Raw genomic sequence first — 57,671 nt, 5'->3', positions numbered from 1 at the left:
TCCGAGATAGCCGAACTCGTTGCCGCGCACGCGAATGCCGCACGCTTGGCCGAACAGTCCGGATTCGACGCGGTGGAGATCCACTTCGGCCATAACTATCTGGTCAGCTCGTTCCTGAGCCCACTGCTGAACCGGCGCAAGGACGGCTACGGCGGAATCTTGCGTAACCGGGCTCGACTGGCGCGTGAAATCGCTTGTGCGGTAAAAGATGTCGTGGGCGATCGGCTTGCGATCATCGCCAAGCTCAATATGGAGGACGGTAGGCGCGGTGGCCTCACCGTTCCGGAATCACTCCAGGTGGCAGCCTGGCTCGAGGCCGACGGCGCACTCGACGCCCTCGAATTGACCGCCGGCAGTTCACTGCTCAACCCTATGCTGCTGTTCCACGGCGCCGCGCCGCGCCGCGCCTTCGCGAAAGTCTTGCCCGGCCCAGCCCGGCTTGGCTTCCGGCTGGTCGGGCGTGCCTTTCTCAAGGAGTACCCCTACCAGGAGGCGTACCTGCTGGAACGGGCCCGCCAGTTCCGTCGCGAACTCTCCATGCCGCTGATCCTGCTAGGCGGCATCACCAATCTCGACACCATGCGGCTCGCCAGAACCGAGGGCTTCGAATTCGTCGCCATGGCCCGGGCATTGTTGCGCGAACCGAATCTGCTGCACCGCATCCAGGCCGATGACTCCACGCGATCGGCGTGCGTGCACTGCAACGAGTGCATGCCCACCATCTACACGGGCACGCACTGCGTGTATCGCCCCAACCTTTCGCATGAGCCGATCCAGCTGACGCTCGGCTGAACACCCGACGGAGAACACGCGTCATGAGTGAACAGCTGCCGCGAGCCCGCCATCTCGAGCCCACTATGCAGCGGATAACCGGGAGATCGTGCATACAGATCGAGGGAAGAGTCTTCGTCGTCACCGGAGCCGGAAACGGCATCGGACGATGCGTCGCATTGGAGCTGATCGCCCGCGGAGCGGTCGTGGTCGGCGCTGATCGTGATGAGCGGGCACTCGCCGCCACCGCCGCACTGGTCACGGACCGTGAGCGCTTCACCGCCCACCCGATCGATATCTGCGACCGAGTCGCCGTGGCCGCGTTCCCCGGCAGCGTGATCGCCTCTCACGGACAAGTCGACGGTTTGTTCAACATCGCGGGAATCGCTCAGGAACTCCGAGCCGTCGCAGACCTCAGCGACGCTCGGATCGAGACGCTGATGCGGGTGAACTTCTTCGGCGCGGTGTGGATGTCGCGGGCTTTCCTCCCGCACCTGCTGCAACGCCCCCGAGGCATCATCATGAACACCTCGAGTCTGTCGGCGATCGTTCCGGTGCCCGGTTCAGCGGTGTACGGCGCGTCCAAGGCCGCGCTCGCCCTGTTCAGCTACGGCCTGGCACAGGATCTGCGCGGCCGCTCGAATGTCACGGTGACCACGGTGCTTCCAGGTTCGGTCTGGACCGACCTGGTGCGCAAGGTCGCCCAGCAAATGGGTGCGCCCGAGAAGCTCGCCAGGGGATTCTCGGCCGAGCCCGAGCAGGTGGCCCGCCGCATAGTCGATGCGACCGCGAAGGGTAGGGGGCGTGTCGTGATCGGCAAGGACGCCCACGTCTACGACACCGTCCGACGGGTCAGCACCCGACTGGCCGATCGGCTGTCCTACATACAGGTCGGTCACGGTGTCTACCCCAAGGGCACCCGCCCCCGGTAAGAAGCTGTTTGCGAACCTCGGCCCGGCGCGAATCGGGGGTCTGCTCGTTCGCCGTGTCGATCACTGGCTGCGCCGGTGAATCCTGATGCCTCCAGTCACACACGGACTATGGCGTCGCGCGGTGAGCCCGAGATCTGTTGATATCAGCTCGAGAACTCCACCGATGATCTCGGGTCCCACCGATGATTTTTCGTGCCGGGCGGTGTCTGTATCTCTGGGAGGTATGACATGACCGGAATATTGGATGCGGCCGAACTGCGGCAGGTCTGCCTGGACGCCGGAGCCGACGACGTCGGCTTCGTGGCGCTGGACACACCTGGCCTGGAGGGGGAGGTCGACTATGTCCGCGAAGCGCTTCCGAGCACCCGCTCGCTGATCGCGGTGTGTGTGCGGCTGGCGCGGGACAACTTTCGCAGCCGGGCGGCCAGCATGGTCAATACCGAGATCGACACCGCGATACCGGTGCTCGATCGGATCGGCCACAAGGTCAGTATCGCGTTGCAGGACCGTGGATTTCGTGCCATGTACCCGTCGGTGACGTTTCCCGTCGAAGCGCACCGACTGCCGAGTCGCGGCTGGACGGTGTCACACAAGCCGGTGGCTGTGGCTGCGGGGTTGGGCCACATGGGAATTCATCGCTGCGTGATCCATCCGAAGTTCGGCAGCTTCATCGGGCTCGGCACGGTGCTGACCGACGCGCGGATCGCACCGTATTCGCGGCCGCTGGACTGGAATCCGTGCCTGGGCTGCAATCTGTGCGTCGCCGCGTGCCCAGTGGGCGCGATACACACCGACGGCAGTTTCGACTTCAACAGTTGCTATACCCACACCTACAACCAGTTCGTGAACAACTTCGCCGACTGGGTCGAAACCATGGCCGACAGCACCGACGCCGACGATTACGGCCAGCGCATGAGCCCGGGCGAAACCACCATGCAGTCACGCCGCCAGTATCGTTCCGGATACTGCGTCGCGGTGTGCCCGGCCGGTGAGGACGTGATCGGGCCGTATCTGGCCGACCGCAAGGGCCACCTGCAGCTGGTGCTGCGCCCGGTACAGCGCAAACCCGAGAACGCCTACGTCAGCGCCGGATCGAACGCGGAAGCCAACGTGCGCAAGATGTACAAGCAGAAGTCGGTGCGCTACGTGGATACCGGGATCATGCCGCCCGATGACATCGACGCGGCGCCGGAGCCGAAATGAACGACGCCGAGCGGTTATGGAATCCGCTGCACGTCCCGATCGAGCGGGGCTCGCGCGAGCGCCCGCATCCGACGGTCGCAGCCGCGCGGGCCCGAGCCGAGCAGGGGCCCGCCGGTGAGCCCGCGGACCTCGACGCCGACTGGCTGCGCGAGATATGCCTGGCCGCGGGCGTCGACGATGTCGGATTCACGGCACTGGCAACGCCCGGCCTCGAGGGCGAACGTGACTATGTCCTCGAGGCACTGCCCGGCACCTGCACCCTGATCGGGTTCTGCCTGCGAACCAGTCGCGACAACCTACAGAGCAGATCGACAAGCGCCGCCAACCGCGATGTCGCCACCACCCAGGAGTTGGCGCACGAAGCCGCCCGGCACATCTGCCTGGAACTGCAGCGCCGCGGCGTGCGTGCGTTGTATCCGGCATCCGGATTCCCGGCCGAGATCCACCGATTCCCCAACCGGAGCTGGGTGGTCTCGCACAAGCTGGTGGCGGTGGCCGCAGGGCTGGGACAGATGGGGTTGCACCGCAACGTCATTCACCCGAAATTCGGGACCTTCATCGTGCTCGGCACGATTCTGATCGACCGGCCGGTCTCCCGGTACTCGCAACCGGTCCTGTCGAATCCGTGCATCGACTGCGGGTTGTGCGTGAGCACCTGCCCCGTCGGCGCGATCCATGCCAACGGGGGATTCGACTTCGACGCCTGCTACACGCACAACAATCATCACGAGCTGTCCAACTTCGCGGGCTGGGTCGAGGAGGTGGTGGACAGCGCGGACGCGGCCGACTATCGGCGGCGGGTAACACCAAGCGAGACCTTGTCCGTGTGGCAGAGTCTGTCGTTCCAACCACAGTTTCGCGCCGGATACTGTGTCGCGGTGTGCCCGGCCGGTACCGACGTGCTCGGCAACTTCCTCAACGACCCGGACGGTCACGCTCGCGACGTGGTGGCGCCCCTGATGCGGAAACCGGAGTACGTCTACGTCGACACCGGCTCGGCCGCCGAGGCACACGTCCAGTCCAGGTTTCCGCACAAGACGGTTCGCCATCCCCGCCGGGTGACGGTGCCGGAACCCGAGATCGATCCGGTGCCAGAGCGTCATGACCAGTGACGGCGACCTGCGGCGGGATCTGCCGATCTTCGAGATCTATGCCGGCGGGGGCGACGCGCGGCTCGAGATTCATCCCTGGTTCTTCGTCGCCGGACGGCAGTATCTGGGCATGACCCGGGTACTGCCGCCGGGAACCGGACGCGCGCCGGCGCACGTCCACACCGGCGTCCTCCAGCGTTCGTTCCTGCTCGCCGGCACGCAGGCCCACTATCGGAAAGGCTGGCGTACCCGCACGCTGTCGCCCGGCGACGACATGATCATCGAACCCGGTGTGCCCCACACCGATCCGTACAACGACACCGACGCGCCCATCGTCGTCCGCAGCCTCTACACGCCGGGACCAGTGTGGTTACTATCGTTCGCCAGAACCCTCGGGCAGGCGCTGCGGGACGGAAAGGTGAACTCGCAGCAGGAACTTCACCTGCCGCATCTGCTGATGATGCTGGGGACACCGGGTTCGGTGACATTCGCGGCGGGAATTCCGCTCGGTGTGCAGCGGCGGATCCTACTGCCCGCTGCCACCCGTTTCGCAAAGCGCCGAGGTCATGCCCCGGCAGCGGGATTACGCACCCACATCTTCCGTTGAACTGCGGTTGTCGTGGCGCGGTTCGGCCGCGAGTGCCGTCGAATAAGCCGTCCGCCAGCACATGCGAACTCGCCGACGTCCACGCCGACACCGACCGGGCCCGCCTCCAGGTCCACACCGTTGTGAAGCATCTCCGGCGCCGTTGCCGGGCAGCGAGAGTGTCGAACACTCGTACCTGGAGACGGACCCAGCTCGGTTCAGGTGACTAAACCGTCACCTTGAATACACGGAGGTAGGTGGCGAATTGGTTCAATGTTTGATCGTTGCTCTAATCGGTCAGCGACTGACCACCGAGCATGACCCGACATCCCGTTGGCTCGGCTGGCTACGCCGTCGGACATCAGGCGAAGCCTTTGCCGTCCTTCGGGCTTACGGCGCGGTCGGAGCTGGTTCGTCGGCCGGGTAGTAGATTTCACGGCGCAAGCGTTCCAAGTCCGGCGCTGTGGAAGCGGACGGTTGCGTGTATCGATCGTTCTCATGCGCCCGGAGTCCCGCGTTCGTCATTTTCTCGTACATATCCGCGTACTCCTTCCACTGGCCCGACAGGCCGGGAAGCACGCGCAGCAGCACGGGGACGTAGTGGATCACCGTCTCGAGCTGGGCGCGATACTCGACCGCCTGGCGCTGTACCTGCTCGATGGCTTCGCTGCGGGTGCAGCCGGTTTCGTGACGGACTGCCCTGACGAGGTTGTAGGGATCCTGGTCGGCCTCGTCCCGATCCAACCCCGCCAGGTCGTTCTCCACGAAGCCCACGAAGAACAGCAGTTCCTCGAGACGGCGGATCACGGGGTGGTTGCGCAGCTTCGACGGCAGTTCCCGGTCTTGGTACACCTCCATGCAGGCAAGCGCGGTTTCGAACCCGCTGGTCGACCTCCGCAGCGGCCAGTATTCGGCCGTGGAGGGGATGTAGCCGTTGATGCGATGGTGGGCTTCGCGTTCGGCGGCTTCGAACCAGTCCTCGATGCCGTCGAGGAACCGCTTCTGCCATCGGGTGCTGCGGCCCTCGCGCAGGCGCGGCCACACACTCGCCCACGCCGTCGGGATCGCACCGGGCCGCCACGGTTTCTCCGGGTCCTGGCGGAGCATTGCCACCATGCCCCGCCTCAGCGCGGTGATTTTTTCGGGGTCGGTCAGCTGCGGATCGTCGAACAGGTCGTCCCATACAAGGGACAGCGTGAACATGCTGGCGAGGGTCTGTGAACGGTCCGGGTCCACTGCTGGGACCAAGGTTTGTGCCGGGATCCGGATCGCTCCTGTCCACCGGTGGTAGTCGGCCTCGGCAGGGGTTAGGGCGAGGCCGGTATCCAGCATCCAGCTCCTCAACCACGACATGGCCTGGGGCGTGAGCGCGTTACCGCGGGTCTGGGGTGGCAGTGTCGCCTGCGGGGGGACCACCGGCAGCGGAGTTCGTCGGTCGAGGATGGACCGGGCGTAGGCGGTCATTGCGTGGCGGGCGGACGCATCGACGGGCACAGCGGCGAGCTGACCGGCGGCCTGGTCGATGAATTCCTCGGCCATCGCCAGTGCTTCGTCGACGGCACCGGAAGCGACGACAAGCTCGCTGGCACGTGCGGCTTGCTCACGCGTCATTGCTCTGCGCAGCAGACGGGCAAGGCTTTGGTCGCGGGCGGCCGCGCGGATTACGGGAAGTGTGTAGATACCCTCGGGCAGATCCGCGTTGACCGGCTTGCCCATTTCCTCGGCGGTCGAGGTCAAATCGAGAATGTCGTCATACAACTGGTAGGCCAACCCGAACTGGCGACCGAACTCCGCCAACGCCTCTTCCTGTTCCTCGGAGCGGCCGGCCTGCATCGCGCCCACCCGGCATGCCAACGACAGCACCGCCGCCGTTTTGCCGTCGATCGCCTCCAGGTAGGACTGCTCACTGCGAGAGACCACATACAGGTCGGCGGCCTCGATCACCATGCCCGCGACCATCTGCGCACCCGCGCTCGCCCCCGCGAGCCCCTCACGCTGACCGAGTTCGATCAGCATGCGCATGCCCTCGGTCGTCACCGAGTCTCCACCCAGTACGGCCATGTGCGATCCCCACACCGCGTTGGTGCTGGGTCGGCCTCGACGTTGGTCCGCGTGATCGATGACGTCGTCGTGATACAGCGAACCCAGATGCAGAAACTCCACCGCGGCAGCAGCTTGCACCGCCCGATCATCAGCCGGGGTCGTGGGATCGGTGAGCAGGTAGTACGACAGCAACGTCAACGTGGGGCGCACCAGGCGGCGAGAAGTGTTCGGCCCTTCGTCTGTGAGTGCGGCCAGCTCTGGCCGGCTCTCGAATTGCACGGGGCCGAGAACGTCACGGACGCGGTCGAGGTCCGCATCCAGATGTGGGAAGACAGCCGAATCGATTTCACGTGGCACGCGGGTACTCCTGACTGGTTACAGCGGTCATCTACGACACCGCCGTTCAATGGTGATTCGCTACGCCATCACGCGGAAGATGTTGGTATCAGCCAATTTTGACGCCTTCCCAACTCGAGTGATACCGGCTTCGTTTCGATCGCGGGCAGGTCTGCCTCGTCGTCAACGCCGGGTCGGGTATCGGGATCCATGGTGGCGTCGGTGTCGAGGGTCGCTGTTGCGGTGGCGCTTTCGATGCCGGACATACTCGAATGCAAGGTGTTATCCACGCGACCCACCGTGTGGTGGGTCGCGCGGACACATTTTCTTCAATGCTTCGCTGACCGTGCCGATCGCGTCGAGGCGGAAAGGCGAGGTCCGGGGAGGCGGCTCCACTTCGTGGGTCGAAGAGACGAGCGGGTGCACAGGTGGAAAGCGACCAGCCCGAGCAGGGCACTCACAGTGAGCCAGCCCAATTGCATCGCGAAACCCGTGAAGGGAGTGGTGTCCGAGAATCCGGCGGCCGTGGCGGCCTGCATTGCCCCATAAGAGGGCAACCAGCGCACGAAATCGCTGTCCGCCCCGGCGCTGGCGATGGGGTTCTGCACAGCCATGTCCACGCAGGCGAGCATCGCGAGGGCGAACATCCCCTCCACCTCACGGCGCAGCACCGCACCAAGGGCGACACCCAGCCCCCCGTAGGTCATCGCCGCACAGCACAGCGCCGCAGCAAGCAGGACGGGCTGCCGAGGCGACCAATAGCAGCAGATCACCGCGGTGGCGTACGCGCACATCAGCACTGAAGCCACCACCAGGCAGGCGATCTTCGCCAGAGCCAACGCGACCCGCGGATATCCGGCCATCGACAGACGACGGTCGAATGCGCCACTGCTGAAAGTCGCCGCGAACATCATGAAACCGATGATCAGGCAGACCGCGGTCAGGGCGCCGCTGATCTGGGCGAGCTCATTTCCGTTGGCGCGCAGAACCAGACCGGTGTCTCGAAGCCGAAACGGTACCTCGAGGTCGGTGACGGCCACCCGCACCAGCGTGATGAACAGGGGGACGAAGGCGGCCACCAACAGCATGGCGAATCGGTTGCGGGCATGTTCGATGAGGCCGAAGCGCATGGCGATCACGAACAGTCGGACACCATTTCTCACGCGGCTTCCTCCTGTCCGCTGTCCAGGACGCCATCGTGCAACCGCCACACTTGATCCAATTTGCCGGTGTCGTGGGCGAGATGTGAAACGATCAGAACCGACCGGCCGGTGTCGCGGAACTCTGTGACCAGATCCCAGAAACGCAGATACGTCTCCCAGTCGAAACCCTGGTACGGCTCGTCGAGCAGCAGAACCTGCGGATCATGCATCACCGCCAGCGTCAGGTTGAGCTTCTGACGTGTGCCGCCGCTCAGCGTCGCGACCCGCTCACCGGCGTACTCGGAGAAACGGAGAATCTCCATGGTCTCCTCGGCTCGCCGCAGGTCCGCGATCGCATATGCCGCGGCGAAGAAGTCCAGGTGCTGACGAACCGTGAAGGCATCGTTGAGGATCACCTGCTGCGGACAGTAACCGAACCGCCCACGGTGGCGGACCACCCCGCGGTCCGGTCGCAGCCCTCCGGAGAGGATCTGTAGCAGCGTCGACTTACCCACGCCGTTCTCACCGACGATTCCCACCAGCGCCCCCGCGGGAAGCATGATGTCGATACCACGCAGCACCGACCGCCTGCCGTACGAGTGGTGGACATCTTCCACTTCCATCAACACCCCTTACCCGTCACCGACCTAGTGGCCCGGCAGCCGTTCGCATGCTACCAATCAACGGCGAAAACCTGTGCCGGGACAGCCAATTCGTGGCCCGCATGCCCGCAACTCGATCGCGCCCCGCATTCCTGCGGCATGTCGGATATGCGTTTCACATCCGCGAACCCCGACCGGTATCGACACCGCTGCCGGATTCGGCGGGTGGAAGACGGTGCGCCACATAGTCGACGTCCAGTATTACGCCGACGCCAAGAGTTCGCGGCCTCGTCGCGAGTCGGCCACATCAGGCGGCGTAGCGGCGGACCTATAACTCGATAAATGCGGCTGGAGTAGTAGCCCGACAACGATTTTCGGCCTCCCAACAGCGGGAATGCGACGACGGTTTCGGCGCGGTTCCGCAGAGGTACGTTAGATAGCGGTTGATTGCCGGATCCACTGGTCGCACAAAACCCGCTGGGCGGGTTCGCTGCGGCTACTGTCAATCGAGCCGAGGAGCCACCGCGCAATGGGTACTGCTGCTGGCCAGAACGAGTATGTCGGGCTTTCCATCCCAGCGGTTTTCGCTCGACAGGTGGCGCTGACACCGGATGCTTGCGCGGTGACGTTCGAGGGCCGAACTATCACCTACCGCGAACTCGATGCGAAGGCTCGTGCCCTTGCCGTACGGCTCGCGGCGGCCGGCGCCGGACCAGACCGATTTGTCGCGTTATTGCTGCCACGTTCGGGGGAACTCGTGGTGGCGGTACTGGCGGTGTTGATGACCGGCGCCGCATACGTGCCGCTCGACCCGGGCTACCCCGACGATCGCGTGCAATTCATCCTCACCGACTCTGAGCCGGTCTTCGCGCTGACGCTCGAAGAATTCGTGCCGAGACTGCAACGGATCGCGGGGCCGAGCACAGCCGTGGTCGATCTCGCCGCAGTAACGGATGCCGATCGGTCACAACCGACGCTTGCGTCGGTGCTGCCGGGCGAGTCGACGGCTGGATTGCCTGCCTATCTCATCTACACCTCGGGGACGACGGGCAGGCCCAAAGGTGTGGTGATCCCGCACCAGAACGTTCTCCACCTGCTATCGGCGCTGCGAGCCGACTGTCCAGAACTGTGTGTTCCGGGGCAGGTGTGGATTCTGTTCAGCGCCTACGTCTTCGACGTGTCGGTGGCCGAAATGTGGGGTGCCCTACTGCACGGTGGACGGCTGGTTGTGGCCGCGGACCGAGTGGTGCGCTCGCCAGTTGCTCTCTTGGATCTGATTGTCGCCGAACACGTCACGGTGCTGAGCCAGACTCCCTCCGCTTTTCTGGAGTTGCAGGCCGCCATGGTCGGTGACCGGGACGCCGTTGCCCGATTGCGACTGCAGGCGATCGTATTTTGCGGTGAGGCATTGCAACCGAATCGGCTCGGGCCGTGGCCGGACCTGTATCCGCAGGTGCGAATATTCAACCTGTACGGCCCCACCGAGACGACCGTCTTCGCCTCGCTCCGGGAGATCCATACCGGTGACATCAGCGGCAGCGCGAGTCCTATCGGGAATGCGCTACCCGGTTGGTCCTTCGAGGTGCTGGATCATGGCTTGCGGCGCACGCCGGTCGGAGAAATAGGTGAGCTGTATGTGGGTGGAGCGGGACTTGCCCGGGAGTACTGGCGGCGGGCGGACTTGACGGCCACGCGTTTCGTAGCGGATCCGTTCCGTCACGACGCGCGACTCTATCGCACCGGCGACCTGGTGCGGCGGACGGCGGACGGCGACCTGGAGTATCTGGGCCGCAACGATTTTCAGATAAAGGTTCGCGGTCATCGGGTGGAACTCGGCGAGATCGAGACGGTGCTCGAGTCGTATCCCGGTGTGCAACGTGCGGTGGTGCTGGCGCGGAACGGGGGGACATCCGGCGTGCACCTGATCGGCTATGTCCAACCGGAGCAGGTGGTGTCGGAGGCCGAGGAGAAGGAACTCGTCGTTCGCTGGCGCGGTATCTACGACTCCGTCTACACCCGGTCGGCGTCCTCGCCCTATCCCGATGACGCCGACTGGGTGGACGACTTCTTCGGCTGGATCAGCAGCTATACCGGGCGCTCGATACCAGTCGAACAGCTGCGGATTTGGCGCGACTGCACCGTTGCTCGGATCAAGGAGTCGGCGCCGCTGCGGATCTTCGAGATCGGCGTTGGGTCGGGCTTACTGCTGTCGGAGCTGGCGCCATCCTGTGTCGAGTACTGGGCGGGCGATGTGTCCGCGGTGACGATCGGCAGGCTGGAACGTCGCATGCAGGCCGCTCGGGTCGGCTGGGCGGACCGTGTTCGGCTCGAGGTTCGCGATGCGGACGACATCCGGGGTGTGCCGACCGGGCACTTCGACACTGTCGTCGTCAATTCGGTGGCCCAGTATTTCCCCAGCGAGCGCTATTTGCGGCGGGTAATCCGGCACGCTATGGAACTCCTGGTTCCTGGCGGAGTGCTGTTCATCGGTGACGTTCGGAATCTGTGCCTACAGCAGGACTTCCTGTCTGCTGTCGAGATCGCGCAGCACGGCTGGTCGAGTCCGGATGAACTACGCAATCGGGTGCGCCGGCGGATCGGTCTCGAACCGGAGCTGCTGCTCGCTCCGGAGTACTTTGTCGATTGTGCCGCAGCGGATTACGCCATCGGCGCGGTAGATATTCGAACCAAGAACGGACCCGCGGTCGACGAACTGACCAGGTATCGGTACGACGTCACGCTCAGCAAGGGGCCGGTGCGGGCTTTGTCCCTGGCTGACGCGGTGGCCTTCGAATTCAGCCATCGCGGCGGCATGGAGGCGGTGGTGACGGCGCATCGCGCGGCCGGGCCTGTACGAGTAGCCGGCATCCCACGAGCCGGGCTCCACGCCGAACTGATGGCGGTCGAGGAAGTCGTTGGTGGTCGTGCGGATGTGCCGGATGCGATCGGCTCCGAGTACTGTCTCGACGATGACTCGGAGTCTTCGGACGACGGGATTTCGCCAGGGTATCTGAGCCGCTTGGCCGATCGTCTCGGTGTCACGGTCGCTATGACGTGGTCGCAACGACCAGGTTGCATGGACGCGGTTTTTTTCGATCCCGGACTCTCACACCGGATTACCGATGTGTATCTCGAGGCCGACCGAAACCGGGCGACCCGCCTGTACACCAATCCCATCGCGCCGCTGATCGCGGCCGAGGCGCATCGACTCGTGCAGGACAAGCTGCCCGGGTACATGGTGCCCTCCGGTGTCGTTGCGGTTGATCAGTTTCCGCTCAACGCCAATGGGAAGCTGGACCGCGACGCCTTGCCGGTTCCGGATGCCGGTTCCGATGCCGTCTACCGGGCGCCGGCCACGCCCGCCGAGAGCGCCGTCGCCGACATCTTTGCTCGGATTCTCGGGGTCGACCGAATCGGTGTGGACGACAACCTCCTTGGCGCGGGAGGTAATTCGCTGTCGGTGATGCGGGTGATCTCCAGCCTGCACGCGGCCCTCGGTGTGGAGGTGACCGCGGCCGAGGTATTCGCCACACCGACCGCGGCCGGTGTGGCGCGTATCGCCGAAGGGCGATCGAGCGGGCGTCCGGTGCTTATGCGGGCCGAACGCCCTGACGTCGTAGAGCTGTCGTACCCGCAGCGGAGATTGTGGTTTCTGTACCGCCTCGACGGTGCGACATCGGTCTACAACGTGCCGTGGGTCCTCGAGCTGACCGGACCGGTGGACTCGACCGCGATGGCTACCGCGATTCGAGATGTCATCGACAGGCACGAATCGCTTCGGACGGTTTTACCCGAGGTACAGGGTGAACCGCGGCAATTGATTCTCGATAGCTTCGATTTCGGCTGGGAGGTGGTCGAGGCCGACGGGTGGCCGACCGACCGAGTATGGTCCGCTGTCGACTCCGACCTGCAGCATCGTTTCGAGTTGCATCGCGACATTCCGATCCGGACGCGTCTTTTCCGCTGCGCCGCCGATCGCTACCTGCTTGTCATGGTGGTGCACCATATCGCGGTGGACGGTTGGTCGCTGCCGATCCTCGCTGCCGATCTCAGCGCGGCGTACGCGGCGCGAAGGCAGGAAAAGCCGCCTTCCTGGGAGCCCCTGCCCGTCCAGTACGCCGACTATTCCGGCTGGCACCGACGATTGCTGGGCACAGTCGACGATCCGGACAGCCTGATATACCGCGAACTCGCCTACTGGCGAACCGAACTCGCCGGGCTGCCACCTACTCTCGCCCTGCCCACCGACCGGCCACGACCTCCGATCGCTTCCCACGCGGGCGGACAGGTCACGTTCGATATCGGCCCGGACCTGAGCGCGGCGGTGGAGCGAGTGGCCCGTCGGGCGGGTGCAACGGTGTCGATGGTGTTGCAGGCCGGCCTCACAGTTCTGTTACACGGACTGGTCGCTGGACCGGATATCGCGATCGGATGCCCGATCGCGGGCCGAGTCGACCAGGACGTCGAGAATCTGATCGGGTTCTTCGCCAACATGTGGGTCTTGCGGGTGAGAGTGGACGCACACAGCACGTTCTCCGAATTACTCGAGCAGGTACGACGCAAGTCACTGGCAGCGTACGAGAGTCAGAACGTGCCATTCGATCTCGTGGTGGAGCAGCTGAACCCGGTGCGGTCGCCCGCCTATCACCCACTTTTCCAAGTCGCGCTGGCGGTGCAGAACACTGCGGCCGCTGTCATCCAGCTGCCCGAACTCGTGGCCCGTGTCCACCGGCGGACCACTGACCGGTCGCGCTTCGATCTGTCCTTCGAAATCCATGTCACACAGGAAAACTGGACCTGGCCGGCCACGATCGAATACGCCGGCGACCTATTCGACCGGTCCACGGTCGAAAACATCGCCACTCGCTTCCTTCGGCTACTCGACCGGCTCACCCACGATCCGGACGCGCCGGTCGGCGCGGTCGACTTGATCGATGACGCCGAGGCGGCACTGCTGGATCGTTTCGGTACCGGATCCGGTGCCGAGGCACCGGTCTCGATTCCCGAGCTGTTCGACCGACAGGTGGCCCGCAGGCCGGATGCGATTGCCCTGACATTCGCCGACTCGGCTCTTACCTACCGCGAATTGTCCTTTGCCGCAGAGATACTGGCTGTTCGCTTGGCCGACAAGGTTCGCACCGGCACCCTGGTGGCGGTGGCACTGCCACGGTCGGTCGAGCTGATAGTCACCATCATCGCCGTGTTGCGGGTCGGTGGGGCGTATGTGCCGGTGGATTTGTCGTATCCCGATACGAGCATCGCGGACGTTCTCACAGATTCGGACCCGGCCGTGGTCGTGACGGCCGAAGAATTCCGGACGCGGATCAAGGGCCTGCTCCCGGCGCACGCCGAGCTGGTCGGTATCGACGAGCCGCGGCCCGCACCCCCGCGTCGTCGCACTGCACGCTCGTACCCGCCACCGCATGAACTGGCCTACCTGATCTATACCTCCGGCAGTACCGGACGTCCGAAAGGCGTCGCGGTGACCCATGCCGGCATTGCGAGCCTCATAGCCGGGCAGTGCGCGCGTCTACCGATCACCGAGGCCGATCGGATTCTGCAATTCTCGCCACCGGTGTTCGATGCATTCGTGGTCAACCTGTGGTTGGCGCTGACCACCGGGGCAACAGCGGTGCTGCCGACAGACGACGAGGCTCTGCCGGGGCAGCTGCTGCGGGAACTGGTGGCGCGCAGACAGGTTTCGTTTGCCTTGTTCACGCCGTCGACGCTCGCGGCGATGAGACCAGCAGACCTGCCGTCGATTCGGTGTCTGATTGTCGGCGGCGAGGCATGCCCGGCCGAAGGGATCGACAGCTGGGCGGGCGGGCGGTTCATGGCCAACGCCTACGGCCCCACCGAGACGACCGTCGCGGCGACCCTGAGCCGACGGCTCCGAGCCGGATCCGGTGCACCGCCGATCGGTACGCCGCTGCCGGGATTCACTGCCGACGTCCTCGATTCCGGTTTGCGCCGGGTACCGGTAGGTGTAGTCGGGGAGTTGTACCTCGGTGGACTTGCACTGGCGCGCGGATACTGGCGTCGGCCCGCCCTGACGGCAGCGCGTTTCGTCGCGGATCCGCGACGGCCGGGGCGGCGGATGTACAGGACCGGTGATCTGGTGCGCTGGAACGCTTTGGGGGAACTCGAGTACGTACGGCGTGCCGACCACCAGATGAAGATCCGTGGCTTCCGCATCGAGCCGGGGGAGGTCGAAGCGGCGCTGGCGAGGTATCCAGGTGTGCGGCAGGCCACGGTCGCCCTGCGCGAGGACCAGTGGGGCGACAGACAACTCGTCGGATATGTCACGCTCACAACCGGAGGCGCCCTCGGCGCACCGACTTCGATCCGGGAGTACCTGCGGCGGATCCTGCCGAACCACATGGTTCCCGGTGCGGTGGTCGTACTGGCGGACTTTCCCCAGGCCGCGAACGGCAAAGTGGACACAGCGAAACTTCCTGCACCGCAATTCGATCAATACGATGCGAGCGCCACCGCACGGACTCCGCTGGAAGAGACCCTTGCCGGGGTTTTCGCACACATTCTGGAGTTGCCTCAGGTCGGCATCCACGACAGTTTCTTCGACATCGGTGGACATTCCCTGCTGGCCGTGCGGCTGGTCGCGGCGATCCAGCAGCGGCTGGAGGTCAGCGTCGCGATTTCAGAGTTGTTGCAGCGATCCACCGTCGCCGAGCTGGCAACGTTATTGACAGAGACGTATGGCGCACGATGTTGAGGACCCGCGCGGCTGATCGCCTTGGCCCGCCGCGCCACACGGAGTTTCACTGGTTCCTAGCGGCGCGCGGCGCGTCGCTGCTGGGAAACGCGATGGCGCCGGTGGCCGTGGCCTTCGCTATCTTGCAGTTCGACCCGCAGCCCAGTGCGCTGGGCGCCATACTGGCGGCGCGCAGCCTCCCACTGGTCGTCTTTCTGCTGGTCGGTGGGGTCGTCGCCGATCGGCTCCCGCGTATCCCGGTGCTGCTGGCGGCAAACCTCGGTGCCGGAGCCACCCAACTGGTCGCGGCCTGCTTGCTCATCTCCGACAACTACCACCACTCCGCCCTCCTGATGCTGGAGTTCATCAACGGAACCTTGACGGCATTCGCCACCCCGGCCGCTCGTGGTGCGCTACCGCAAATGATCGAGCCCGCCGCGCGGCAACAGGCCAATTCGCTGATGGCGACCGTCAAGAATGTGTCAACTATCGGAGGTCCGGCGCTGGCCGGTCTGTTGGTGGCCGGGATCGGCGGCGGTTGGACCATCGCAGTGGACGCTGCCTGCTCGCTGGCCGCCGCCAGCTGTTTGTGTCGCGTGCGTCAGCGCGGTGGTGGCGACTCCACGGGCACGAGTGTGCTCGGCGACCTGCGCGTGGGCTGGACGCACTTTCGTCGGCGGACGTGGCTGTGGGCGACCGTGGTGGCCTTTTCGGCGTTGAACGGCATCTATGTAGGTCTGTGGACAGTCGCCGGTCCTGTGGTAGCCCGCCGCTCTCTCGGTGTGGCGGCCTGGGGACAGGTGCTCGGCCTCAACGCGGCGGGCCTGCTGGTCGCGAGCATTCTGATGTATAGATGGAGGCTCACCTACCTGTTGCGGTGGGCGGTGCTGTGTATCGCGATGCTGGGGCCGCTTCCATTGCTGGCGCTCGGTGTCCGCCCGACCTTCACAATTCTCGCCGTCGCCGCCGTGGCCGGCGGAGTGGGATTCGGGATATTCGGGACAGCATGGGAAACAGTTCTCCAGGAGCAGATTCCGGGTTCCGTCCTGTCCAGGGTCGCGTCGTTCGACGACGCCGGTTCGTATTTGATGATACCGATCGGTCAAATAATGGCCGGAGTGGTTGTCGCCGACCGACAGTCGGCAACCTACATCGCAGCCGGTGGAGTGCTCTATCTGGTCTGCGGTGCGCTGCTACTGACATTCCCGTCGGTACGGAATCTAGCGCGTCAGCACCCCACCGCCGATTCGGCATCGATTCGATTGCCTGCGTTCCAACGACATTCGGATGTATCGAAATCAGGCTGAAGCCGGACATAAGTGGACTCCAAACTGAGACCGTCGGATTATCTTGGCCGCCAGATTAATTCGGCCTTTGGATCGGCCCGACTCCGGGCGCCGGCCTACCGGATCTCAGCCGAAGCGGGCAACGCGGCCGAGGAAGCCGCGACCCGGTGGCGGCTAACGCACCACCTGGGCGATACCGAGCATGTTGCCCTCGCTGTCGCGGAACCACGCGCCCCGCTCACCACGCCCCTTGCTCGGGTAATTGCCCTCGATGTCCATGATCCCGCCCACGGTGCCTTCGTACTCCTCGAACACCACCCCACGGGCACGCAAACCGGCGACCGCGACTTCGATGTCGTCGACGTAGAAACCCATCTGCGTGAACGAGCCGTCTGATGTGCCAGCCGATGCGAACAGACAGAAGACACCCTCGGCACCCTCGTAGCGCAGGCCGCCATCGCGCTCCTCGACCGGTTCGAGGCCGAGCTTCTCGGAATACCAGCGGCGGGCTCGGGCCAGATCCTGGGTGGGTACCCGTGCTTCGATCCGCGCGTTACTCAACATCTTGTGATAGTAGACAGTCCACGCAGCGAGGTCGGTGACCTCACCGTCGCGTCACCGTCACCTGCACAGTGTCCTGTCCGGGGTTGGTGGCGAGCTGAAGTAGCGGGGCATCGGGGACCGAAACGACTTCGGCGCCCTGGACTTCGACCTGGTAGCCGTCGGGGTAGTTGCTCAGCGGCAGATAGACTTCGGTGCGGACTTCGTGGGGGAACCGTTGACCGGAATCTGCGCGGACGGCGCTGTATCGGACGGTGAAAGTACCTGTCCCGCCATCGTAGTTCCACTGCAACGGGGTGCCTGCGACCGCACGTGGGTAGGGCCGGACGATCGCGGGGTCCATCAGGTTGGCGCCGGTCGGTGGCTCCTGGGGATGACCAGGTGTCTGATCCTGCGGTTGGGACCAAAACATCCAGGAAGCCATGTTGTCGTCGAATGTGTCGGCGAGTCGGGTCAGTTTCGCCCAATCCTTGCTCGCGCCGAATTCGGTCACCACTCCGACAACGCCGTCGGCGTTTGCTCGATCCAATCCATTGCTCACGCAGGTGTCGACATGGCCGAAGCAATAGTCGTGAAAGCTCAACCCCGCGTTCGGATCACCGGTGGGATTCGGCATCCAGTCCGGCGTACCGAAGTCGTTGGTCATGGACGGCTCGTAGAACAGCAGGTGTTTCGAGTCGGCTCCGCGGATAGCGTTCATCACTTTGCCTTCGAACGTCGCCAGCGGACCGCGCTCGAACTCGGGGCAGCCGTGCGGAATGCAGGTCGGGTATTCCCAACCGGGCCACGGCTCATTGATCAGGTCGTAGCCGAGCACATACGGTTCGTCGGCAAAGCGTTGCGCGACATGCTCCCACATGGTCGCATAGTGATCCTGCAATCCGATGCCGTCGGGCGCAATGTGGTTGTGCCAGAAGTTCGCCCACGTTTGATTTTGTGCGGGGCCCGTCAGGTAGACCAGCGGAAAGCCGGGGTCGGGCTGCAATGGGAACCCGTCGGTGATCGTCGCCCAGTCAGGGAACCCGCTCCAACTCGCGCCCGCCAATTCGTTGAACGCGTCCTGATGGGAATCGACCAGACTGTAGATGTTGTACCGGGCCAGCAGTTGCTGGGTCTGCTCGATCTGCGCGATGTAGTTGTCGTCGTAAACGCCCGGCCGCGGCTCGACCCCGTTCCACGCGAAGCCCAGCCGCACCGCGTTGAAACCGTTGTCCGCAAGGAACTGCGCGTCGTTCTCGTCGAAACCTCCCGCCGCCGGGAAATACGGCGGGTACTTGTAGACCATATTCACCCCGTGCAAGGTGACCACTCGGCCCAGCTCGTCGGTGAGCCATCGCCCCGCGGACCCCAACTCCGCCGCTGTCGGTGTCGCCGCCGCCGTCGGTGTGGTCAGTCCCAGCAGCAATATGACCAGCCCGAGACACCGTGCTGTCGAGGACGTGATGGTCATCGCGCAAACCTTTCGACGAGTATGCGCCGAAGGCACCGGCACTGATGCGAAGATGCTATATATCGCTGGCCGGATTCGGTCACGACTCTCCGCTGTACCCGGTGCGCATACAGATCCTCGACTCTCACGACCCCTGGCCGTCGACGGCACCGGTCATAGTGGTATTGCCCATTGCACCCTCCGGAGCGCAAAACCGCACCTTGCCTGATATCTCACTTGATGTTGCTATCGGCGGTACCGACCGCGTTCGGAGTCGAAGGGGCGCTCGATCCTCCGGTGGCCGGCTAGGCGGCGCTCGACCGAAGTGAGGACACCGCCTAGTCCGGCAGTGACCCGCGCGACGTTGGCCAGTGCTTCGTTGGGCAGCCCGGTATCCGGGTCGTAGAGCAGATAGCCCTGATGCACCGCCTCGACGCTGGCGAAGTTCGGAGAGTTGGGGAACTCGGCGCCGATTCGTTTGCCGCCGAACGCCTCGGTGGCGGGATCAATGCCCAGGCCGAGCCGCTGGTGTAATCGGCTCCACGCGCCGGGCCGGTCCGCGCCGAACATGGTCACCGGATCGCGCCACGATGCGGCGACGTAGATATTGTCCTCGCCGATGCCGAACTCCGCGGCATGGCGAACCGGGCCCGCCCCCGGTGAGCCCGCGAGCACGATCGAGCCGACCAGACCGGCGAGCCCGCCGTTGCGGCCCGCATAGGATGCGGTGACCGAACCGTAGCTGTGTCCGTAGAGTCGATTGACAAGGCGGCCGGGGGCGGCGGTTCCGGCGAGCCTTCTGGTGGCGTGGAATGCCGCGATGTCGCACATCAATCGGTTGCCGCCGACGCGGGCGCGGGCGCGGAAAGCGGCTTTCAGATAACCGGTGTTGACGGGCCCGGTCGGCGCGTCGTATCCGATCCAGATGATCGAGGCCAGCTCGAGCGACGGATCGACGCGCAGTGTCTCCTCATACAGGTTGCGCAGCGGCTTGAACTGGTAGGCCAGCGATGAAGATGTCGTATTCGTACCGGGCACATGCCAATTCACCGTCTGCGCGGTGTCCACATTGCCGAGCGCGACGACGGCCTTTCCTTTACCTTTGAAGGCCGTGCAGTCGTAGGACAGGAGGTGCACCGGTGGGCTGCCCGGTATCGTGGTGGCCTGTCGGTCCAACTGTCGCAGGTGATTTCGGGTACGGACCAGACTGCCGAACTTCTTCGACTCGGCGGGGGTGAGTTCGGTCCGGATCCAGTGCAGGATTCTCCCGTCGGCTGGCCGACGGGCGATGAACTCACCCAGATCGCGGCTGATCGATAGTCGGTTGGCATGGTCGCGGATCGCGGCGGGAAGGCCGTCGGCGTTACCGATCTGGTGTGGGTAGGTCTGGATGAGCGCCCGTTGAGTGTCGCTCAGCGCAGCTGGTTCGGCAGGGTCGCTCAGCGAGTTCCACCACTTGCCGTTCTCGGTCGCGCGGCGTTGTGCGGCATCCGCGAAACGGCGATGTCCCGAGCGTTGCAGCATATTCGCGTCGTCGAAGCCGCCCGCACGTAGCGCCGTGTCGGCCAGCCGCTGCTGATAGTCGTCGAAACCGTGATCCACGGGCAGCGAGCGCCAAGAGTCCGTCGGGGCGGCATCCGCCTGCGTGGAGTCGGTGTCGTTGTTGTCGCCCGACAGGGAACCGCGTCGGCCACCCCTGGACCATCTACTCGGCTTCGGTGGGCGCTGCCGGGCGATCCAGTCCAAGACCGCGGTCAGGCATTCGTTCGCCGCATAGGTCTGGGCCGCAATGGAACTCGCGTGCCGCACCGCGGCAAGAAGCTCGCTCTCTTCGCCTACTTCCGCGCGGGACGCGAGCTGCGCCGCGACGTGCCTGACGATCCCCACCGCGCGCAAGCCACGCACGGAATCGTCAGGTTCGAAGGTTGCGGGTGACGCCGACCCGAACTGGTTGATCAGGAGTTGAGAATCGGCGGCAGTGAGTTCGTCCAGCGCCGCTCGCAGGTCACCGGGTTCGGCCTCGCCCAATGCGGTGACCAACACCGCCTGCGACCGATTATGTTCGGCCGCAAGGGTGCTCACCCATCGACGAGCGGCGATGAGCGCCATGCTGCGGACCATCGGTGTGCCCGCTCCCGTGCGCAGCCGGTGTAGCGCTTTTCGATGAGTCGAACTGAGCGCTTTCACCGCACGTTCCATCTGGTCGGGGCTCGCCTCGGCAAGCAGTTGTCGCGGGCCCGGCTCGTCGGCACCCAACAGTGCGTCGTACATGGCCGCTCGGAAACGGTCGAACTCGGATGTCGTAGCCGTTGGGTCGGCAGGGCGGTTCGCCGCGGCCAGCGATGTGTGCTGATGTCTGAGCCTGCGGCGGACAATGGCCATGGTCGCCCGCACATCACGTACGGAAAGATCGAGCGACGCCGCTATCTCGTTGTGCGTCATGCCCTGTCGCACCCGCACGAGAACTTCGGTCTCGCGAGGGGTGAGCGGGACCTGGCCAGGTGTGTTGTCGGCGGGCCGCTCGGGGACCCCGCGCGAAGGATGATTGTGGGGTTCGTCGGTCACCTCCCGCGACCAGGGCGTCTTCTGGCCCGGTGCGGGGCGCCATGGGGTCTCGCCCGGTTCGTGTGGTCGGCTCCCGATCAGCCCATCCGAACCATCCGAGTTCGTACCATCCACAGGCGCGGGGAGATCGACCTCGAGATCCGGCGTGACCGGCGGCTGACGCCCCGTGGTCACGTACTTGTGGATCGCCCACTGCGGCGTCCCGACCGCCGCGCCATGGATGTCCGCCTCGGCGAACCCGACCGCGAGCGCCTCTACGTCGTTGAATACGGTCTTGGCTTGGTTGTCGAAGGCGTACTCCGGCAGTCGAGCGAACCAGGTCCACCAGTGCTCGTCGATCAGGCCGAGTCTCGACAGCTGTGAATGAGTTCGCGACAGCACCTGTCGCAGATTCTTCGACAGCCCCTCCACAGCATCGATCGCATGCACGAACTCGTGCACGGCGTCATGATGAAATGGCCTGTCGCCGACCGGATTAAGGCCGAACTCGAGCAACCGGATGCCGCGTCTTACAGCCTGTGCCGACCGGGCCGCATCGCGCAGGCTGAATTGCATACTCCGATCCGCCGTCGCGGAGTCCGCGTCGAAGTGCGTTCTGGCGCTGGTGCCTTCGGAGTCGGTGTAGTCGATGCGCAGTTCGCGGATGTTGGTCCGGTCCGGGAACCTGGTGAACATCTCATCCAACCCGCCGAGAATCTCCTCGACAACATGAGCGGGCACATCCGGATGATCGAATCCGACCATCGCCATATGGGGATACTTCAGGTTGAATGCCTCGACCAACCGCGCCTTGGCCCGCGCCTGCGCATCGAGCCCCGCGCGATGCATTGTCTCGCCCCAGGTAAGCACGGCATGCTGCTCGACCTGTGCCAACGCCTCCATATACCTACCGTGGATGTCGAGGAGTACCTCTCGATGTGCCTCGGGCATCCGAAATTTCGAGATCCACTCTTCGAGGTACGACACCGCCTCCCGAATGGCCGCGACATCCCACGTCGGCATGGAGTGGTCCAGCCACACCTCACGGCCGTCGACGCGCCACACGAACGACGACGCGAACACACCGGCGGGCGTCGCGTCGATATCGGATCGGGAACGTCCGCCCATCACCGCGTTGTCGGCCACACTCCACTCGCGCGCCGTCCGGTGCGTCCTGGTCACCGCATCGAACAAGCCGAGCATGGTGGCCGAGGGCGAGCCCAGAACCTCCGGGTCCACAACATCGACGCTGTCTCCCGGCTGCCCAGGGGTGAGCTCCCGATAGATTCGGTCGTCTTCGAGGTGCAGCATCGCGTGGGCGACCGGAGCGCCCATGGTGGCGGCGACCTTGGTCTGCAACACTTGTACGAGCGCGTCGATCGGATCGGCGTAGGTCTCCATCAACACACGCAGGCCATTGTCGAATGTCACCTGCTCGACCTTTACCCCCGCCGTGTCTTCCACAACGAAGCGTTCGGCGGTACCGGAATTCAGGCCGGCCAGCACCAGTTTCTCGAAATCGGGACCAGCGAACGCGCGCTCCCCAGGCGAATCTTCGAACGGCCTGCTACCGATGAGCCCATGCGGACCGCTGTCGTCCGCGGCCGGTCGGCCGCCCGGTTGCGGACTGCCTTCTCCTGGCTCCGAATCGCCGCTTCGCGCAGGTGGCTGCTCCGGCTTCGCCCTCGCCGTGGTCCACGGTGTCAGCGGTGCCGGGCCCTGTCTGCTCGTGGTGAGTCCCGAGGGGCGACGCTCGTCGAATGCATTGCGCAGCCGCGCAACACAATCGGTGAGGACCGCAACTGCGTCCGCAGGTGGCAACGCCAGTCGTTCGGCAACATCGTCCAAGGGCATGCCCTCCATCAGATGCATCGTCACCAACCGCTCCGCGACGCCGGGATCAGACATATCAGCCAACGCCGCACGAACCGTCACCGCGAAATCAGCATCGGAAAGAGCGGCTACCCAGCTACTCACCGAATCATGGGCAGCCACAGCGGTTTCCAGCTCGACATCCGGATAGAACCGCAGGACGGCCTCGGTCGACTCCGCTTCTGCGAGCCCGAGTGCTCGGCAGATCTTCTGAAAGGTGCCGATCCGCGGCCTCTCGGCACCGGACAGTACGCTGATCGACACGCCCACCGCTTGCGCGAGCTGTTTCTGCGTCATCCCCCGCTCTAGCCGCAGTGCTTTGATCCACGCGCCCTGCGTGAGGTCCGACTGCGATTCGGCCTGCTCATGTGGTCTGCTGCCGATCAGGCCACGCGGACGACCCGAGGCCGGGCTATCCACATGCGGTGGAAGATCGACCTCGAGGTCCGGTGTGACCTGCGGCGGACGCCCGGTGCTGACGTACTCATGAATCGCCCACTGCGGCGAGCCGACTGCCACGCCATGAATGTCCGCCTCGGCGAACCCGACCGCGAGCGCCGCTGCGTCGTTGAATACGGTCTTGGCTGCGTTATCGAAGGCGTACTCCGGCAGTCGAGCGAACCAACTCCACCAGTGCTCGTCGATCAGGCCGAGCCTCAACAGTTGTGAATGGGTCCGGCCCAGCACCTGTCGCAGTTTCTCCGAGAGCCCTTCCCTGGCATCGATCGCGTGGATGAATTCGTGGACGGCGTCGTGAAGAAATGGTTTGTCGCCGATCGGATTGACCCCGAGTTCACGCATCCGGATACCGAGTTCGACAAATGGCGCAGGCCTGGCCGCATGGTGGAGGCTGAAATGAATCCGGGTTCGACCCGCCGACGCTTCGCGATCTACGTACGAAGTCGTTCTGGCACTGGCCTCGCTATCGCCGAGGTAATCGATCCGCAATTCCCGGATATTGGTCCGGTCCGGGAACCTGGTGAACATCGTGTCCAGCGCACCGAGAATCTCCTCGACGACGTGGGCACGCACATGCGGATGGTCGAAACCCGCCACCGTGAGATGCGGATACCGCAGGTTGAACACCTCGACCAACCGCGCCTTGGCCCCGGCATCATCACCTAGCCATTCGTCGTCGAGCCCCGCACGATGCAACTCGTCCGACGGGACGGACACAGCGTGCCGTTCGACCTGCGCCAGCGCTGCCAAGTACCCGCGGTGGATGTCGTGCAGCACATCTCGATCTTTCTCAGGAGCCGCATAACTGTCGATCCACGATTCGAGGTAAGTCACCTTCTCGCGAATCTCCTCGATCGCCCACCTCGGCAAGGCGTTGTCCAACCACACTTCACGGCCATCGATACGTTGCACGTACCTCGCCGCGAACACACTGGATGACGTAGCGTCGGTATCGGATTGGGCACGCCCGCCCATCACATGGTTGTCGGGATCCATACTCCACTCGCGCCCGGTCCGATTCGTCCTGGTCACCGCATCGAACAGGCCGAGCAGCACGGCCGAGGGCAAGTTCAGAGCGTCCGGGGGCAAGACATCGAAGCTGTGCCCGGGCCGCCCGTCGGGCGTGAGTTCCCGATAAACGCGGTCGTCTTCCAGGTTCAGTATCGCGTGGGCGACCGGAGCATCCATGACAGCGGCGACCTGGGCCTGCAACACCTGGATATCCGCCTGTAGCGGATCGGAATACCGCTCCGCGAATACCCGAAAGCCGTTGCGGAACCTCATCTCCTCGACCCGCACCCCGGGCGCATCCTCCACCGCGAACCGTTCCTCGATACCGGATTTCAGGCCCGCTCGCACCAACTTCTCGAATCCGGGACCAGCGAACACGCGCTCATCAGGCGAATCCTCAATTGGCCTGCTGCCGATCAGCCCACCCGCATCCGGACGATCCACATGTGGCGGGAGATCGATGTCGAGATCCGGTGTGACCCGCGGCGGACGCCCGCTGGTGACGTACTCATGGATCACCCATTGCGGCGAGCCGACCGCCGCACCATGGGAATACACGTCCGCGAACCCGACAGCGAGCGCCTCTGCGTCGTCGAGCGCCGTCTTGGCTTCGTTGCGGAAGGCGTACCTCGGCAGTCGAGTGAACCAGGTCCAGAAGGACTCGTTGATCAGGCCAGATCTCGACAACTGCGACCAGGTGTCGGACAGCATCCGACTGAGGTTCTCCGAGAGTCCCTCCACGGCATCGATCGCGTGCGCGAACTCGTGCGCCGCGTAGTGACGAAACGGTCTGTTGCCTGTTGAATTGAACCCGGTTTTACGCGCGAGGATACCGAGTTCGACAGCCCGGACCGGGTCGGCCGTAGCGGCCAGACTGAATTGGATTCGCTGGGTTCGCGTTCGACCCGGAACGTCGGGATCCCCATAACTGAGCGCCAGCGCCGCGGTATTGTGCGCGTCGGTGTAATCGATACGCAGTTCGCGAATATTGGTCCGGCCCCGGAACTCGGCGAACAGCTCATCCAACGCACCGAGAATCTCTTCCACAACATGCGCGGGCACATCCGGGTGGTCGAAACCCCGCATCGCGACATGCGGATAGGTGAGGTTGAACGTCTCCACCAACTTCGCCTTGGTCTTCGCTGGCACGTCGAGCCCCGCACGATGCGATATCTCGCCCGGAGTCTGCTCGGCATGCCGTTCGACCTGCGCCAACGCCGCCATATACCTACGGTGGGCAGCGTGCAGCCAAAATCGCTCTTGGTCGGAGGGCAGCAGTTTCGAGATCCATGATCGAAGGTACGAAACCCGCTCACGAATGGCCGCGATCTCCGACCTCGGCATGGTGTGGTCCAGCCATAACTCACGATCATCGACACGCCGCACGAACAACGACGCGAAAGTACTGACCGGCTCGGCGTAGAAATCGAGCTTCGACCGTCCGGCCATCACCTCGTTGCCCGGACCCACGCTCCACTCCGGCCCCATCCGGTTCATCCCGGTCACCGCGTCGAACAGGCCGAGCCTGCGAGCCGAGTCCGAGTCCAGAAGATCGGAATCCGAGAGGTCGATGCCGTCCCCGCGCTGCCCAGCGGGGACGAGTTCCCGATAGACGGCGAGATCTTCCAGAGTCAGCGTCGTGTGGGCAACCGGAGCGCCCATTATGGCGGCGACCTTGGTCTGCAGCTCCTGGAGCAGCGCGAATGTCGAATTGGTATACCTCTCCCTGAGCGCACGCAGGCCGTTGGCGAACATCACCTCCTCGACCTTCACCCCCAACTCGTCCTGCACCATGAAACGTTCCACAAAGCCGGACTTCAGGCCGGCCTGCACCGCCCTCCCGAAGCCGGGACCGGCGAACTCACGTTCACCGGACCCGTCATCGTCGAACGGCCTGCTACCGATCAGCCCAGCTGGACCGCCCGGTCGATCCCCATGCGGTGGGAGATCGACCTCGAGATTCGGGCTGATCCGCGGCGGGCGCCCACCGGTCACATACTCGTGGATCGCCCACTGCGGCGTGCCGACCGCAACGCCATGGATGTCCGCCTCGGCGAACCCGACCGCAAGCGCTTCTCGCACGTCGAGTTTTGTCTTCTTGGCCTCGTCATGGAAGGCGTACTCCGGAAGTCGAGTGAGCCAGGTCTGTTCGGACTCTTCGATCAGGCCCGATCTCGACAGCTGTGCCCAGGTCTGGGACAAGACCTGTCGCAGGTCCTTCGACAGCCGCTCCACGGCATCGATCGCGTGCACGAATTCGTGCACGGCGTCGTGGTGAAACGGTCTGTCGCCGACCGGATTCCAGCCGTTTTCATGCGCCTGGATACCGAGTTCGACCATCAGTGCCGATTTGGCCACAGCTCCGAGATTGAACTGTATGCGCAGGGTTCGACCCGCCGCGTTGGGATTCTGATAGTCGAACGTTTTGGCGCTGATGTGCCCCTGGCCGAGGTAATCGATCCGCAGTTCGCGGATATTGGTCCGGTCCGGGAACCTGGTCAACATCTCGTCCAGCCCGCCGAGGATCTCCGCGACGACATGCGCCCGCACATCCGGATGATCGAACCCCCGCATCGTGATATGCGGATACTTCAGGCTGAACGTCTCGACCAATCGCGCCTTGTCTCGCGCATCGTCGTCCTGCCCCGCGCGATGCCGTATCTCGGCCGGACTGCGCACCGCGTGCTCTTCGATCTGTGCCAGGGCTGCCGCGTACGAACCAACGATGCCGCGCATGATATTTCGGTCTTCGTCAGGAATGTCCAGGCCCGAGGCCCATAATTCGAGGTACGTCACCTGCTCGCGAATGGCCGCGATCTCCGTACTCGGCATGGCGTGGTCCTGCCACACTTCACGATCGTCGATACGCCGCACGAAGCTCGCCGCGAACATATCGACCGACAGGGAGTCGAAGTCGGGCTGGGAGCGTCCGCCCATCACCTCGTTGTCCGGGCCGACACTCCACTGTCGCGCAGTCCGGTTCGTCCTTGTTACCGCGTCGAAGAGGCCGAGCCGCCGCACCGAGTCCGAGTTCAGAACACCGGGGTCCACGATGCCGACGCCGTCCCCGAGCTGCCCAGGGATGCGTTCCCGATAGACGGTGAAATCGTCCATGATCAACACCGCGCGGGCGACCGGAGCGCGCATGATGACGGCGACCATGGCATTCAGTGCCTGGAGCAGCGCGCCGATCGGATCGGCGTAGGTCTCCTTGAACACCTCGAGGCCGGTACCGAACGTCACCGACTCGACCCAAACCCCCGGCGCGTCCTCCACCATGAAGCATTCGTCCACGCCGGAATCCAGGCCCGCCTTTACCAACCGCCCGAAGCCAGGACCGGCGAACGCACGCTCACCTGGCTGGTCACCCTCACCTGGCCTGCTTCCGATCAGACCACTCGGACCTCCACCCTCGTCGAACGCATTGCGCAGCCGCGCAACACAATCTGCGAGAAGCTCGGCTGCGTCAGCGGGCGGCAACCCCAGCCGCTCGGCGGTACCGGCCAGGGACTCGCCCTCGACCAGATGCAGCATCACCAACCGCTCGGCAGTGCTGGGATCGGATATATCAGCTAACGCGGCACGAACTGTCACCGCGAACTCGGTATCGGGAAACCCTGCGGAGGCAGCCGAATCGCCTAATTCCCGATTCCCAGACCTGTCCTGACCCGTGATCGGCGCATCCGATCGCAGGGCAGGCCGAGTCAGAATTTCTCGCGCCAGCGCGACATCGGCCGCTGTTGATCCCACGGCGCGCGCGATCTCCGCATCGTCTAGTACCTCGCCTGCGGTAACCGTTCTCCCGATCTGCACGCTTACCGCGAGAATCTTGTTCAGCGTGCGATTGTCGAGATCTGGGAACTCGCGCGCGACACGGTATCGCAGAATTGCTCTGCTGCCGTTGGTCCAGGCATGGGGGACGAATGATTCGGAGGGTACGTGGTTGTCGATCGCGCTCAGGACCCCGGCCGATGCGGCCTGTACAGCATCATCCCTGATTTCTGGGGGCACACGCCGCGCCAATGCATTCGGAACCCACGCAAATCTGGCGGAGATCTCGTTCCTGATATTTCGTTCTTCCGGTGAATGCACCTGACTGACAACATACTGCGCGAACAGCTCTTCTTCATCGCGGTAGCCGGACGGCTCCTGGCGGTCCGCATAGAACGCATCGATCGATTTCAGTAACACATCACCATCAATGCCCAGTGCACCGCAGATTTCTCGCAATTTCACCAGCGGTGCAAGATGCCCGTGGCGCTCGATGTCGACAATAGAGTGTTCGGGCATTCGCACCCGGCGGGCGAGCTCTTCCACCGACATGTGTCGGCGACGGCGTCGGGCCGCAATCCAACGACCCAGCGACTGAAAGGAAGCGGGATCGCGATCGACCGACTTACGAGGAGCGGGATCGCGATCGACCGACTTACGAGGAGCGGGATTGCGATCGACCGAAGCATGATGACCTATATCCGAATAGAAACGGCGAACGGCGGCTTCTCGCAGCTCGTCATCGACCCCGAGCACATCGCAGATCTGTTGGAACCGCACGAACCGCGGCCGGTACGGCCCGGATTCGATATTGGCGAGAGACGAGAATCCGATCCCGGTGGCCTTCACGACATCGCCCTGGGTCATCAGCCTGTCATGTCGCAGTGCCACGATCCAGCTGCCAGGTGACGCAGGATCGTGTTCAGCAGGGTTGATATCAAAACTTCGACCCCGATAGAAGTGACGGGCGGCGGCGGCGAGTTCCCTCGGCGCAACGTCCATCGCACGACAGATCCGCCAGAACTCGATCGATTTCGTAACATGGCCACCCTCGATTCTGCTGACATAACCGCCTGATTTCCCCACCTTCGATTCCAGCTCGGCCTGAGATATATCCCGGTCGTAGCGCAGCGCGGCAATCCAATCTCCCGGCGATCCCGGGTCATGGGCGGTGGGATCGAGGTCGAAGACGAGATCCGAATAGAAATGACCGGTAGCAGCCTCGAGAACGTCCGGCGCCACCCCCAACGCACGACAGATCCGCCGGAAAACAATTGAATCCGGACGGGTCCCGCGCTCGATTCCGGTCATAACTCCTGCGGACACACGCACGGTCTGCCTCAGCTCATCCAGGCCTATCCCTCGGTCGACGCAGAGCGCCATCACCCAACTGCCAGGAAACCCGGAATCATGCGCCGCCGGATCGAGATCGAACTCGAGATCCGAATAGAAGGCACGGGCGGCTGCCGCGAATTCTTGCTGCCCCACCCCCAGGAAACGACCGATCCGAAACAAGAGGCCGAGCGGTGGACGCTCGTCTCCGTTCTCGATCCTTGCGATCTCTGTCGGCGACACGTACACCGCGCGGGCGAGATCCGCCTCGGTCATGCCCTTGTTGTTGCGTAGCGCGACCACCCAGTCGGACAGCGAATCATGTTCGGCCGCATAGGAATCCAGGTCGATATCCCAATAGAAATGACGGGCGGCGGCAAGCCGCTGCTGGTCGCCGACCTCCAGCGCATCGCAGATCCGCCAAAATACCGCAGTGCTCGGCCTATCGTCCCCGGTCTCGATTACCCGGAGCCGAGTCCAGCCCGGCTCTATTGCCTTCGTAAGTTCGGTGCGAGTCAGATCCCGGTCGTGCCGCAACGCGATGATCCAAGAACCGAGCGTCCAGCGATCGTGTGCCAGCGGATCGAGGTCCAGGATGAGATCCGAATAGAAATGACCGGTAGCAGCCTCGAGAACGTCCGGCGCCACCCCCAACGCACGACAGATCCGCCGGAAAACGATCGAATCCGGACGGGTCCCGCGCTCGATTCCGGCCATAACTCCTGCGGACACATCAACGGTCCACGCCAGCTCATCCAGGCCTATCCCTCGGTCGACGCAGAGCGCCATCACCCAACTGCCAGGAAACCCGGAATCATGCGCCGCCGGATCGAGATCGAACTCGAGATCCGAATAGAAGGCACGGGCGGCTGCCGCGAATTCTTGCTGCCCCACCCCCAGGACACGACCGATCCGAAACAAGAGGCCGAGCGGTGGACGCTCGTCTCCGTTCTCGATCCTTGCGATCTCTGTCGGCGACACGTACACCGCGCGGGCGAGATCCGCCTCGGTCATGCCCTTGTTGTTGCGTAGCGCGACCACCCAGTCGGACAGCGAATCATGTTCGGCCGCACCAGTATCCAGATCGATATCCGAATAGAACTGTCGAACGGCCTCGGCTGTGGCCGCCTCCTCGAGCCCGAGCGCTCGGCAGATCCGTACGAACATCTCTGACGGTGGTCGCCGATTCATCACCTCGATCTCGGTCGAGTACCGCGAGGACAATCCGGTCACGTGGGCGAGGTCGGCACGGCTCATACCGCGAACGTTGCGTAGGTAGGTGATCCACCCGCCAAGATCGTGTGCTGCCGGATCCGGATCGAGATTGATATCCCAATAGAAATGACGGGCGGCGGCAAGCCGCTGCTCGCCGTCGACCTCCAGCGCATCGCAGATCCGACAAAAAACCGCATAGCTCGGCCTATCGCCCGCGGTCTCGATTATGCCGAGCCGACTCCAGCCCGGCTCTATTGCCTCCGCAAGTTCGGTGCGAGTCAGATCCCGGTCGTGCCGCAACGCGATGATCCAAGAACCGAGCGTCCAGCGATCGTGTGCCAGCGGATCGAGGTCCAGGATGAGATCCGAATAGAAATGACCGGTAGCAGCCTCGAGAACGTCCGGCGCCACCCCCAACGCACGACAGATCCGCCGGAAAACGATCGAATCCGGACGGGTCCCGCGCTCGATTCCGGCGATATCCGCTGTCGACACACTCGCGCGCGGTACCAGCTCGTCCAGGCTCGCACCTTGCTCGAAGCAGAGCGCCGTCACCCAGCTCCCAGGCGATCCTGGATCATGCGCCACCGGATCGTGGGCGCGCTCACGGTCCGAATAGAACTGTCGAACAGTCTCGGACAAGGCCGCACCCTCGAGCCCGAGCGCTCCGCAGATCCGCTGAAAGATGCCCAGCGTCGGCTCCCGCTTCTCGGTCTCGATGTCGGAAAGCACGCGCATCGACACGCCCGCCGCTTGCGCGAGCTGTACCCGGTTCATCCCCAGCTCGAGTCGCCGGGCTTTGATCCATGCACCCCGCTGCGAATCGGGCTCCTCGCGCGGTCTGCTGCCGATGCGATCATCGGGCTCGAGGTGTTGCTGCTCGTCGCCCGTACTGGTCGACCCGACGAGGTATGCGCATTCGGAGACGTCGTAGCCGTTGAATGTCGTGTTCGAAGGATCGACCCGGATCGGAGTCAGTGTGGCCCGCAGTTCGGCCAGGTACTGGTATAGCAGGGGGCGATTCGTTGCCGAGCCACCGCAGTGGTCGTCTATGACGATCGCGAGGCGACGTCCCCTGGCCGCGGCGATGCCGTGCGCCCAGTCGGTGAATTTACTGTAGAAGTCGGTGACGGAGACGTGCCTGATGTAGGTCTCCAACGGATTGAGACCGCGGATGAGGAGAAGGGGCTCGCCGGATGCGCTGGTGGTCTCGATGAGCAGGCCCGCGCCCGCCAGCGCGGTGCGCTTCGGGTCGTCGGGATTGTCGACCATGATAGCGGCCGTCATATTCGGCCACGCCTCGGCGACCGAACGATGGCGATCTGCCCAACAGGCATCGGCGATATGCCCGGAAAGTTCGAGCAGCGGCCCCCGCGTGGGAACGAACCGCCCCTTGGTGGTATCGCTCGAGACTCCGATGCCCTGGGTGCGTGCTATCGCGTCGTCCAAAGCCACGACACTCGTCATTCGTCGGAAAATTTGTGCGCCCCGTCGGTCCGAGAAATACTGTTCGAATACCTCCTGATTGGTGATGTGTTCTACAAATTCCCGGACGAGAGTGATGTCTTCCAGTGTCGGTTCGCTCGCTCCGATATGTTGCAACCGATCGGCCCATTCCGGATACTTCTGCATCGCCCAGGCGAAACAGATTGCCCGCAGGTCGTCATGCAACTCACCGACCCGAGCCAACCGCTGAAAATTGTTTTCGAAATCCTTGAGTGAACGCAGCGCCGGAAATTGGTTCGCGGCCGCATTTTGTGTCGCGATGAGTTGCTTCAACTCCCGTGCGCGGGCCACTATATTCCGGCGCGCGATATCATTCATGGGCGAACCGTCGGCGAGCCTGCCTGAAGCGATGGAGTTCTCCAGTGTGCCGATATGCTCGGCAATGTCGTGTCCGAGCTTATCGAGCAGATGGGTGATCGGCCGCCGCGTATCCGTCGAGGCCGAGCATGCGTCTTGAAGACTATTCGCCAGCCCGGCGAAACGTCCCAGCAGTTCCTCGGTCCATTGCGACCCCGACTGAGTCCGCAGCTTGGCGACTTCGACCACGCCGCTGGGCTGATATTCCTCGGGCATCGGTGGGATGTCGCCCTGCGCCGTCGCCTGCTCGTGGTAGCGGAGCAATTTACGTAGCGACGCCATGTCATGAGGCCCCCACTCGGACGACTGATAGTGGGTGACATCGATCAGCAACCGGGCGAGGAATTCCGAAGACTGCACCTTCGCCTGATTTTCGGCCGACAGATCCGCACTTTTGACCTCGGCGGCGAAGGAGCGCGCAATATCTTTCAGCTCATCGAGGACCGCCTCGCCCGAACGTTGTAAGCCGAGTGCACTTCGCTCGGCACCGTCCGCACCGTCTGTCAGCACAGTGCGAAGGCATCGGGCGAACTCCGGTGTCACGTCCCGGACGAACTCCATCGCCGCGCGAATCGTCGGTGGCCGCTGACCGACCGGCAGCTCACCGACTTTCTCCACATAACAGGCGAATTCGCGATCGCTCGGACCTCGGATGTAGAGGTCCTCCACCTCACGCAACCGCTGTGCGGTGAACGTCACCTCCGCCCGCACATCGTCCGGGATATGTGCGATTTGACGGGTCAGCAGAAACTCATCCGCGAACTGCCGACGGACCGATCCTGGGGAGAGATCATCGAGGGAGGTGAGCACGTCCCAGGCTCGATTGCCTACGGGCGGATTCTCCGACACATACCTGCTGAACATCGTGAGCAGACGCATATCCACCGCACCGGCCGGAATTTCCGCGACTCGGCGTAACTCCTGTCCGACGGCGTCGAGATCGACCGGGGTCGCTCTCGATATCCTTCGCTCGAGATTGGGCGCGAAACCAGGGTTGTTCTTGTCGATCTTCCGTAAAGCGTCGCCGATCTCGGGTCTCGCCAAGAATTCGACTCCGGCGCCGATCGTGTCACCGCTCCAGTGCGTAGAGCGCACCATTTCGAGGAGGATGCTGTTCGCCATCGGAGTCGAAATCACGTCCAGGATCTCGGGATCGTCGGCAAGACTGATCTGAGTGTGCTGCCGGTGGAGATACCTGTCGGGGCTATCGTTGCCGCCCAGGTCGGCGCTGAGTTCGGCGAACATCCTCGTTTGCTCGAACTCGTCCGCGAACAGGCGAAAGAAGTGGACTATCTGTGTGTGCTCGCCGACCGGCCGTCCGGCCAGCTTGTCGATGAGGACCTCGATATCGTCCGTACTCATCGACAGGCGGGATCCGAGCCGCGCGAGTTCCCCCGCGGTATCCGTCGGCGGGACAGCCGGATCGAACGTATCCACTGCGGACGAGAAGTTCTCCTGGAACCACTCGTGCACTATGCGCTGGTCATATCCGAACTCGAGTTCACCAGGGGTCAGCCAGCGGGCAGCGGTGATGTACTTCGCGCCGTCACCCGCGACGGTCCGCTCGGACGCATCGACCACCACCAGACCGGCTTCGGTGATCTTCGACGGACCCGCGATACGCACATCCAACGCCACCGCCTCGAGTGCGGACGGCAGCCTCCACACGGGTCGCCGATCGTCGTCGTCGAATACCTCCTTGACCACCAGGAACCGCTCGACTCCTGTGGCATCGACCTGCCGGGCCAGCACGTCGGCGGCCGGTGACCGGACACCGGGGAAATGTTGATCGAGAAGCTCGATGACATCCTCGCCGGAGAGATCGCCCGGGATCAGGGTGCCCGGGGGAGTACCGAAGACTCGGGCCAGTTCGTCGTCCAATTGTTCGGTGCTGGCAGCGAGCCTACTTTCGTGGTGGTGAGCCTGGTCGGTGACGCGGGCGATCGTGGAGAGTTCGTCGAAAGCCTGCGCCCATCTCGTGGTGTTGCCGTCCTCCGAGGAATACCGATAGTCCTCCAGCTCCTGCTTGCTCAGTTGCGCCGGGTCGCGGCCGATGGCGTCGCGAAGTTCCGCCGTCGCCGTATCGAACATGCTGTCGAGCTGGGTTCGGCCGGTCGAGCCGGGACGGACATGGAACCACACCAGCCCCTGAAAATCGCAGGCTTTCTGGAGACCGACGGTGTCGATCGCGTCCAGTGCATCCTCATGGACTGCCAGCTCGGCGGTCAGCGACTCCAGGCGGTTCGCCAACGCCCGCCGAATCTCGGCCGCGTCGTCGGTCGGTGCGTCGCGTCGCGAGATGGCACGGCGCTGCTCATCGGCGCTGAGCTGCGTCGCCAGCTCGTCGAAACAACCGAGACGCCAGGCCAGCAACGCGACGCGGTCGGCGCTCTCGAGGACTTGGCGGCTGACCACAAACCGTTCCGCGGCGGAGAGCACGACGCCGGGTGCGTGGCGGCGGGCGTCGTCGGTGTAGGTCCATCCCATCAAATCATCGACGTACCGGCCGGGTTCGGCGATGCCGTGTCCGGTCGGATTTCGTAGCATGCGGCGCTCATTGAGCTGTGCCCACACCTGCCGCCGCCGCGAATCGGTGGCAAGCTCGTCGGGACGCAGCCGCAGCAACTCGGCCAGCCGGTGCCGATCGACGACCTGCCGGTTCGCCCACGCCGACAGCACCGGCGAACCCGGTTGCAGGGCCGTCGACAACGGCTCCCCGAACCGGGCACTCAGCCAGTTCCCGGTGACGCCCTGGTACTGCCTGGTGCGCTGCCGGTAGCGCTCGTACGCCGATCCCGTTTCCGTCGGCCGCGCTCCGATCAGGCCCTCCGGGAAATCCTCGCCGGGCACACCTGTCGATTCGCCGTCGACCAGCGCGCGCTCGGGGCCGTCGGGTCCGAGGACGATCCCGAATCCCTTGTCCCACTTGCCAACCCATCCGGACGGATCGAACGTCGGCCAGTCGCGGGCGAGGGCGGCTCGGGCCGCGGCACCCGGTTCGACGCTGTGTGGATTGACCTGGCTCAGGTCGATCTGCATCAGGCGGTCGTCGCCACCGTTGCGGACCATCACCAGATCCACGCCGCTGCCGTAGTCGCGAGCTGGGTTCTCGGCGGCCAGTAGGGCGAACGTATCCGGTCTGCCCGCCAGATGTGTCGCCACGTCTTCGGGCCTGCGGAACACCGCCGACCAGTCGGCGCCTACCCGGGCCGCGAATTCTTCGCCGGGCGCACCGACAGGGAAATCAGGACCCGCCATTGCCTCGGCGAGACGAACCGGGTGGTCCGGCATCAGATGTTTGACCAGCCAGAGCATTTCGGACACAGTGTCGCGGCGGTCGCCTTCCAGAAGACGGACCAGGGCACCCCGGTCTGTGCCGGAATCGACCGCTTTGTCGTGGTAGAACGCCCGTGTGGTGGTGATGTCGGCTAGGTCTCCCAGCCTTCGATGCTCGGCGTCCGAGTCGGTTTCGCTGGACACGAAGATCACGACGGCCCGGCGGGGCCGTCCGAACCGCTGGTCCGAGGCGATGTCGTCGGCGACCCGCTCGACGTCGGCACCGAGCAGATCGACGGTTCCCGAATCGATGATGTGCCGATCGGTGATGTCGTCAACGTCCGGCACCAGGTCCGGGTCGCCCACTGTGAGCACCAGGTATCTGGTGTCCGGGTCGAATGCCCACAGATAAACCTCGGGTTGCCCGGACATTCGGTCGGCACGCTCGTCGGCGCGAGTCAGCACGGTGCCGATGGTCTCGAGGTAGGCCAGTCGCCGCTGTCCGGGCTCGTCCGGGTTGTCGCGCAGCCGCGCCACCTCCTGGGCGATCCGGTAGCGGCAGGCGCGGTTGCGCCACCGCGCCGGGATTCCCGGCACCTGTGTGGTCAGGTCGTGTCGTTGTCGCACCAGTGCCGCCCGCTGCGGCCAATCCGTGCGGAAATACGCCGCGGACGAGCTGTCACGGTGTGCCCCGTTGGTGATCACCGATCGGAATCGGCTGCGGGCCTGCTCGTCCACGCGACGCCACATCAGGTCCTGATCGTCGGGCATTCGGTGCTTCGCGTCGATGTGGACGGTCCCCAGATCTTCTGACCGCACCCGGGTATTACCGGAATCATCTTGTTCGACAATGGGTTTCAGTTTCCAGAGAGCGTAACCAGCGCCGCGGAGTTCGTCGCGCAGCTCGAGGTTGTGCAGCATCATGTCGGTCACGGCGTCGTCGTGCAGACCGCCTTCGGCGATGACCACGATGGTGTGTCCGGGCAGCAGTACCGTGTTCGAAGTCACCTGCCGCGCGCCGGGATTGCGGCGCACTACATCGGCGGCGACCGTGGCGACAGCGGAGTGGTCGCCTGCGTCCTGTTCCGCCTGCCATTGCTTGACCCACCCGGCCAACTGCTCGACCTTCGCGATCTGTGCCTCGACCTGCGCGCGCCTGCTCGACCAGTCGGCGGGCATCTCGGTAGTGCTCGGACGGAACGTTTGGCGGTCCATCACCGCGCTTTCCTGTGCGGCCTCGGCGCGCAGGCGAGCGATCTCGGACGACCAGCCCGCTCGATCCAGCAGCTCAGGGAGGCTGACTCCCAGGACGCGGCCCAGAGTGCGGCAGCGCATCTCCCACAAGCGACTCGGCCGCACGAACGTCACCAAGGCTCTGTCGTAGTCGCCGGAGTCGCCAACCGTGTGGTCGATAAGGACCTCGGTGAAACCTCTTCGGCCCGCCATCTTTCCGGTGAACGTGGCGCGCGCCGCGTCTTGTGGCGACAGTTTTTTCCGGATGCCCGCGTTGAACGTGTCGAGGTTGTCACCGAGCATCTGGTTGTTCCGGACCCAGAAACCCTCGATTCCGTGCACGAGGTCGCCGACCTCGTCCCACCCGTCGGCGAACATCACCCCACCACGCGGTGTGCCCCGCGCGGCCACGATGGTGTTGCGCATGATTCCGGCCCGATTGACCTCGCTCGATACGCCGACGTAGACCCCTCTGTCGTTGACGCTGTCGACAGCCTCGTAGGAATTCCGATACTCGCCGACCGGTGCGTACTCGACCATCCATTCGAGCAACTGGCGCATGGTGCGCTCGTACCAGATCCCGAAACCCTGCTTCTCGAACTCGGCAGCGAGTTCGCCGAACCGACTCCACAACGGCAGGAAATCGGCGAACGGCTCGTCTGCGACAAGACGGAGCGCGACCTCGCCGACCGTCGAGAAGTGCCTGGCAAGCGGACCCAGCTGGGCCGCCAACCACCGGAAATCGGGGCCATTTCCCTGCGCTGCCCACCTTCTCGCATCGGCGGTGACCAGCTTCGGGATCGCCGCTGCGAACTCGCGCCACGGTCCCTCGGAGTCTCGCGGAGCATCCTTTGTGGGCTTGCTATCGGCGGTGCCCTCGTGCGGGCGGCTGCCGATCTGATCACCGGGTGCCCGGGAGTCGGCGGTGTCGGGCTTCATACCTTGCGGGCGTGCCCGATCGGCAGTCTCTGGTTCCTGCACGGTCTCGGCAGCGGAGTCGTGCGGGCGGTGGCCGGTGAGGGCGAGTTCGGCCGACCGGTAAGTGTCCGCCCTGTCGGGCAAATCGGTCCCGGACGGTAGATCAGGTGTTGCGTCGGCACCCACCGACCAGTCCAGCTGTATCGAGTTGATTTCCCGCACCGTTTCCGCATCGACCTCGATGTCCTTGGCCCGGGTTTCGGCGGCGAGTACGTCATGGTGGGACCTGGTGACGAGGTTGCCGTCGCGATCGAAATCGATGGTCTCGAAGAGGGGCTTGTCGGTGGGTATGAATTTTTGCTGCTTTTGTCGCCAGGTTTCGAACGGGACGGCCTTGTTCAGCAGCGTGCGACGGTTCTGGAGGTCTTTCGGGCCATAGTCGGTGTCGGTTCGACGGCCTCGAGCGGCTGCCAGGTCCACCACGACCAATTTCGGCTGCTCACCCGGCTCGCTGTCGTTGACCAGCAGCACCATGTGGTTGTCGGCCTCGACCCAGCCCTCGGCGGCCGTTCCGCGCTGCTTCGCCGTGTTCTTGCATTTGTAGACCAGGACCGCGATGCCGCCCGGCCGCGTTTTCAGCGATTCGGCAACATCGTCCAGCGATCCGGCATTCTCGAGTGGGGCGCCGAACACATCCGCGACAACGGCGCGGCTGTGACCGGCCATGGCGGTGGCGGGCATCTCGATGCGGCGTCCGGTCAACACCCGCATGCCGGTCACGGCGTTGTTGACGCAGCTGTTGGGGCTGCGGCGGTGGATGGCGACGACCAGGTCGAGCAGGGCCGCGGTGGCCAGGTAGTGCGACGCGGCGGCGATGACATCCTCACCTGCCAGGGTCTCGGCCGCCGGGCTCATCAATACCGGGTTCACCGAGTTCGGGGCGGCTTTGTCTCCCGCGGCATCGTCGTGTGCAGCCAGGGGAGGGGTGCCCTCGGCGAGCAGGTGGTGTTCGACCGCTTCGCCCAGGATGTCGCGGGCGATGGCGGGGGTGATGCTGGAGGCGGGATAACGCAGTGCCTTCGCGAGGTTGTCTCCTGCTTCGGTCACCGCGGGGTCGAGCAGGCGCATGCCTTCGGCGCCATCGATGTCTGCGATGTCCCAGCCGAGTGTGTCGGCCAGCTGGCGCCGCTGCGGTACCAGCTGGTCCAGCGCCTGCTCGTCGTTGAGCCACGCGTACTGCGCGACCGTCGAGGGTGCGGTCGCCTCGACCTGCTGCCGCAACGCCTCCACCGCGGCGGGCGGCAGGCCCGTCTGTTCCAGCAGTCTGCCCAGCGGGTTGTCGGTGTCGTCCTGTTCGAGCGTGGTGGCGGCCGTGGCGATCGCCGGGGCCGGGATCCCCAGCAGCCCGGCCAGGCGCGCGGCTCGGTCCTCCGTTCGATCCGGCTGCCCGATGTCCGCGACGCTCGGCTGTCCAATGCCTGCGATGCCTGGCCCGGTGTCCGAGAAGTCTTGGTAGCGCCCCGTTTCAGCGGCGGCGAGAAGGGCGGCCGGATCGTTGGTGGTGTACGCGTGGTGGCGGATGAAGTCGGCGGTGGCGTGGCGCAGCGCACGCTGTTGGAGTTCGGGCACCAGCGCGCGGAGGTTGTCGCTGGCCTCGACGAGGTTGTGGTGATTTTCGGGGGTGGGGTCGGTGCGCTGGTCGGCGGCGGCCCGGTCGTAGCGGACCGCTGCCTCGCGTACCCCGTGCAGGTGCATGGCGTTGCGGATCAGCGCGTCCTGCGGCGACATCAGCGCCTGCGCGGCGCCGGGGGCCCCGTTTCGCGCGGTCCGGTTCTTGGCCTGCTCGTAGATGTAGGACTGCTCGGGGACTTCGGTCATCCACACCAACATGCCGCCCCTGGCCTGCACCGCCTCCGACACCGCGATATCGACACCACGCTGACCCTGCCTGTTGATCACCAGGATCTTGCCCTCGTCACCGGCGGCATCAAAGATCTTCTGCAACTTGGCTTCCCAGTCGGCTCCCCACCCGGCCATCCGGTCGGCGTCGACCGCCTCGATCGCCTCCCTCGGCACCCCTTGGCGCACCAACGCCTGCACCTGCCTGTCGACCAGATCATTGCGGTGACACAAGATCTCCTGGGACCGGCCGCGGCCACCCTGCCACCTCCGGTGCGCCTCTTCGGCGATTGTGCTCAGCTTGGCGCGGGTGTTCTCCACCAAATCGGGGGAGCCCTCCATCAGCCGCTGCTCCTGAGACCGATCGACCTGATGCGCGTCCGCCAGGCCGTAGATCTTTTCCAGCACGGGATTCAGGTCCGCCAAGGTGCCTGACGCGCCGGTGACCTCATCGAAGAACCGGCCCCCCTGGCGGTAGATCTCGACGGCGGTGATGCTCCTGGTGTTCTCGGCGTCGGCGCGCACCACGATCTGATGCCGTTCGGCGCTCATCCCGATGGCCTCGGCGGCCCGGATCTCCTTGGCCTCGACGGCCTGGGCCAGGCTCGCCTTGCCTGTCTCGGCGCTCCACCGTGACTCGCTCGACGTCTTCGGGTTGCGTTGCAGACCGTGTTCGCTCTGATCGAGGATGACGATCTTGCCCGCATCCATCACGTAATGGGTTTTGTTTCGGCAGCTGAACTCGGCGGCGGCGGCCGTCTCGAGACGCGACAACCCCATACCTTCCAGCCATCGGTTCCCGCCCGGCAGCGCCTCGACCTTCTCCCGCCCGGTCTGCGTCAGGTGCGCTTGCCCGTCGTACCAGAACTCGACTTCGGGAGTCCCATCCGGATGCAGGCCGACTTCTTCGACGATCCGTGTGAGACCGAAATCCTCGTGCGACAACGCCCCCTTCTTCAGCGCGTCGGCGAGGAAATCGTGTGCGCCGAACACCTCGTGCGTCGTCGCCTCGTGCGCGACCTCCTCCACGCCTTCCGACCGGAGAAACTGCCGCTCACCACGGTCGATTATCCCGTCCATCTCATCGATCAACACGTGGCGCGGCGGCTGGTGACCGGCGTTGGCCAGATGCCCGACCGTTTCGCCGGTGGCCACTACGATGGCGGGGCGACCGGCGGTGACCGACCCGAAACCGCTCTGCTGATCAGCTCGGATCACGTCGATCCCGGATCCGGCCAGCAGTTGTTGATACCTGGTGAATTCCCGGTGGGCCAGCCCATCGGTCGTCGTCACCAAAAGGCATTCGCCGTGACGGACGGCCCGCTGCATCGCCGCCGCCATGAACATCAGCGACTTGCCCTCGCCCGGCTTCATCTCCACCGGACGCCTGTCCAGCGCGTACACGCCCTCGGCCTGCTCGACCCGCAATACCATCCCCCCCGGCACGGCGTCGCTGATCGTGCCGCGCCGAATGATCTCTGTCGTCGCGATCATCGACTTCGCCGCGTCGGTGTCGAACAATCCGGCCTGCAACACCTCGTCGGAAAGGTTGCACAGCCGCAGCTGCTCCGGAACCCGATCACCGGAACCGGCGTGGAAATCGGCCAGCAACTCGATCGCCTGATCACGAGCGCTCGGCGTCGGCGAAGCGGCACTGTCGACCGAACCCGAATCCAGGCCGCCCGTTTCACCCGCCAGGACATTCCGCTCCGGCGCGGGAGCGTGCTCCTCGCTCCCGGGCAACTGGTGTTCACCTGCGGCAGGTGTTTCGGGCCGGTCGCCGATCCCGTCGGCCGGGTGGGTATCAATCGGGGTCTCGTGGGTCTCACCCCCTGCGACACTCCGACTCCCGGTACTGCCGTGCTCATGATTCCCCGGTGGTCGGTGTTGACCGACGGCAGAAGTTTCGGGCCCGGTACCGACTTGACGGGCCGGGGTGCCCGTCGAAACCTTCGGTGGCGCTGACGTCTCCCCACGCGCCTCGACCGATCGTGGCGCTGTCGCATTCGTGCGGGCCGCGGATTCGCCGCGCTGCGGACGCTCTGTCGGCGCACCTGTCTCCGACCGCCCCGCCGACCCGGCAGCAGAGTCGGCTCTGACTTGAGCACGGCCGGTCGCCTCACTGTGTGGCGTCGTGCCCGAACCCGTGGGCGACCGCGATTCGCCGGACTTGACCGGTGCGGTGTTCCCATGCGCTCCGGCTGCGGGCGCCTCCCCCCGCTCGCCCCCGGCAGTCACCGTATCCGCCGTCCAAGCCGCCTTCGCCGCCTCCCACGCTTGCTTCGATTCCGCGGACACCTCGACCGGTGGGAGAGCCGGTGTCGGCGACGCGGTGTCCTCGCTGCGTGTGGCCGCGGGCAGGTCAGGCCGGGTGAAAGCCCCACCGCCGTCGATCACCGCCGGCGCGGGCGCACCTGGGTGAGCGGCGGCGTGAGCGTGCACGACCCCAGCGAAACCGCCGTTGAGCAGCGGGGCAAGCACTTGATCGAAATGCTCCGGCCATCCGGTCACCAACGTCGCCGCACCCAAACCCGCCACCGCGCCCGCAGTGCCATGCACCAACCCGAGCGCCAACCGGCTGTCCTCGATCCGGGGAAACACCTTCGGCGCGACCCGGCCCGCGACCATGCCGCCCAACGCACCACCCGCACCGGACAAGGCCGCGACTTTGATCGATGTCAGATCGATACCCGTCGGATTCGCACCATCCGATCCGATCACGGCGAGGGTTCGATCACCGGACACGGCCTGCAACGCCTGCACGCCCGCGTCGACACCCACCGGCAGGGTGGCGGCCTTACCCAACGTGACAGGCAACCGGAGCGGTCCCAGCATCGACAGCCGATCAGCCGTCTGCGTCGCGCCCACCTTGAACGCCTGTTCCAGGCCCGCGCGCAGTACCGCGACACGGCCCCGCCCCTCGACCAACATCGACTCCACCACCGGCGCCGCCGCCACTTCTCCGGCAGGACCGGCTGCGACGGCACTGGACAGCACGCCGAAGATCCGCCACGCCAACTCGATCCCGAAGGCGAACATCACGCACAGTGTCTTCTCCGCATTGTTGGCAGCCGCCCGCGCCTGATCGGCCAGGGCCAGTGCGTCGTCACCGAGCCTGGCCGCCCCGTCTCGGTGCAAACGCAACGTCTCGCGCAGCCGGTCGCCGAGCGCGCCCACCGAATCCTCTTGTGCCAGAAGATTTTTCGCATCCTCGGATTGATCGCCCAGCTCGGCTGCCTTCGCATCGAACTCCGCGGCCATCCGACGCATCCCGGAGATGTCGGCACGCGGCAGCTCGCCTCCGAAGACCACCATCTCGATCGGATGCCGCAGCACGGCAGGCAAACCCTCGAACGAGTTCCGCAGTTCCACGACAGGGTTCAGCGACGTCGAACCGTCCATCGGCACCACCTACCCATCCCGAGAGGTCGCGGCGACGAGAACCGCATGCAGTGTTTTCGCCTGGATGCCCGCCTCATCTCCGTGCAGCACTACCTCGGCGAACGCGGCTCCGATGGCCCGATTCGCATCGAATCCGCCTGGGGTCGTGGTATCCCCGGTCAACTCGCCACGCCAGCGCTGATAACCGTGCACCACCTCGGCGAGTGTGCGGTGTCGTCCGGGCTCGCGTCGCAGGTACTCCGCGAGCAGGACGCGCTGCGCCTGCCTGCGCGCGAGCCCGCCACCGGCGCCATCGAGCGCTCGGCCGAATTCGCCCAGCGTGGCCACGTAGATACCCATTCCGGCATCGGTTTCCGCGGTTCCGGTTCCTTCCCTCGGCTCCTGCGCAGTCCGCTGGTCGAGCGTGATCGAGCGAGCCGCGCCCCTGGCGTCGTGCGGTTCGGAACTCCACCGCACCATGCCCGATTCGTCGCCGAGGTCTGCCACCGCTACGACATCCAGGCCGATCACCGGGTAGTCGGTAAGCACCAGGTCCACCGCGGCCACGAACTCACGCACCGCGGCCACCTGCAGGCCGGGAGTATCGAATCCGGCCACATCCACACCGTGGTGCTCGGCCAACGTCCGCGCCAGCCACCTGACCAAGGGGTCGGAACCCGATCGCCCGTCGGAACCGGGCCGATCACGCCCGCGCTGCGGTTCGTCTGCGGGCTTGTTCGATCGTGGCGGGGAACCGTACCGAGGGCGCGGGGGACTCGGCTGGGCACCCGGGGGCGAGCCGGGTGTCCCGGGCTGTTGCCCGGTCCACGGGGTGTCTCGCCGCTCCACACCGGTCGCCGGCGCTGGCGCAGACGCCGTGCCAAGGAGCCGGGCCGCATTCTGTGTGGCGGCCGGGGGCAACCCCCGGAATGACGGCGGGAGCACAGGGGAGGACGGGGGCAACACCGGAGAGGACGGGGGCAACGCCCGGGAGGACGAGGGCAACACAGGGGAGGACGAGGGCCCGCGACCGGAGTCACCGGCAGCGTTGCCGGATTTGCCACTGCCCTCTGGGCCTGTTCGATCCGATCCCCGGCCTGTTCGATCCGAAGAGTTCGGGCGCTGCGGACCGTCCTGCGGCGTGGACCGTCCCGTGGACGTATCCGGTGTACGCGACCCGCCGGGGGTGGATAGTTCGGTGGGACGAGCCAGGTCTGTGGGGTGCGCCGGGGCGCCCGCCGCGGGAGAAGTCGCCGTGGGATCGGACGCCACGGGTAGTGGCGCGCTCGGAGGCGACGACGTGCCCGCGCTGCCGTCCGACCATCGCGGATTCCGCGTGCCGTTGGGGTCCAGGTCTGCGGTCGTCGCGCCGATCGTGCTGGCACCGTAGCGGTCGTGCACTTCGAATTGGGTTGCGGCGTCAACGATTCCGGCGGCTGTGCCGCGCAGGCTCTGCTCCATCGCCCGGAGACCCGTCAGCAGCTGGTCGGCATGCGGCTTGAACTCCCTGGCGAATGCGATGCCCAGATCGTCGTCGCCCCAACTGCCTTCGGCGTGCGCCAGGCAATCGCGCAGTCCCGCATAGGTTTGCCCTACGCGGTCGCCGAGTTCGGCCAGCCGCGCTCCTTGATTCCGCAGGCTGTCCGGATCCAACCGAACTTCACTGTTCACGTCGCGACCCCTCCGGTCAGGCTCGGCCGTTGCCGCGCAGCCGGAGCCGTCGCTCGAAATCGGTGATGAACACCGACAGCGGCACCGACGTGGTGGAGCGCTCAACCACGCCATCGTCGGCGACATAGAAGACGGCACGGTCCAAAGCCAACTCGCCGTCCGGCACCGGAGAACGGACCAGCCAGCCAACGCTGATGCGATCGGACCGCAACGTCGAAAGCGGGTATCTCGTGGTGTCGTAACCCCGTCGGTGGATGTGTTCTCGGACGAGGTCGAGCGCCTCCGTTGCGCCGATCCCAGCGGCGTGGTTCGCGACCAGGTCCGCGAGCATGAACTGGAACAGGGCGCCATCGATGTCGGCGCCGTCACCGAAGACCTGCACGATCGCTTCGCGAGTCACCGCGCCTGCCTGCGCCGCGGACACCAACAGCTCGGCCCCTTCCGCCGTACCGCCCCGGCCGTCCAGCAGGCTGCCGACGACACTCGCCACGGTGCCTGCCGTCCACACCGCGGGCAGTGCCGGCGCGCACTCCGGTATCGGAGCCGACTCGCCCCGATACCACTGCCCGGCCTCCCACCAGCAACAAAACGACAGCAAGCCGATTACCGCGCGCGGGTTCAGGACCGGGTCGGCAACCCAGTCGGGTGCTCCCGCAAACAATTCCGGCATCGCGGCGCCCGCGTTGTAGGCGGCGTCCAGGACCGGCGCATCCCACACACCGCCCGACAGCACCGCCCGGTTACCGGGCAGCAGGGTCAACGTCGAGCCGCTGCGTCCGGCGCTTTCGAAGATGCCCACCGATGGTCCGATCCGTGGCCCCCGCCCCGACCCAACCGCTACGAAGGCCGCCGCAAGCACCGCCCACCGGGCCCACACCACCGCCAGTTCCGGCAGCTCGCCATCCACAGCCACCGCCCGCACGCCCGCACGCCGGTCCGCGCGCATCCCGTCCACTGCGGCCTGCGGCGGCCTCGACCGGCGTTCATCGCGCCCGATGTAAGCCGCCAGCCACACCGGCAGCCGATCGCGCGGATAGCGCTCCATGTCAGCCAGATAGGCATCAGGTGAAAACAACTGCTCACCAGGGAACGGGTCCTCCGCACCTTGATCGGCGACAACCTCCACACTGTCCGCGTCGATGCGCACCAGCAACCGCCACCACGGCCCACATTCCGAACCGGCGGACAGCCGTCGATGCCGACGCACCATCTCCCACACCGCATCCGACACCTGGCACCGAATCGACCGGCTGCCATCGTCGACCGTCAGCAGCGCCGATTCGGCGACTACGGTCATCGCGAACCACGCCTCCAATTGTTGCCACCCGGGCGCGGCAAGCCCGCGCAGCCCATCCGCGATCTGATCGGCCAACGTCGCAAGTTCCTTACCCGCGGAACTGGTCACTGCACACTCCGACATCCCAGGAACGTGAGCCGAGGGCCGACCACGAGCGGCCCTGCGGTGCGGCTCCTGTCCACTGCCGGTCCTCCTGCCACGACATAACGCAATCCGACAGAATGTCAACATGGGTGGTTTCACATTGTTCTATATTCACACCAGTTGACGGCACGATTGGACCACGACTTACCTGGCCTGTCAACGGACGTCAAGCGATACTGGTTCGAAGGTATTCCAGTTGATGGGAAGGTGACCGGTGGATGAAACAGCCGTAATGTTGGCGTCTAGATTGACGCATCTTTTCGACGTCGTGCGCAGGCCGGACGGTCGCGAATTCAGCAACGAGGAGGTCGCCACGGCGATCGCCCGCGATCAGGGGGTGAAGTTGTCCGGTTCATATGTCTGGTACTTGCGGACCGGGCAACGAGACAATCCGACCTTTCGGCATCTGAGTGCACTGGCTCGATTCTTCGGGGTTCCGCCTGCGTACTTCTTCGATGATGAGACCAGCCGCGAGGTCGATGCCGAGTTGGATCTGCTGACTGCGATGCGGGACGCGGGCGTGCGTGATGTGGCGCTGCGCGCGGCGGGCCTGTCTGCCGAGAGTCTGGCGGCGGTCACCGATGTGATCAACCGTTTCCGGCGCTTGGAGCGACTGCCCGCAGGCCCGTCCGGCGACCGGTAGCGCGCGAAGAACGTCGACTGCCATGCGGACCACGGATTTTCGCAAGCGCTGCGAAAGACGAATCGATATGCTCGGGCTGCCGGTTCGTTTCGGTATCGACGAGGTGTGCGAGCGTCTGGCGAATCATGTGGGCAGGCGGATCGAACTGATCCCAATGGCCTTGCCGCCGGCCAGTCCGCTCGGGTTGCTGATCACCGACGAACATGGGCATTCGGTCATCTATGAGGAGTCCGCCAGTCCGATTCACCGCCAGCAGATCATCTTTCACGAATTCGCGCATCTGCTGTTCGGTCATACGGGTCAGCCGATCGGCGATGATCGAGGGCACTGCGTGTTCGTGCACATCGCCCATGAGCTCCCGGGACGGATTCTCGCCAGGTCCTGCGGATCGACCGAGCAGGAGACCGAGGCGGAGATGACAGCGACGTTGCTGCTGCGGCGCGCGCACCGGTCGAGCCAGCCGGTTACCGTCGCTGCCGATCCGGCGATCGCCGACATAGTCCGCCGGTTGGACAATTCACTGTGACCCCCGACCCGATTCTTCTGATCTTGCTCACGGCGTCGGCTTGCGGCACTGTCCTGGCCATCAAGGCTCGCGATATCATGCGGGACCCGGACAACGGGATGCACCGTGCGAGTGCGCTTTTCGTGGGCGCGATCCTGGCGACCATGATGATCTGGCTCGAATCCGATGCCATCGACCAACACACCCATATTCAGACACTCGGCATCTTGCTCAGTGACCTCACCGCGATGCTCGCTGTGTGCGCGAGCCAGATCTGGTTCGTGTACCTCACGACACCGACCGAGATCGCGCGCCGCAGGACACCGCTGTGCTGCGCGGGATTCATTGGTGTTGTCGTCGTGGTTGTCGCACTGTTCGCCGAGTTCCCGCCGACGTCCGCGAATGATGCCCGATATCGGTATCTGTTCATCTGCTACGTTTTTGTCAGCGGCGTCGCGGCGGTCGTGTTCGGGTTCCGCTACGCGGCGCTCACCGCGAAGCCGTGGCTACGCATGGGATTCCGGGTAATCGCACTGGGCGGCATCGCCGTGATAGCGCGCCTGGCCTTCCTCGGCTACGTGCTCGTCACCGCCGATCTCGGCCACCCGCCTCGGCCGATATATGTCATCGTAGACGGGCTACTCACCGTAACCGGACTGCTCATCGTCATCATCGGGATGGCACTGCCCTCGGCGGGTGAGTTCCTGGAGGTGATGCTGCACGCTTACCGATGCCACCGAGCTGACCGACGACTCAGCGCGCTGAACCAGCACCTGACATCCGCCACCGGCACGACGAGCGCTGTACCCCTGCCCATCGGCCGTGAATGGAACCCCTTGCGGGACGCCGAATTTCGGCTCTGTCGCCGAGTCGTCGACATTCGGGACGCGCAACTGGCCCTGCGCGGGTATGCCGATCCACGGGCACGACAACTCGCCACCGAGCGGTCCGACGCGCTCGGCTTACCTGACCATGAGCGCGGCCCGATGATCGAGGCGGCCGTCATCGCCGCCGCGATCCGGGCGAAGCAAGCAGGCGAACCGCCCCAGCACAACACGACGATGACCCTGCTCGCTGAAAACGGCAGCACCGACACACTTCTCGAAGAAGCAAGCTGGCTCGAACATGTCGGTCGCGCCCTGCGATCGTCAGAGATCGTACGTCCGAACGTCGAGGTCTAGCTGCAATGGGATATGCACCTTCGCGAAGGTGCAGACCCTGCCACGAAACGTCGATGGTCGGGCTCGGAGCATCGGGTTATGTAAGGCCGCACGTGAGTTTGCAAGCCGCAATCAACCAGCATCGACTTCGGATCCACCGCTGATCGGATAGTCCTGTGACACGTCCGTATCGACATTCCGGAAGCCATAGAAACTTTGATCTCATTGTGAAATTCTCATTGCATAAAGGTGGTATGTGTTGTAGTGCAGCGGGTCTCGTTTTTCAGCGCCGTTCGGGTGGGTATAGTCGCGCAATGGCCGGAAGGTATTTCGCCGAGTGGTTTCGCGAGCGTGTGGCCAAGATGCTCGCCGAGCGCAGTATCCCCGACGCCGCCGGTGCGGCGGAGAAGCCGCTGCGACAGATCGGGGGGGCCGCGAAGAAGCACACGGGGGAGACGGTGCCCGATAAGGATCAGGAGGGCCGACGTCAGATCGAACAGTCCGGTCTCGGCACGGGGGAGGCGGGTGCGCGGCTCGTCAAGGACGACCCCCTGCCTCCAGCCGCCGAATCCCACAATGATAATTCAGCACCTGGCCGGGCCGAACATTTCGTATTGAGACTTACCCAAGCAGACAGATCCAGCTTTGCGAGCCTCGCCGAAAAACTTTCCCTTCAGAACATGGTCAGCGATGTCAAGCTTCTTGCGGATTTTTGGGAATTGCGCGGACGGGGGAAGTTTTCGGAGCCCGAGAATAAACTCATAAAACTCTTGGGTAATATGCAGGCGGAGCAAGGCGAGAAACTGGGTGATAACCTCAAGTTTCGATGGGTTTCGGCGGATCAAGATCATGGAGTTTCACGGCTGGTGGAAGACGCACGCGTGCATGGAGGAGCGGCACCGAAAGACCCATGGACGCATATAGGGGACGGTGTTGTCGAAGATTTCATGGCGCAACATAGAGGTCCCGGTGTCTTATTTGTCTACGATGGCGGAAAGCTTACACCGCCAACCAAGGCAGAAATGGACGCCGACCGGGCCGATCCCGATGGTAAACATACGTACATGTACGCGATGAAGGCTAAACCTGGACTGGAGTTGAAAGATGCGCTCGTGGGAATGATCCGCTTCGATAGCCCCGGAGATGAAAAGCGCGCCACGGTTTGAGCTATGGCGAGCTCCCGCCGACGCCCATATCCACCGGCCGGGCACCTCGTTGGACCAGCTACGAGGATCATCACCCCAGCCGAGCGGCGCGGTGCTCATCGGTGAATATGTCGACTTGCGCGAATCCCGCCGGAGTGGTTTCGCGACTGTCGAGCGCCCACCAGCGTGCGAGAGCATCCCGCAGGGCGTGATCCTGTGTCGGCGTCAATCGGACCAGCTTATTCAGCAGGGCTTGTTCGTCGATGCCGTGCTTCTTTCCGTACAGGCCAGACAGTTCGGTGGTATCGAAGTCTGCGCGGAACGCGTCGAACGCCTTCCCGTACAGCAACGACAGCGACACAGACACGTTGGTGTCGAGAGTCGCGCGGTGGCTGATGTCGGCCAGGCACGCGGCCTCGCCGCAGGACATGCGCACCTTGCCGAGTTCGGCCGCAAGCGTTTCCCGCCACAGGGTCAGTTCCGCGGCCGCTTGCAGGTGTGGAGATGCGTTGGCGCCCATGAGATCCGCGCGGCCGGAAAGCCACTTCATCACATCGGCGTCCACGCGGACCTGTATTCGTTGGTCTGCTGCCGTCACGGTTGCTCCGTTTTCGCCGATATGGACCCTGTTCGATGGGCGACCATCAGGTTATTCCTCGCGTCTACAAACGTCTACAGACGTCTACAACCTGATCGCGGAGGACAACGCGAAAGATGCTGAGAATCTGAGCATCGTCGCACGGCGACCCGACGATCTCGATGACTCCCGCGGTCGATCTCTTTGACGAACGCGCCCTTGCCGCCGAGCTTCGACAAGTCACCCGTCCGCCGGTCTCCGGCGGAGTTAACTTTACCAATATTGTTGTGGCACTGATGATTACGAGAGCGCCAGCGACCTATTCCGCTTGGTGGAACGCCATCGGGCCGGATCGGATGGCCATGCGGATGATGTGCGAGCGCGGTGGCATGGCAGGGACCCTACTTGGGGGGCCTCGAGTGCTGGTTCGTTGAGCCGTCCTTCTATGAACGCCCGGGTTTCGACGAGCGCCCGGTCGTGGGCATCGAACGTCAGTACTTCGTGATCGATGTTCAAGCGGTGCAGCACCTTTGCGACGTGGGCGTCGGCCAGTGTCCGGAACTCCTGGTCGGTATCACGTGGTTTGTCGATCCCGAGAGGGATTCGCGGATCGAGGATTGTTCGCAGCACGAGGTCATAGTGGTGCCGGTGCGCGGCAACGACTTGCTCGAGGTGGACATAGTTCGAATCTGGTTGGTGGCCGCGGTATTCGAGGGCGGCATCGTAGTAGCCGAGGGCATCGGGGATGCCGCGATCAATCAGGACGACATCTGCGTGTTGCCAGGCGGCGAGTTCGTTGCTGATGCCTCGGGTGATGATCCACAGTGTTGATGCCCAGGTGTGGTTGTAGAGGATCGGGAACCCGAGTTGATGTGCTTGCGGGCCGAGGTCACCAACCGTTGCAACCTCGATTCGGTCGCGGCGCAGCTCATCCGCCAGTCGGGCCATGAATGTGGTTTTGCCGGTGGAGTGGGTGCCGGTGACGGTGACTGGCCGTGACACCTCGGGTTTGTTCACCACAGGCCTCCTTCGGGTTCTGCGGTTGGTACGAACTCCTGGGGTGCGGCGGCACGGATCAGTCCGTCCCAGTCCATTCCGCTGTCGGTGACGAGCCTGTGCAGTAGTTGCCATGCTGCCCAGGCGTCGTAGCCTGCGCGGTGGTAGCCCTGCTCGGCGAGGGCGGTGGTGTCGAGTTCGCCGTGGTCGATGAGTTTGTCGAGGCCGTAACCGGGCAGTCCCGGCCATACAGCCTTGGCCAGACGCAGGGTGTCCAGGATCATCGGTGGTTCCCAATCCGGCAGGTGCGCGGTGAGGACCTTCTGCTCGACTTTCGCGTTGTGGGCGACCAGGATTCGCCCGCGCAGGTTTGCATCTACGGCGGGAGCCACGTCCGCCCACTCGGGACACTCGGCAACATCATGGTTGGTGATGCCGTGAACCTTGCGGGTGACGATTTGGGTGATTGGAAGCTGTGGGCGGATCATCCAGGAACGGATGTCGTCGACGTTGGCGGTGTCGCCAGTGACCTCGAGGATGGCGATTTCGATGATCTCCGGCGGATTCTGCCCGTTGCCTTCGACATCGACGACCGCAATTTCCTTGCCCTGAAGTGCGGTGGGAATGCTGGTGGTCACTGCGCCTCCGTGATAGTGGGCCAGCCGATCTCAGCGCGGCCGTGCCGGTGCGGATGATGCGGTCTACGAACGTCGTGTACCTGGTAGCCCAGGTTGTGTTGCATGAGGTAGCGCGGTTGCTCGTCCAGACCGTCGACCACGATGGCGCGATCGGTGATCTCGACCAGACGGCCACCCAACTCTGCGGCCAGGTCAGCGACAGGCTTTACGTCAGGTCGTCGCCATGCGTTCGCGCAGCGTTCGAGTTGGGCGACTGGGCAGATATCGCACAGTTCGCGGATACCGTAATGCCCGTTGTAGTCGGCTACGCCGTGGGCGTAGGTCACCGCACAGGAGGTCTTGCGGAATAGGGGTGAGCCTGTCCCGTAATCGGAGGCAGCGGTGAGGATTCGCCGTTCGAGGTCTTCGGGGAAGAACTTGCGGCGTGCTCCCTCGATGTAGGGTTCGGGCAGTCCTTGTGCGAGGTAGTAGTCGCGGATCTGGTCTTTGAAGAACAGCCCCGTGAACACGGTGGCGTGTGCGTGATGGCTCAGTGCGAGGCCTCGTTGGATGTGTTCGTCGGAGTCGTTGAGTGCTGGGACGATCGGGCGCCAGTACAGGATCACGCGATAGCGTTCGGCGTGCTCGAACACGGTCGCAAGCGAGGTGGCTGCGATGTTGGAGTCGACCGGCTCGATTCGGTCGTCGTCGATGCCGGAGTGGGTGACCAATACGGTGAGGCGGATATTGGTGAAGGAGTTGAGGATTGCGCAGTCTTCGGGCTCGATTCGCCACCGTGTTATGACCAGGACGTGATTGGTGAGGCCTCGGTCGTCGAGCAGTCGGAGCATCTCGAACAGGTGCGGTTTCACCGGCGGCAGCATCGGGTCGGTGGCCCGATTGAGAAGTTGAATCGGCGTAATGTGCGGGCGAAAGTACCTGCTGCTGAGCAGCATTCGCACAGCTTCCGACTCGCTGGTTAGCGCGCGGGGGACCTTCATATCGAAATTGTCGAACAGGTGCCGCACACAGTATCCGCAATCGAGCGGGCAACCGACGATCCAGTTGACCGAGAGCCCTGATTTTCGGTATTCGATCACTTCGTGCAACTCATCTCGCAGGTCAGCCTGCTGCGCAACCGCCGCGAGAAGCGGTAGCGGCCGTCTAGCGTGCGATTGGTCTGCGGCCTGATTTGGCTGGGACATATCGGTGCCTTTTCGTTCGGATGTACGGCTTTGGGCGCGCGTCGGCGGCAGGGGAGCGCTGCGGCTGGCGTTGCCTGATTTGGCTGGACGCTTAGAAGGTTCGGAAGGGCACGCTTGTGAGGCGCAGTTTTGATAGCTGCACCGGCTGCGTTTCGGGAGTTGGTTGTGGACGTTGAGCGGGCCGACAGGTCAGCCGTGTGACATGTTGTTCTGCTATGCGGTTACCGTCGAATGGATGGCACGCATGCGCGCATTGCCTCGACGATCGTTATGCCCGAGGGCCGGAAGCGATCGCGTGGTGGTTCCACCCAGACTCGGAATCCGGTATGTCGATCCGCGGGTGATGGCAATGCAATCTGAGCGCCCATACGCGCGATAGACACGTTGTGTCGGAACAGATCTGCGAACGTCGGCACGTCGTCGGGGACGTCCGGGCGCACTAGAAAGGTCCAGCGTTTCGAGCGGGGGTGGGAGATGATCGGCCCGAGCCGGGCACGGTGAGCTTGCATGTGCAGTTTCACGAATCCGCCGAGCTCAGCGGGCATCGTTACCGCGCCAACGCTGCCCAACAGCACGATGATGCGCCCTAGCTCCGGTTGCACTACGGCGGGCAACCCGAATTCGTGGCGGTAGAACGCACACCGGGATGCCGGGGTGTCTGAGGGGACGATGGGGAGAATTGCGGTGTCGTCCATGGTGCGGTCACTCAGTCCCGGACGGAGTTTGTCGCCACGGGGTGTCCCGCTCGATCATGCAGGCTTTGAGCTCGGCGAGGCCCTCACACAGTGGGAGCTCTGTCAGTGGCTGCCGCTCAGCGGTGGTGATCCAGCCCCCGGTCTCCATCAACTCGAGCAAGCGCGCGAACTCCTCCATCGACGGCGGGTGTTCCTCGAACCACAGGATCTTGCCGGTGATACCGTCCGTGGCCATCGGTGGTGGCGGTCCATCTGCCGCGAAGTTCGTTGCCTGCTCGGAAGTTCCATGGTGCTGCAGATGAAACAGCTGCCCGTCGTAGATCTGCTGCGGTGTCGCATCTTCGTCGTCGTCCGAACCCATCCCTGCGCCTCCTGATTGCTCGTTGGTGGTCGAAGCACCCGACGCCGGGGAGGCGCACACACCGACGGGCGGCTCAATGCGAGTCGGTGTGCCGATGAGGGAACGCCATCTACCCGGCGCCGGGGCTGAACCAACCATCGCGCGTATTTGCGCACGTCGGAAGGGGTGCGCGGTCTACGCTGGTCTGACTCGCGGTCTACTCCGGTCTACTCGTGGTGTACGAGGTCACCTCAGGGGGCGAATGTTGGGTATGCAGGTCAAATGGACCGGTACCGAAGCCACAGCTTTGCGGGAGGCGTTGGGGCTCACCCAGAAGCGGTTCGCCGCCCGCGCAGGCATCGCGAAGAGCACAGTGACGAAGTGGAGACACCTGGGCGACGCGATCGAGCTGGGTGACAAGTGCACCGGAATCATGGAAACGATGCTCGCCCGTGCTACACCCGAGCAGCGGGCTCGGTTTATTACTGCGGTCGAGGCCAATCTGACAGATGATTCTTCAGTGGATTCCGTTGGTGCCCCTTGGGTTCCAGGAATATGGACAGCCGAGTCAACCGTGGTCGCGGATGACTTGATCAGAGAGGACCTAGTTTTGGACCGCCGCCAAGTCGGCCGAGCTCTAGTCGGTGTTGTTGTGGGCGCTCATCTCCTCGAGCCCCTGGAACGGTGGCTGCTCTCCGCATCCGAAGTAACGCCTGCTCGGGTAACTGCCGTCGGAGTCGGGCTCCAAGAAGCGATAGAGCTAGAAAACGCCGCTCGGATATTCCGCGAGTGGGACGACCAGTTCGGCGGCGGGTTGCGGCGCAAAGCCGTAATTGGGCAGCTAAGTGAAGTCAACGACCTGCTGCGTGACTCACACCCACCGGAGATCAAACGCAGCCTTCGACGGACCCTCGCCCTACTCGCGGAAACCGCCGCGACCATGTCGTGGGACTCTGGCCGCCAGCAGAAGGCGCAGCAGTACTACATGCTCGCGATCCGCGCGGCGAGAGCCGCCGACGATCCGGCCTTGTGCGCTAATGCCATGGCGGGCATGGCGCGACAGTTGCTATCACTCGACCACTACGGACTCGCTGCACAGCGCGAGAGCGTGGAGCGTGAACGGGCCACAGACGCGCTGGAGGTAATCCGCCTCGCCCAGGATCAGTTCGGCGACCGCGTAACCCCGACCGTGCAGGCAATGCTCTACACGCGTGAAGCATGGGTCTACGGCAAGCTCGGACGGCCGACAGCATTCCGCCGCATCTGCGACAACGCCCACGAAGCGCTCAGTAACTCCGATGCGAGCGCCGATCCGTATTGGATCAACTACTTCGACGCCGCCGAACTCGCGGGCACTATCGGCGGGCGACTGCTCGATATGGCTCGGCGAGAGTCCGCGTTCGCTCTTGAAGCCGCCGATCACATCGAGCAGGCGATCCAATTGCGACAGCCGAATCGGCGGCGCAGCTCTGCCCTCGATCAGTTGGGAATGGTGGAGGCACGCTTCATTGAGGGCGAAGTGGAGGAAGCATGCCGGATCGGCCAGAATGCGTTGGCTGTGGTCGGTCAGACTGCGTCTGATCGTGTCCGGAAGAAGTTGGTCAAGCTGTACAGCCGCACCGAAGAATTCGCGAACGTCGGTGTAATGGCTGAGCTGCGTGATCGTATGAGGCCGTTGGTAGCGACGGCGTAGGAGGAGCTGAGTGGCGCGTATCGGGGTTACCGGGCATATGAACATCACTGAGGACACCGTGCTACTGGTGTACAACGCGATCAGCAAGGTTCTTGCTGAGGACGAGAATCCGGCCGAGCTGGTGGGTGTCAGTTGCATTGCCCGCGGCGCTGATTCGGTATTCGCGCAGGCCGTGCTCGATGTCAACGGAAGACTCGAGGTCGTGCTGCCCTCACGGAACTACCGCGAGCGAAAAGTGAAGCCAGACCATGCTGCACTGTTCGACAATCTACTCGGCCGCGCTGACACCGTCCGGGTCATGGACTTCGATGACGCTGGTCGGGAAGCCTACGAGGCTGCCAACGAAGCAATGCTTTCCTCCTGCGACCGTTTGATCGCGGTGTGGGACGGCGGGGCAGGTGAGAAGGGCGGCACCGGCACAGTCGTCGAGCTGGCTCGCGCGCGTGGGGTTCCCGTCGATGTCCTGTGGCCTGAAGGTGCCGCACGCAAACAAGATTGATTGCGCAAGGGCCGTGATGTCCAGCGGATGAAAGGGCGTAGTACTGGGCAGGATCGAGTACCGCGACGACCCCGAAGCTCCCCAAGCGAACACTCTCATCCCAGCCAGCAATCTGCTTGTTCGATGTCCTGTTCGTCCAATCTGCCGATCTCGATCAGTACGATATTCATCCGAGCATGCGTCAGCAGATCGGCGACTATCTCGCTGGGACCTATCCATACTTGGGGTGAACCGCTACCTACCGTATTCGACTCTGGGCAGTCCCATCAGATTCGCGCGCCTTTTTCGAGATTGCATTTGCGGCAAAGAATTTGGAGGTTTCCGACGCTCGTCGCGCCACCCCGACTCAACGGTATGACGTGATCGAACTCGAGGTAGTGGCTGTCACCGCATTGGCAACACTTGCCGTCATCTCTTTGCCAGACCTCGGCTTTGATATTCGGCGGTATCGAGCGAGTGTCCCGTTGCCCTGGAGCAAGTACGAGCCGCTTCGCGATCCGTAGTGCTCCTTCGAGCACAGCGGCAACATATTCAGGGTCCGCAACGCTGTATGTCCCACCGCCGCGGGCCGTAGTCGCGGAGATAATGACGTTGCCGTACTCGCTCGCTATCGAGACAATTCTCGCCCATGGAAGCTCGGTACCCGCTCCCGCCCCGACGAATCGGAGCTTCTTGCTGCTGCCGATCAGCCTGCCGCTGTTGTGCCGCGGTCCGCTGGCGGTGTATTTGATTTGCACTGCATTGACGTCGACGTACGGTGTCTCGTCAGCTTCCAGATGTAGGTCCGATCGTTGTACGCGGGGCAGCTCACCTGCACGAACCTGGGTTAGTGATCGGCCTCGGAGCATGCGCTGTCGAAGTTCATCGACGCGTTGCTGGGCGGGGCCCAGATCAACAGCCGATTGAAGATCAGTCACCGCTTGCTGGAAGCTGTCCAATTCGTGTTGCTCGATTTCGTCATCGGCGAACGCGAAGGTTACGACCCGCTCCAGATAGGCGATCGCAAGCGGCCGCAA

General features: G+C 64.3%; 27 protein-coding genes (1 of these 27 running past the window's edge). 13 read left to right on the top strand and 14 right to left on the bottom strand.

Annotated features, from left to right (window positions below; translation table 11 throughout):
* The 5 genes from ACLMAJ_RS31515 to ACLMAJ_RS31495 all read left to right on the top strand — a co-directional run.
* Nucleotides 1-792 carry the 3' portion of an NADH:flavin oxidoreductase gene (locus ACLMAJ_RS31515; protein WP_412017514.1) on the top strand. It extends 405 nt beyond the left edge of the window, so 792 of the gene's 1,197 nt are visible here — the last part of the coding sequence; the start codon falls outside the window, past its left edge; its stop codon occupies nt 790-792.
* A gap of 23 nt (nt 793-815) precedes the next feature.
* Nucleotides 816-1,703: an SDR family NAD(P)-dependent oxidoreductase gene (locus ACLMAJ_RS31510; RefSeq protein WP_412017513.1), complete on the top strand. Its 888-nt coding sequence runs from the start codon at nt 816-818 to the stop codon at nt 1,701-1,703.
* Between the two features lie 228 nt (nt 1,704-1,931).
* Nucleotides 1,932-2,906 (top strand): 4Fe-4S binding protein, encoded by a 975-nt coding sequence (locus tag ACLMAJ_RS31505; RefSeq protein ID WP_412017512.1) that lies wholly within the window; start codon nt 1,932-1,934, stop codon nt 2,904-2,906.
* Entirely contained in the window at nt 2,903-4,018 is a 1,116-nt protein-coding gene (locus tag ACLMAJ_RS31500) for a 4Fe-4S binding protein (RefSeq protein WP_412017511.1), read from the top strand. Before ACLMAJ_RS31505 ends, ACLMAJ_RS31500 begins: the two co-directional genes overlap by 4 nt.
* The gene (locus ACLMAJ_RS31495; protein ID WP_412017510.1) at nt 4,008-4,604 is read left to right on the top strand and encodes a cupin domain-containing protein; all 597 of its coding nucleotides are present in this window, start codon (nt 4,008-4,010) and stop codon (nt 4,602-4,604) included. Before ACLMAJ_RS31500 ends, ACLMAJ_RS31495 begins: the two co-directional genes overlap by 11 nt.
* Nucleotides 4,605-4,973: 369 nt before the next feature.
* Here the strand turns inward: ACLMAJ_RS31495 and ACLMAJ_RS31490 are convergent, their stop codons facing one another.
* The 3 genes from ACLMAJ_RS31490 to ACLMAJ_RS31480 all read right to left on the bottom strand — a co-directional run bounded on the left by ACLMAJ_RS31490 (nt 4,974) and on the right by ACLMAJ_RS31480 (nt 8,727).
* Nucleotides 4,974-6,983 carry a polyprenyl synthetase family protein gene (locus ACLMAJ_RS31490; RefSeq protein ID WP_412017509.1) on the bottom strand — a complete coding sequence of 670 codons (2,010 nt, stop codon included), beginning with the start codon at nt 6,981-6,983 and terminating at the stop codon, nt 4,974-4,976.
* A gap of 308 nt (nt 6,984-7,291) precedes the next feature.
* Nucleotides 7,292-8,125 carry an ABC transporter permease gene (locus tag ACLMAJ_RS31485; protein ID WP_412017508.1) on the bottom strand — a complete coding sequence of 278 codons (834 nt, stop codon included), beginning with the start codon at nt 8,123-8,125 and terminating at the stop codon, nt 7,292-7,294.
* Nucleotides 8,122-8,727, bottom strand: a complete 606-nt coding sequence (locus ACLMAJ_RS31480) for an ATP-binding cassette domain-containing protein (protein ID WP_412017507.1) — start codon at nt 8,725-8,727, stop codon at nt 8,122-8,124. Before ACLMAJ_RS31480 ends, ACLMAJ_RS31485 begins: the two co-directional genes overlap by 4 nt.
* Nucleotides 8,728-9,235: 508 nt before the next feature.
* Between ACLMAJ_RS31480 and ACLMAJ_RS31475 the strand changes: the two genes are divergently transcribed.
* Entirely contained in the window at nt 9,236-15,439 is a 6,204-nt protein-coding gene (locus ACLMAJ_RS31475) for an amino acid adenylation domain-containing protein (RefSeq protein ID WP_412017506.1), read from the top strand.
* Entirely contained in the window at nt 15,433-16,725 is a 1,293-nt protein-coding gene (locus ACLMAJ_RS31470; protein ID WP_412017505.1) for an MFS transporter, read from the top strand. Before ACLMAJ_RS31475 ends, ACLMAJ_RS31470 begins: the two co-directional genes overlap by 7 nt.
* Before the next feature lie 153 nt (nt 16,726-16,878).
* On the opposite strand, the gene ACLMAJ_RS31465 is transcribed toward ACLMAJ_RS31470, so the two are convergent.
* From ACLMAJ_RS31465 to ACLMAJ_RS31445, 5 genes are all read right to left on the bottom strand, one after another.
* The gene (locus ACLMAJ_RS31465; RefSeq protein ID WP_412017504.1) at nt 16,879-17,268 is read right to left on the bottom strand and encodes a VOC family protein; all 390 of its coding nucleotides are present in this window, start codon (nt 17,266-17,268) and stop codon (nt 16,879-16,881) included.
* 40 nt (nt 17,269-17,308) lie between these two features.
* On the bottom strand, nt 17,309-18,715 hold the full coding sequence (locus tag ACLMAJ_RS31460) for a cellulase family glycosylhydrolase (RefSeq protein ID WP_412017503.1): 1,407 nt from the start codon (nt 18,713-18,715) through the stop codon (nt 17,309-17,311).
* A 225-nt stretch (nt 18,716-18,940) separates the two neighbouring features.
* Nucleotides 18,941-43,489: a helix-turn-helix domain-containing protein gene (locus tag ACLMAJ_RS31455; RefSeq protein WP_412017502.1), complete on the bottom strand. Its 24,549-nt coding sequence runs from the start codon at nt 43,487-43,489 to the stop codon at nt 18,941-18,943.
* Nucleotides 43,490-43,498: 9 nt separating this feature from the next.
* Nucleotides 43,499-45,139 carry a hypothetical protein gene (locus tag ACLMAJ_RS31450; protein WP_412017501.1) on the bottom strand — a complete coding sequence of 547 codons (1,641 nt, stop codon included), beginning with the start codon at nt 45,137-45,139 and terminating at the stop codon, nt 43,499-43,501.
* A gap of 16 nt (nt 45,140-45,155) precedes the next feature.
* Nucleotides 45,156-46,544 (bottom strand): hypothetical protein, encoded by a 1,389-nt coding sequence (locus ACLMAJ_RS31445; protein ID WP_412017500.1) that lies wholly within the window; start codon nt 46,542-46,544, stop codon nt 45,156-45,158.
* A gap of 250 nt (nt 46,545-46,794) precedes the next feature.
* Here ACLMAJ_RS31445 and ACLMAJ_RS31440 point away from each other — a divergent pair, with 250 nt between their 5' ends.
* The 4 genes from ACLMAJ_RS31440 (at nt 46,795) to ACLMAJ_RS31425 (ending at nt 50,054) form a co-directional block, all read left to right on the top strand.
* Entirely contained in the window at nt 46,795-47,223 is a 429-nt protein-coding gene (locus ACLMAJ_RS31440) for a helix-turn-helix domain-containing protein (RefSeq protein WP_412017499.1), read from the top strand.
* Nucleotides 47,224-47,245: 22 nt separating this feature from the next.
* Nucleotides 47,246-47,749, top strand: a complete 504-nt coding sequence (locus ACLMAJ_RS31435; RefSeq protein WP_412017498.1) for a hypothetical protein — start codon at nt 47,246-47,248, stop codon at nt 47,747-47,749.
* On the top strand, nt 47,746-48,909 hold the full coding sequence (locus ACLMAJ_RS31430) for an MAB_1171c family putative transporter (protein ID WP_412017497.1): 1,164 nt from the start codon (nt 47,746-47,748) through the stop codon (nt 48,907-48,909). The genes ACLMAJ_RS31435 and ACLMAJ_RS31430 overlap by 4 nt, the downstream gene beginning before the upstream one ends.
* A 293-nt stretch (nt 48,910-49,202) precedes the next feature.
* The gene (locus ACLMAJ_RS31425) at nt 49,203-50,054 is read left to right on the top strand and encodes a hypothetical protein (RefSeq protein WP_412017496.1); all 852 of its coding nucleotides are present in this window, start codon (nt 49,203-49,205) and stop codon (nt 50,052-50,054) included.
* Between the two features lie 70 nt (nt 50,055-50,124).
* Here ACLMAJ_RS31425 and ACLMAJ_RS31420 read toward each other — a convergent pair whose 3' ends face one another.
* The 5 genes from ACLMAJ_RS31420 to ACLMAJ_RS31400 form a co-directional block, all read right to left on the bottom strand.
* Nucleotides 50,125-50,631 (bottom strand): hypothetical protein, encoded by a 507-nt coding sequence (locus tag ACLMAJ_RS31420; RefSeq protein WP_412017495.1) that lies wholly within the window; start codon nt 50,629-50,631, stop codon nt 50,125-50,127.
* Between the two features lie 279 nt (nt 50,632-50,910).
* Nucleotides 50,911-51,627 carry an AAA family ATPase gene (locus tag ACLMAJ_RS31415; RefSeq protein ID WP_412017494.1) on the bottom strand — a complete coding sequence of 239 codons (717 nt, stop codon included), beginning with the start codon at nt 51,625-51,627 and terminating at the stop codon, nt 50,911-50,913.
* On the bottom strand, nt 51,624-52,244 hold the full coding sequence (locus ACLMAJ_RS31410) for a 3'-5' exonuclease (RefSeq protein ID WP_412017493.1): 621 nt from the start codon (nt 52,242-52,244) through the stop codon (nt 51,624-51,626). The genes ACLMAJ_RS31415 and ACLMAJ_RS31410 overlap by 4 nt, the downstream gene beginning before the upstream one ends.
* A complete protein-coding gene (locus ACLMAJ_RS31405; RefSeq protein WP_412017492.1) occupies nt 52,241-53,224 on the bottom strand; it encodes a radical SAM protein in 984 nt (327 codons plus the stop codon). The genes ACLMAJ_RS31410 and ACLMAJ_RS31405 overlap by 4 nt, the downstream gene beginning before the upstream one ends.
* 906 nt (nt 53,225-54,130) lie before the next feature.
* Entirely contained in the window at nt 54,131-54,484 is a 354-nt protein-coding gene (locus ACLMAJ_RS31400) for a hypothetical protein (RefSeq protein WP_412017491.1), read from the bottom strand.
* Between the two features lie 250 nt (nt 54,485-54,734).
* On the opposite strand from ACLMAJ_RS31400, the gene ACLMAJ_RS31395 reads away from it, so the two are divergent.
* Nucleotides 54,735-56,156: a helix-turn-helix domain-containing protein gene (locus tag ACLMAJ_RS31395; RefSeq protein ID WP_412017490.1), complete on the top strand. Its 1,422-nt coding sequence runs from the start codon at nt 54,735-54,737 to the stop codon at nt 56,154-56,156.
* A gap of 10 nt (nt 56,157-56,166) precedes the next feature.
* On the top strand, nt 56,167-56,655 hold the full coding sequence (locus tag ACLMAJ_RS31390) for a hypothetical protein (RefSeq protein WP_412017489.1): 489 nt from the start codon (nt 56,167-56,169) through the stop codon (nt 56,653-56,655).
* A 266-nt stretch (nt 56,656-56,921) separates the two neighbouring features.
* On the opposite strand, the gene ACLMAJ_RS31385 is transcribed toward ACLMAJ_RS31390, so the two are convergent.
* On the bottom strand, nt 56,922-57,503 hold the full coding sequence (locus ACLMAJ_RS31385) for an HNH endonuclease (protein WP_412017606.1): 582 nt from the start codon (nt 57,501-57,503) through the stop codon (nt 56,922-56,924).
* Nucleotides 57,504-57,671 lie beyond the last annotated feature (168 nt).

The organism is Nocardia arseniciresistens (genome assembly GCF_046764875.1).
Classification (GTDB): domain Bacteria; phylum Actinomycetota; class Actinomycetes; order Mycobacteriales; family Mycobacteriaceae; genus Nocardia; species Nocardia arseniciresistens.
This window is presented reverse-complemented; position numbering and strand designations above follow the sequence as displayed.

Coding starts and splice junctions, on each gene's coding strand:
- ACLMAJ_RS31510 (WP_412017513.1), top strand. CDS start 816: ATGAGTGAACAGCTGCCGCGAGCCCGCCATCTCGAGCCCACTATGCAG.
- ACLMAJ_RS31505 (WP_412017512.1), top strand. CDS start 1,932: ATGACCGGAATATTGGATGCGGCCGAACTGCGGCAGGTCTGCCTGGAC.
- ACLMAJ_RS31500 (WP_412017511.1), top strand. CDS start 2,903: ATGAACGACGCCGAGCGGTTATGGAATCCGCTGCACGTCCCGATCGAG.
- ACLMAJ_RS31495 (WP_412017510.1), top strand. CDS start 4,008: ATGACCAGTGACGGCGACCTGCGGCGGGATCTGCCGATCTTCGAGATC.
- ACLMAJ_RS31480 (WP_412017507.1), bottom strand. CDS start 8,727: ATGGAAGTGGAAGATGTCCACCACTCGTACGGCAGGCGGTCGGTGCTG.
- ACLMAJ_RS31475 (WP_412017506.1), top strand. CDS start 9,236: ATGGGTACTGCTGCTGGCCAGAACGAGTATGTCGGGCTTTCCATCCCA.
- ACLMAJ_RS31470 (WP_412017505.1), top strand. CDS start 15,433: ATGTTGAGGACCCGCGCGGCTGATCGCCTTGGCCCGCCGCGCCACACG.
- ACLMAJ_RS31465 (WP_412017504.1), bottom strand. CDS start 17,268: ATGTTGAGTAACGCGCGGATCGAAGCACGGGTACCCACCCAGGATCTG.
- ACLMAJ_RS31460 (WP_412017503.1), bottom strand. CDS start 18,715: ATGACCATCACGTCCTCGACAGCACGGTGTCTCGGGCTGGTCATATTG.
- ACLMAJ_RS31455 (WP_412017502.1), bottom strand. CDS start 43,489: ATGGACGGTTCGACGTCGCTGAACCCTGTCGTGGAACTGCGGAACTCG.
- ACLMAJ_RS31435 (WP_412017498.1), top strand. CDS start 47,246: ATGCGGACCACGGATTTTCGCAAGCGCTGCGAAAGACGAATCGATATG.
- ACLMAJ_RS31425 (WP_412017496.1), top strand. CDS start 49,203: ATGGCCGGAAGGTATTTCGCCGAGTGGTTTCGCGAGCGTGTGGCCAAG.
- ACLMAJ_RS31405 (WP_412017492.1), bottom strand. CDS start 53,224: ATGAAGGTCCCCCGCGCGCTAACCAGCGAGTCGGAAGCTGTGCGAATG.
- ACLMAJ_RS31400 (WP_412017491.1), bottom strand. CDS start 54,484: ATGGGTTCGGACGACGACGAAGATGCGACACCGCAGCAGATCTACGAC.
- ACLMAJ_RS31395 (WP_412017490.1), top strand. CDS start 54,735: ATGCAGGTCAAATGGACCGGTACCGAAGCCACAGCTTTGCGGGAGGCG.
- ACLMAJ_RS31385 (WP_412017606.1), bottom strand. CDS start 57,503: ATGCTCCGAGGCCGATCACTAACCCAGGTTCGTGCAGGTGAGCTGCCC.